The organism is Variovorax paradoxus (assembly GCF_024734665.1).
Classification (GTDB): Bacteria; Pseudomonadota; Gammaproteobacteria; order Burkholderiales; family Burkholderiaceae_C; genus Variovorax.
Window position 1 is genome coordinate 4,913,029 of sequence record NZ_CP102931.1, and the last position, 54,352, is coordinate 4,967,380.

Annotated in this window: 58 protein-coding genes (2 of these 58 running past the window's edge); 17 read left to right on the forward strand and 41 right to left on the reverse strand. The window is 67.0% G+C overall.

Going from position 1 to position 54,352, the window contains the following annotated elements:
* The 13 genes from NWF24_RS23265 to NWF24_RS23325 all read right to left on the reverse strand — a co-directional run.
* Positions 1-258 carry the 5' end (the start) of an aromatic ring-hydroxylating dioxygenase subunit alpha gene (locus NWF24_RS23265; RefSeq protein ID WP_258350610.1) on the reverse strand. Its footprint begins 1,068 nt before the window's first position, so the window shows 258 of its 1,326 coding nt (coding positions 1-258); its start codon is at positions 256-258; the stop codon falls past the left edge of the window.
* A 28-nt stretch (positions 259-286) separates the two neighbouring features.
* Positions 287-1,432 carry an ABC transporter substrate-binding protein gene (locus NWF24_RS23270; RefSeq protein ID WP_258350611.1) on the reverse strand — a complete coding sequence of 382 codons (1,146 nt, stop codon included), beginning with the start codon at positions 1,430-1,432 and terminating at the stop codon, positions 287-289.
* A gap of 294 nt (positions 1,433-1,726) precedes the next feature.
* Entirely contained in the window at positions 1,727-2,893 is a 1,167-nt protein-coding gene (locus tag NWF24_RS23275; RefSeq protein WP_093172045.1) for an ABC transporter substrate-binding protein, read from the reverse strand.
* A 49-nt stretch (positions 2,894-2,942) separates the two neighbouring features.
* Positions 2,943-3,674, reverse strand: a complete 732-nt coding sequence (locus NWF24_RS23280; protein ID WP_258350612.1) for an SDR family oxidoreductase — start codon at positions 3,672-3,674, stop codon at positions 2,943-2,945.
* Positions 3,671-4,483, reverse strand: a complete 813-nt coding sequence (locus tag NWF24_RS23285; RefSeq protein WP_093049750.1) for a cyclase family protein — start codon at positions 4,481-4,483, stop codon at positions 3,671-3,673. The genes NWF24_RS23280 and NWF24_RS23285 overlap by 4 nt, the downstream gene beginning before the upstream one ends.
* Positions 4,484-4,499: 16 nt before the next feature.
* Positions 4,500-5,753 (reverse strand): SDR family NAD(P)-dependent oxidoreductase, encoded by a 1,254-nt coding sequence (locus NWF24_RS23290; protein ID WP_093049747.1) that lies wholly within the window; start codon positions 5,751-5,753, stop codon positions 4,500-4,502.
* Between the two features lie 85 nt (positions 5,754-5,838).
* Positions 5,839-7,014, reverse strand: coding sequence for a thiolase family protein (locus NWF24_RS23295; RefSeq protein ID WP_258350613.1), 1,176 nt, complete (start codon positions 7,012-7,014; stop codon positions 5,839-5,841).
* Positions 7,011-8,636, reverse strand: coding sequence for an AMP-binding protein (locus tag NWF24_RS23300; RefSeq protein ID WP_258350614.1), 1,626 nt, complete (start codon positions 8,634-8,636; stop codon positions 7,011-7,013). Before NWF24_RS23300 ends, NWF24_RS23295 begins: the two co-directional genes overlap by 4 nt.
* 10 nt (positions 8,637-8,646) lie before the next feature.
* A complete protein-coding gene (locus tag NWF24_RS23305; RefSeq protein WP_258350615.1) occupies positions 8,647-9,135 on the reverse strand; it encodes an aromatic-ring-hydroxylating dioxygenase subunit beta in 489 nt (162 codons plus the stop codon).
* Positions 9,135-10,448, reverse strand: coding sequence for an aromatic ring-hydroxylating dioxygenase subunit alpha (locus tag NWF24_RS23310; RefSeq protein WP_093049735.1), 1,314 nt, complete (start codon positions 10,446-10,448; stop codon positions 9,135-9,137). The genes NWF24_RS23305 and NWF24_RS23310 overlap by 1 nt, the downstream gene beginning before the upstream one ends.
* 20 nt (positions 10,449-10,468) lie before the next feature.
* Positions 10,469-11,461 (reverse strand): PDR/VanB family oxidoreductase, encoded by a 993-nt coding sequence (locus NWF24_RS23315; RefSeq protein WP_258350616.1) that lies wholly within the window; start codon positions 11,459-11,461, stop codon positions 10,469-10,471.
* A gap of 15 nt (positions 11,462-11,476) precedes the next feature.
* Entirely contained in the window at positions 11,477-12,985 is a 1,509-nt protein-coding gene (locus tag NWF24_RS23320; protein WP_258350617.1) for an indolepyruvate oxidoreductase subunit beta family protein, read from the reverse strand.
* A gap of 4 nt (positions 12,986-12,989) precedes the next feature.
* The gene (locus tag NWF24_RS23325) at positions 12,990-15,182 is read right to left on the reverse strand and encodes an indolepyruvate ferredoxin oxidoreductase subunit alpha (protein WP_258350618.1); all 2,193 of its coding nucleotides are present in this window, start codon (positions 15,180-15,182) and stop codon (positions 12,990-12,992) included.
* Between the two features lie 143 nt (positions 15,183-15,325).
* On the opposite strand from NWF24_RS23325, the gene NWF24_RS23330 reads away from it, so the two are divergent.
* A complete protein-coding gene (locus tag NWF24_RS23330; RefSeq protein ID WP_258350619.1) occupies positions 15,326-15,808 on the forward strand; it encodes a MarR family winged helix-turn-helix transcriptional regulator in 483 nt (160 codons plus the stop codon).
* A 22-nt stretch (positions 15,809-15,830) separates the two neighbouring features.
* On the opposite strand, the gene NWF24_RS23335 is transcribed toward NWF24_RS23330, so the two are convergent.
* The 6 genes from NWF24_RS23335 to orn all read right to left on the reverse strand — a co-directional run bounded on the left by NWF24_RS23335 (position 15,831) and on the right by orn (position 22,533).
* A complete protein-coding gene (locus NWF24_RS23335) occupies positions 15,831-16,715 on the reverse strand; it encodes a quinone oxidoreductase family protein (RefSeq protein ID WP_258350620.1) in 885 nt (294 codons plus the stop codon).
* On the reverse strand, positions 16,712-17,509 hold the full coding sequence (locus tag NWF24_RS23340; protein WP_258350621.1) for an alpha/beta fold hydrolase: 798 nt from the start codon (positions 17,507-17,509) through the stop codon (positions 16,712-16,714). The genes NWF24_RS23335 and NWF24_RS23340 overlap by 4 nt, the downstream gene beginning before the upstream one ends.
* Positions 17,506-18,510: a 3-hydroxybutyryl-CoA dehydrogenase gene (locus tag NWF24_RS23345; protein WP_258350622.1), complete on the reverse strand. Its 1,005-nt coding sequence runs from the start codon at positions 18,508-18,510 to the stop codon at positions 17,506-17,508. Before NWF24_RS23345 ends, NWF24_RS23340 begins: the two co-directional genes overlap by 4 nt.
* Entirely contained in the window at positions 18,500-19,573 is a 1,074-nt protein-coding gene (locus NWF24_RS23350) for an NAD/NADP-dependent octopine/nopaline dehydrogenase family protein (RefSeq protein ID WP_258350623.1), read from the reverse strand. The genes NWF24_RS23345 and NWF24_RS23350 overlap by 11 nt, the downstream gene beginning before the upstream one ends.
* A 213-nt stretch (positions 19,574-19,786) precedes the next feature.
* Positions 19,787-21,682 carry a DEAD/DEAH box helicase gene (locus tag NWF24_RS23355; protein ID WP_258350624.1) on the reverse strand — a complete coding sequence of 632 codons (1,896 nt, stop codon included), beginning with the start codon at positions 21,680-21,682 and terminating at the stop codon, positions 19,787-19,789.
* Between the two features lie 254 nt (positions 21,683-21,936).
* Positions 21,937-22,533: an oligoribonuclease gene (gene orn / locus NWF24_RS23360; protein ID WP_258350625.1), complete on the reverse strand. Its 597-nt coding sequence runs from the start codon at positions 22,531-22,533 to the stop codon at positions 21,937-21,939.
* A gap of 59 nt (positions 22,534-22,592) precedes the next feature.
* Between orn and NWF24_RS23365 the strand changes: the two genes are divergently transcribed.
* The 3 genes from NWF24_RS23365 to rsgA are packed head-to-tail and all read left to right on the forward strand — an operon-like array spanning position 22,593 to position 25,201.
* Positions 22,593-23,852, forward strand: a complete 1,260-nt coding sequence (locus NWF24_RS23365) for a M48 family metallopeptidase (protein ID WP_258350626.1) — start codon at positions 22,593-22,595, stop codon at positions 23,850-23,852.
* 32 nt (positions 23,853-23,884) lie between these two features.
* Positions 23,885-24,235, forward strand: a complete 351-nt coding sequence (locus tag NWF24_RS23370; protein ID WP_258350627.1) for a 4a-hydroxytetrahydrobiopterin dehydratase — start codon at positions 23,885-23,887, stop codon at positions 24,233-24,235.
* A gap of 12 nt (positions 24,236-24,247) precedes the next feature.
* On the forward strand, positions 24,248-25,201 hold the full coding sequence (gene rsgA / locus NWF24_RS23375) for a ribosome small subunit-dependent GTPase A (protein ID WP_258350628.1): 954 nt from the start codon (positions 24,248-24,250) through the stop codon (positions 25,199-25,201).
* 13 nt (positions 25,202-25,214) lie between these two features.
* Here rsgA and NWF24_RS23380 read toward each other — a convergent pair whose 3' ends face one another.
* From NWF24_RS23380 to rpsP, 8 genes are all read right to left on the reverse strand, one after another.
* Positions 25,215-26,240, reverse strand: coding sequence for a hypothetical protein (locus tag NWF24_RS23380; protein WP_258350629.1), 1,026 nt, complete (start codon positions 26,238-26,240; stop codon positions 25,215-25,217).
* Between the two features lie 14 nt (positions 26,241-26,254).
* On the reverse strand, positions 26,255-27,346 hold the full coding sequence (gene hisC / locus NWF24_RS23385; protein ID WP_258350630.1) for a histidinol-phosphate transaminase: 1,092 nt from the start codon (positions 27,344-27,346) through the stop codon (positions 26,255-26,257).
* A 19-nt stretch (positions 27,347-27,365) separates the two neighbouring features.
* Positions 27,366-28,367: a CobD/CbiB family protein gene (locus NWF24_RS23390; RefSeq protein ID WP_258350631.1), complete on the reverse strand. Its 1,002-nt coding sequence runs from the start codon at positions 28,365-28,367 to the stop codon at positions 27,366-27,368.
* A 62-nt stretch (positions 28,368-28,429) separates the two neighbouring features.
* On the reverse strand, positions 28,430-29,173 hold the full coding sequence (locus NWF24_RS23395; RefSeq protein ID WP_258350632.1) for a CoA pyrophosphatase: 744 nt from the start codon (positions 29,171-29,173) through the stop codon (positions 28,430-28,432).
* A gap of 129 nt (positions 29,174-29,302) precedes the next feature.
* Complete coding sequence (gene rplS, locus NWF24_RS23400; RefSeq protein WP_258350633.1) at positions 29,303-29,686, reverse strand: 50S ribosomal protein L19; 384 nt, start codon at positions 29,684-29,686, stop codon at positions 29,303-29,305.
* 110 nt (positions 29,687-29,796) lie between these two features.
* Entirely contained in the window at positions 29,797-30,543 is a 747-nt protein-coding gene (trmD, locus tag NWF24_RS23405; protein ID WP_258350634.1) for a tRNA (guanosine(37)-N1)-methyltransferase TrmD, read from the reverse strand.
* 16 nt (positions 30,544-30,559) lie between these two features.
* Positions 30,560-31,114, reverse strand: coding sequence for a ribosome maturation factor RimM (gene rimM, locus NWF24_RS23410; protein WP_258350635.1), 555 nt, complete (start codon positions 31,112-31,114; stop codon positions 30,560-30,562).
* A 15-nt stretch (positions 31,115-31,129) separates the two neighbouring features.
* Entirely contained in the window at positions 31,130-31,393 is a 264-nt protein-coding gene (gene rpsP, locus NWF24_RS23415; protein ID WP_093049676.1) for a 30S ribosomal protein S16, read from the reverse strand.
* 179 nt (positions 31,394-31,572) lie between these two features.
* On the opposite strand from rpsP, the gene NWF24_RS23420 reads away from it, so the two are divergent.
* The gene (locus NWF24_RS23420) at positions 31,573-32,097 is read left to right on the forward strand and encodes a GNAT family N-acetyltransferase (protein WP_258350636.1); all 525 of its coding nucleotides are present in this window, start codon (positions 31,573-31,575) and stop codon (positions 32,095-32,097) included.
* Positions 32,094-32,540 carry a TM2 domain-containing protein gene (locus NWF24_RS23425; RefSeq protein WP_093049669.1) on the forward strand — a complete coding sequence of 149 codons (447 nt, stop codon included), beginning with the start codon at positions 32,094-32,096 and terminating at the stop codon, positions 32,538-32,540. The genes NWF24_RS23420 and NWF24_RS23425 overlap by 4 nt, the downstream gene beginning before the upstream one ends.
* 3 nt (positions 32,541-32,543) lie before the next feature.
* On the opposite strand, the gene NWF24_RS23430 is transcribed toward NWF24_RS23425, so the two are convergent.
* The 6 genes from NWF24_RS23430 to hda all read right to left on the reverse strand — a co-directional run bounded on the left by NWF24_RS23430 (position 32,544) and on the right by hda (position 37,936).
* A complete protein-coding gene (locus NWF24_RS23430; RefSeq protein WP_258350637.1) occupies positions 32,544-33,554 on the reverse strand; it encodes an inorganic phosphate transporter in 1,011 nt (336 codons plus the stop codon).
* 13 nt (positions 33,555-33,567) lie between these two features.
* A complete protein-coding gene (locus tag NWF24_RS23435) occupies positions 33,568-34,212 on the reverse strand; it encodes a DUF47 domain-containing protein (RefSeq protein WP_012746613.1) in 645 nt (214 codons plus the stop codon).
* Between the two features lie 126 nt (positions 34,213-34,338).
* A complete protein-coding gene (locus tag NWF24_RS23440) occupies positions 34,339-34,947 on the reverse strand; it encodes a trimeric intracellular cation channel family protein (RefSeq protein WP_258350638.1) in 609 nt (202 codons plus the stop codon).
* Between the two features lie 5 nt (positions 34,948-34,952).
* On the reverse strand, positions 34,953-35,591 hold the full coding sequence (gene folK, locus NWF24_RS23445) for a 2-amino-4-hydroxy-6-hydroxymethyldihydropteridine diphosphokinase (RefSeq protein WP_093049659.1): 639 nt from the start codon (positions 35,589-35,591) through the stop codon (positions 34,953-34,955).
* On the reverse strand, positions 35,588-37,222 hold the full coding sequence (gene pcnB / locus NWF24_RS23450) for a polynucleotide adenylyltransferase PcnB (RefSeq protein WP_258350639.1): 1,635 nt from the start codon (positions 37,220-37,222) through the stop codon (positions 35,588-35,590). Before pcnB ends, folK begins: the two co-directional genes overlap by 4 nt.
* Positions 37,223-37,249: 27 nt before the next feature.
* A complete protein-coding gene (gene hda / locus NWF24_RS23455; RefSeq protein ID WP_305367572.1) occupies positions 37,250-37,936 on the reverse strand; it encodes a DnaA regulatory inactivator Hda in 687 nt (228 codons plus the stop codon).
* A 130-nt stretch (positions 37,937-38,066) separates the two neighbouring features.
* Between hda and purM the strand changes: the two genes are divergently transcribed.
* From purM to NWF24_RS23480, 5 genes are all read left to right on the forward strand, one after another.
* Positions 38,067-39,107, forward strand: a complete 1,041-nt coding sequence (gene purM, locus NWF24_RS23460) for a phosphoribosylformylglycinamidine cyclo-ligase (RefSeq protein WP_258350640.1) — start codon at positions 38,067-38,069, stop codon at positions 39,105-39,107.
* 50 nt (positions 39,108-39,157) lie between these two features.
* On the forward strand, positions 39,158-40,243 hold the full coding sequence (locus tag NWF24_RS23465; RefSeq protein WP_258350641.1) for an AI-2E family transporter: 1,086 nt from the start codon (positions 39,158-39,160) through the stop codon (positions 40,241-40,243).
* 120 nt (positions 40,244-40,363) lie between these two features.
* On the forward strand, positions 40,364-40,924 hold the full coding sequence (locus tag NWF24_RS23470; protein WP_258350642.1) for a cysteine hydrolase family protein: 561 nt from the start codon (positions 40,364-40,366) through the stop codon (positions 40,922-40,924).
* A gap of 5 nt (positions 40,925-40,929) precedes the next feature.
* Entirely contained in the window at positions 40,930-41,559 is a 630-nt protein-coding gene (locus tag NWF24_RS23475; protein ID WP_258350643.1) for a DJ-1/PfpI family protein, read from the forward strand.
* On the forward strand, positions 41,523-42,524 hold the full coding sequence (locus NWF24_RS23480) for a GlxA family transcriptional regulator (protein ID WP_258350644.1): 1,002 nt from the start codon (positions 41,523-41,525) through the stop codon (positions 42,522-42,524). The genes NWF24_RS23475 and NWF24_RS23480 overlap by 37 nt, the downstream gene beginning before the upstream one ends.
* Before the next feature lie 6 nt (positions 42,525-42,530).
* On the opposite strand, the gene NWF24_RS23485 is transcribed toward NWF24_RS23480, so the two are convergent.
* The 7 genes from NWF24_RS23485 to murJ all read right to left on the reverse strand — a co-directional run bounded on the left by NWF24_RS23485 (position 42,531) and on the right by murJ (position 49,476).
* Positions 42,531-44,069: a M14 family metallopeptidase gene (locus tag NWF24_RS23485; RefSeq protein WP_258350645.1), complete on the reverse strand. Its 1,539-nt coding sequence runs from the start codon at positions 44,067-44,069 to the stop codon at positions 42,531-42,533.
* A gap of 130 nt (positions 44,070-44,199) precedes the next feature.
* Positions 44,200-45,444 (reverse strand): RNA polymerase sigma factor, encoded by a 1,245-nt coding sequence (locus NWF24_RS23490; RefSeq protein WP_258355342.1) that lies wholly within the window; start codon positions 45,442-45,444, stop codon positions 44,200-44,202.
* 70 nt (positions 45,445-45,514) lie between these two features.
* Complete coding sequence (locus tag NWF24_RS23495) at positions 45,515-45,940, reverse strand: YciI family protein (RefSeq protein ID WP_258350646.1); 426 nt, start codon at positions 45,938-45,940, stop codon at positions 45,515-45,517.
* 37 nt (positions 45,941-45,977) lie between these two features.
* The gene (locus NWF24_RS23500; protein WP_258350647.1) at positions 45,978-46,421 is read right to left on the reverse strand and encodes a YciI family protein; all 444 of its coding nucleotides are present in this window, start codon (positions 46,419-46,421) and stop codon (positions 45,978-45,980) included.
* A gap of 144 nt (positions 46,422-46,565) precedes the next feature.
* A complete protein-coding gene (locus NWF24_RS23505; RefSeq protein WP_258350648.1) occupies positions 46,566-46,994 on the reverse strand; it encodes a bleomycin resistance protein in 429 nt (142 codons plus the stop codon).
* 1 nt (position 46,995) lies between these two features.
* Complete coding sequence (locus tag NWF24_RS23510; protein WP_258350649.1) at positions 46,996-47,847, reverse strand: SirB1 family protein; 852 nt, start codon at positions 47,845-47,847, stop codon at positions 46,996-46,998.
* Positions 47,848-47,922: 75 nt separating this feature from the next.
* Entirely contained in the window at positions 47,923-49,476 is a 1,554-nt protein-coding gene (murJ, locus tag NWF24_RS23515) for a murein biosynthesis integral membrane protein MurJ (RefSeq protein ID WP_258350650.1), read from the reverse strand.
* A gap of 131 nt (positions 49,477-49,607) precedes the next feature.
* Here murJ and rpsT point away from each other — a divergent pair, with 131 nt between their 5' ends.
* A complete protein-coding gene (rpsT, locus tag NWF24_RS23520; protein WP_007831346.1) occupies positions 49,608-49,922 on the forward strand; it encodes a 30S ribosomal protein S20 in 315 nt (104 codons plus the stop codon).
* Between the two features lie 146 nt (positions 49,923-50,068).
* On the opposite strand, the gene NWF24_RS23525 is transcribed toward rpsT, so the two are convergent.
* Positions 50,069-50,398, reverse strand: coding sequence for a DUF3579 domain-containing protein (locus tag NWF24_RS23525; protein ID WP_093049621.1), 330 nt, complete (start codon positions 50,396-50,398; stop codon positions 50,069-50,071).
* A gap of 161 nt (positions 50,399-50,559) precedes the next feature.
* Between NWF24_RS23525 and NWF24_RS23530 the strand changes: the two genes are divergently transcribed.
* The 5 genes from NWF24_RS23530 to kynU all read left to right on the forward strand — a co-directional run.
* Positions 50,560-51,768, forward strand: coding sequence for an aspartate aminotransferase family protein (locus tag NWF24_RS23530; protein WP_258350651.1), 1,209 nt, complete (start codon positions 50,560-50,562; stop codon positions 51,766-51,768).
* A complete protein-coding gene (argF, locus tag NWF24_RS23535; protein ID WP_093049615.1) occupies positions 51,765-52,706 on the forward strand; it encodes an ornithine carbamoyltransferase in 942 nt (313 codons plus the stop codon). Before NWF24_RS23530 ends, argF begins: the two co-directional genes overlap by 4 nt.
* A 26-nt stretch (positions 52,707-52,732) precedes the next feature.
* Entirely contained in the window at positions 52,733-53,047 is a 315-nt protein-coding gene (locus NWF24_RS23540) for a YkgJ family cysteine cluster protein (protein ID WP_258350652.1), read from the forward strand.
* Positions 53,048-53,122: 75 nt separating this feature from the next.
* Positions 53,123-53,773 carry an arylformamidase gene (gene kynB / locus NWF24_RS23545; RefSeq protein WP_258350653.1) on the forward strand — a complete coding sequence of 217 codons (651 nt, stop codon included), beginning with the start codon at positions 53,123-53,125 and terminating at the stop codon, positions 53,771-53,773.
* 10 nt (positions 53,774-53,783) lie between these two features.
* Positions 53,784-54,352, forward strand: partial view of a kynureninase gene (gene kynU, locus NWF24_RS23550; RefSeq protein WP_258350654.1) — the 5' portion only. The gene runs 718 nt beyond the window's last position; only the first 569 of its 1,287 coding nucleotides appear in the window; the start codon lies at positions 53,784-53,786; the stop codon falls past the right edge of the window.

The following is a 54,352-nucleotide window of genomic DNA, read 5'->3' on the forward strand; positions in this document are numbered from 1 at the left end:
GGCGCAGCGGTTGTAGAGCACGTGCACATCGCCATCGGGCTGGCGCACCATCATCAGCGGCCGTCCCGCAATGTCCTGCGTGACGAAGTCGCCGGCCTCGGGCACCTGGCTCGCGTGGCCGAGGAAGACCCAGGTGTTGGCGAACAGGTTCTCCTGTTCCAGCGCGAAAAGCTCTTCGCTGAGGTACAGGTCGCGGTGCACCCGGTCGTCCTGCACCAGCGCCGCGACGAGATCGGGGCGGTTGCGATAGATGGTCATGGCGATGTGCTCGGTGGTTCGGCGAAAACTACGGAACCAGCTTCCACTGGCCCTTTGTCATCTGCACGATGACAACGCCGCGCTGGTCGGAGCCATAGCGATCGTCGGGCTTGAAGGTGTAAATGCCATGCGTGCCCACCAGCTCCTTCGTGCTCACGATGGCATCGCGCAGCGCCGTGCGGTACTGCGGCGTGCCCGGCTCGCCCTTGGCGCGCGATGCCGCATCGGCCAGCAGCAGGTAGGCGTCGTAGGTGTAAGACGAGAAAGCATCCGTCGGCACCGCACCGTTGACCTTCTGGTAGGCGTTGCGAAAGCCCATCGACACCTTCTTGATCGGGTTGCTGTCGGGCAGTTGGTCGGCCACCAGCACCGGGCCGCTGGGCACCTGCAGGCCTTCGATGGAAGCGCCGCCCACGCGCACGAAGTCGGCGTTGATGAGGCCGTGCGTGCCGTAGATCTTGCCCTTGTAGCCACGCTCGGCCAGCGCGATGTAGGGCAGCGCGCCGGGCGTGCCCGAGTTGCCCGCGAACACAGCATCAGGCCGCGACGCGACGATCTTCAGCACCTGCCCGGCCACGGACGAATCGCTGCGCGCATAGCGCTCGTTCGCCACCACCGTGATGCCAGCGGCGTCGGCGCTCTTCACGAGTGAGTCGTAGGCCAGGTCACCCAGCGCATCCGAGAAGCCGATGAAGGCCACCGTCTTCACGCCCGATTTCTTCATACGCTCGACCACGCCAGCGACCATGAGCGGGAACGGCTGCGACACCGTCACCGTCCACGCGCCCTCGGGGCCGGCGATGGTGACCGGCGTAGGCGAGATCAGCGGCGTATTCAGTTCCTTGGCCACCGCGGCGATGGCCATGGCGCCTGGCACACCGGAGGTTCCGATGAGCACGTCGACCTTGTCTTCTGTCACCAGCTTGCGTGCGTTGCGGCCGGCGGTGGTGGGGTCCGAGGCGTCGTCGAGCACGATCAGCTGGACCTTGCGACCAGCGATCTCGGGATGTTCGGCAATCGCGGCGCGGATGCCCTTCTCGTATGGAATGCCAAGTGCGGCCACCGGGCCCGACAGCGAACTGATGAAGCCGATCTTCAGGTCGGCCGCCAGGGTCTGTGAGGCCGCCAGGGCAAGCACCGTGGCGCTAAGAATGTGGGTGTATTTTTTCTTCATTTCGGTTTCCAAAACTGGGACTTGGCGTTCGGGGTGCGTGCGAATGACACCGGGTACTCCCCTCCGCGAATGTCCCCCGCCTTCGGCTCCTCCTTTATTTCGCTGCGGGGAGTACCCGGTGCCATTCGCACATGGACGCAGCGCTTATGCGGGCCGATCAACCGCTGCGCTGAACGATCACGCCGATGGGGTGCCTTGCGCAGCGAAATAAAGGAGGAGGCCGCAGGCCGGGGGACATTCGCGGAGCAAGGTACCCCGTCGGCGTGAGCGCACCCTGAAGAGCCGGGTGTCATCTCAGGGCACCAGCTTCCATTGACCCTTTTCGAGCTTCACGACGACGCGCGAGCGGTCGTCCGAGCCATAGCGATCAGTGGGCTTGAAGTTGTAGACCGAATGCGTACCCACCAACTCCTTGGTGCTGACGATGGCATCGCGCAGCGCCAGCCGGAATTGCGGCGTGCCGGGCTCGGCCTTGCTGGCCAGCGCGCGCTGCGCAGCGTCGAGGTAAATCAGCCACGCATCGAAGCTGTAGGCAGAGAAGGTGTCCGTGGGCGCCGCGCCGTTGGCCTTCTGGTAGGCAGCGCGGAAGTCCATCGCGATCTTCTTCATCGGGTTGTTGTCGGGCAGCTGTTCGGCCACCACCACCGGGCCCGTGGGCGCCAGCAGGCCTTCGACCGACGGACCACCAACGCGAATGAAGTCGGGGTTGATCAGCGAATGCATGCCGTAGATCTTTCCCTTGTAGCCGCGCTCGGTCAGCGCGAGGTACGGCAACGCACCTGGCGTGCCCGAGGCACCGGTGATCACCGCGTCGGGCCGCAGCGCCACGATCTTCAGCACCTGGCCGGCCACCGACGAATCGCTGCGCGCATAACGCTCGTTCGACACCACCTTGATGCCTGCCGTTGGCGCCGACTTCATGAGCGCGTCATACACCAGGTCGCCCCAGGCGTCGGAGTAGCCGATGTAGGCAACCGTCTTCACGCCGGCCTGCTTCATCTTCTCGACCATTGCGCCCATCATCAGTGGCGCGGGCTGCGGCAGCGTCACCATCCATGCGCCTTCTTCGCCTGCCAGGTCGGCATTGGCGATGGAGATCAGCGGGGTCTTGGTTTCACGCGCCACACCGGCAATGGCCAGCGAGCCTGGTGCTCCGGCCGTGCCGATGATGACGTCGACCTTGTCCTCCTCGATCAGCTTGCGCGCATTGCGCGCCGCCGTGGACGGGTCGGACGCATCGTCGAGCTGGATCACCTGGACCTTGCGGCCGCCCACCTCCGACTTGTAGGCGACTGCCGCCTTCATGCCCTTGTCGTACGGAATGCCAAGCGACGACACCGGCCCCGACATCGAAGTGATGAAGCCGACCTTGAGATCGGCGGCCCACGCGCCCGCGGCGCTCAGCGCGCCAAGGCCCGCGGCAATGGCCGCGAGTGTGCGAATTCGGTTCAGGACTTTCATGGCGAGGCTCCAGAGGTGGTTTTGGATGAACGTGAGGAAAGCAAAAAACTCAGAGGGCGAGACTTCCGACGCTGGTGCCGCCGCACACATACAGCACCTGTCCCGTGACGAAGCTGTTCTCGGCATCGGCGAAGAAACGCACGGCGCGTGCCACATCGGCCGATTCGCCGAGGCGCTTGACCGGCACCGAGGCTGCAAGCGCTCGTTCCTTCTCGCTGCCGGCCTCGACCACGTCGTAGAACATGTCGGTACGGATCGGCCCCGGCGCCACCACGTTCACCGTGATGCCGTCAGCGGCAAGCTCCAGCGCCCAGGTGCGCGCCATGCCCAGCATGCCGGCCTTGGTGGCCGAGTAGCTGGTGCGCGTGGCCAGCCCCAGCGCGGCGCGTGACGACAGCAGCACCACGCGGCCGAAGCGCTGCGCACGCATCGCGGGTAGCGCACCTTGCACGAGCTGTATCGCACAGCCCAGGTGCAGGTCGACCAGTGCGTCCAGGTCGTCGAGCTTCACTTCGGGCAACAGCGCGGCGCGGATGACGCCTGCGTTGTGGACGATGGTGGTCGGCGCGAAGCGTTCGACCAGTTCGCGCACCGCCTCGCCCGTGGCGGCGCGGTCGCTCAGGTCGACCTCGATGCTGTGCAGCTTCGGATGGTCGATTTCGGCCTTGCGGCGCGCGAGCGACACCACCTCGTAGCCCTGCGCGAGTAGGTCTTCGCAGATCGCCTTGCCGATGCCGGCGCTGCCGCCGGTGACGGCCACGACCTTGGGCGCCGCGCTCATGCCGAGGCCCCCACCAGTGCCAGCACGCGCAGCGGGCTTCCGCTGCCCTTCTCGATCTTCAGCGGCGGGCAGATCAGCACCGCACCGGCCGGTGGCAGCAGGTCGAGATTGCTCAGGCACTGCAGCCCGTAGCGGCCCGCGCCGTGCATGTAGTAGTGGCACGGGTACGGTGGCCGCAGGTGATAACCCTGCCCAGCGTCGGTGCCGATGGCTTCGGAGCCGAAGCCCAGCACGTCGCGCTGCTCGACCAGGAAGCGCACGGCCTCTGTGCTCGGGCCCGGCGTGTGCTGGCCCGTTTCGTCGAAGTTCTGGTACGCCTCAGGGTCGCTGCGCTTGGACCAGTCGGTGCGCATCAGCACCCACGCGCCCTTCGGGATGCGGCCATGCGCCGCCTCGTAGCGCTCGATGTCGGCCACGCTCAGCAAGTAGTCGTCGTTCGACTGCACATCGGCCGAGCAATCGATCACGCAGGCCGGTGCCACGAAGTGCTGCACGGGAATGGTGTCGACCGAGTTGTTCGGCAGGTCGCGGCCCGAGATCCAGTGGATCGGTGCGTCGAAGTGCGTGCCGGTATGCTCGCCGCAGGAAAAGTTGTTCCAGTACCAGCCCGGGCCGCGCTCGTCGTACTTCGACACTTCCTCGATGCGGAAGGGCCAGCATTGGCCCATCTCGGGCGGCAGCGCGATCTGCGGGAACTCGGGCGTGAGCGTCTGCGTGAGGTCGATCACGCGGATGCGGCCACTGGCCATCGCGGTCACGAGGCCGCCGAGAATTTCGGCGGCGGACATCAATTCGGTTGTCGTGGTCATTCGTATGGCTCCTGTCTCAGCCGCCGGCCGCGAGCTCGCGCTCGAGCACCTTGGGGTTGTCGCGCCAGCGCTCCAACCACTCCTGCGCCACATCACCGGGGTAGACGTCTTCCACACCGTCGCGCAACGCCTTCACGATGGCATTGGCCAGCGCAGTGGGTGCGAGCTTGGGTGGTGGCGTGTGCTGGTTCCATTCGTCGTCGATGGGCCCCGGGAACACGTTGATCACGCGGATGCCGGCCGGCCGCATCTCGGCACGCAGGCACTGCGCGAGCGAATGCGCAGCGGCCTTCGACGCGCTGAAGGTGCCGTGCGGCGGGAAGTTGCTGAGCGCGTAGATCGACAGCAGGTTGACCCATGCTGTCGCGCCGGTTGCGCCGTCGGCCGAGCGGCCCTTCAGCGCAGGGCCGAACTCCTGCGCCAGACGAAGCAGGCCGAAGTAGTTGATGTCCATCTCGGCCTTGGCCACGTCGGTGCCGCGCCGCGCGCCGATGCCGAAGGTGCGATGCACCTCGGCGTTGTTGATCACGATATCGACCTTGCCGCCGATGGAGCCCGCAAGCTCGGTCACCTGGCGTCCGTTGGTCAGGTCCAGCGGCACGAGCGTGACCTGCGGCAGCGCCGAGATGTCGTCGAGCCCGTCGCCCATCTTCTTCCACGGCTCGGCATGGCCGACCCAGACGATGTCTGCGCCAGCCTTCACCAGCGCGCGCACGATGGCCTGGCCGGTCTCGGTCTTGCCGTCGGTCACCAGTGCCTTGCGGAACTTCGGGTCGCTGGTCATTTCGCGAAGCATCTTGTCGTCGGCCATATGGGCACTCCCTTCATTCGGAAAACCAATGAGAACGGCCTGCCCCGCGCGGTCGAGCCGGGCGCCGACACGCACGCGTTGCGGCGCATCGCCGACTTCGCCATGCAGGTGGACCATGAGCGTCGGGCCGGCATCGAGATGCACCAGGCCCAGCCGCCAGGGCAGCCGCTCGCGGAAGAACAGGTCGTTGCTGTGGTGCAGCGTGGTGCTGCCGAGCAGTTCGCCCTCGCCGCTCTGCTGGCGCCAGCGCAGCGCAGCCGAGAGGCATTTGTGGCAAACCTCGCGCGGCGGGTACTGCACCGTGCCGCAGTCTTCGCAGGTCTGCAGCTCGAAGCGGCCTTCGGCGGCAGCAGCCGTGAGGCCGAGCGCCACGCGGCCGCGCGCGCCGGGCGGCAGGTTCATCTGCCGGGTGCGCAGTACAGGGTTCTTGCGCGGGGGGCGCATCATCGGCATGGTCATAGCGCCTCCGCCGGGCCGCCCCAAGGCAGGCGCGCGGCCCCCTCGGGGGGCAGCGCAGCCGCGAAGCGGCAAACGTGGGGGTACATCATTCCGGTCTCCCCAGGATGACCGCGCCTGTGCACAGGCAGCGGTCGTAGGTCACCATGCCGAAGCCGGCGACGAGGCCCAGTTGAGCGTCGGGCACGGTGCGTGGGCCCGCCTGATCGGTCAGTTGGCGGATCGCCTCGACCATGCCGAGGAAGCCACCCGCCGCACCGGCCTGCCCCGCCGAGAGCTGCCCGCCGCTGGTGTTGTTCGGAAAGCTGCCGTCGAAGGTCATGGTGTTGGCCTGCACGAAGGCCGCGCCCTCGCCCTTCTCGCAGAAGCCCAGGTCTTCGAACTGCATCATCACGATGACGGGGTAGTCGTCGTAGGTCTGCACGAAGTCGAGCTCGGCGGGCTGGATGCCGGCTTGCGCATACAGGTCGTCGCGGTCCTTGCGCCATCCGCCCTGCACCATCACCGGGTCTTCGGCGTAGGCGTTGTGGCGTTCGATGGCGCCGCGGATCACCACGTGCGCCAGGCCCAGGTCGCGTGCGCGCTCCTCGCTCATCACCAGGAAGGCATCGGCGCCCGCGCAGGGCATCACGCAGTCGAACAGGTGGATGGGGTCGGAGATGGGCCGCGCGGCCATGTACTCGTCGAGGGTCAGGCCCTTCTTGAACATCGCGTTCGGGTTGCCCAGCGCGTTGGTGCGTTGGTCCACGCAGATGCGGCCGAAGTCTTCGCGCTTCGCGCCGTAGGTGCGCATGTAGTTGGCGGTGATGAACGCGAAGATCGAGTTCGGGCCGCCCGAGCCGTAGGGGTAGCTTGCGTCGCGCGCGAAGTTGCTGAAGCTGCCCAGCGTCTGGCGGAAGGAGTCGACGTGGTTGGTGTCGGCGCCCACGCAGGCCACGATGTCGGCATCGCCCGCCTGCACCGCTCGCGCTGCGCGGCGCAGGCACATCACGCCCGATGCACCGCCAGTGGGCACATGGTCGAGCCAGCGCGGCGACAGACCCAGGTGCTGCGTGACGCCCACGGCCGTGTCGGGCGCGAGCGAGAAGCTGCTGAGGCACAGGCCGTCGATCTGCTCCTTGGCCACGCCGCTGGCATCGACCAGCGCCTCGATGGCCTGGCCGATGAACCAGTGCGCGGTGCGCGTGGAATAGCGCACGTAGGGCACGGTCACGGGCACCGCGACCGCGACGCCTTCGTAGGAGAGCCGTCGTTTCGTCGTCATGCCTGCCTCTTCTTCATGGCGCGTGTGTCGACGCAGTGGCCCTGGCCCGGCAGCGACTGCGCCATCTCGCGGAGTTGCCCGCGCTGGATCTTCTGCGAAGGCGTGAGTGGCAGCGCATCGACGAAGGCCACGTAGCCAGGCGCCTTGTAGTACGCCAGCTGGGCCAGTGCGTGTTCGACGATGCTGGCGGCGATCTGCGAGCGCTGCGAGGCATCGACGCCTTCGCGCATCACGATGCAGGCCAACACTTCGTCGCCGCGCACCGCGTCGGGCGTGGCTGCCACGGCTGAGGTCTTCACTGCCGGGTGCTGATTGAGCACGCTCTCGACCTCGACGGCGGAGATGTTCTCGCCGCTGCGGCGGATCACGTTCTTCTTGCGGTCGACGAAGAAGAAGTTGCCCTCGGCGTCGCGGCGCACCAGGTCGCCGGTGTGGAACCAGCCGTCGGCCCAGGCTTCGCGCGTGGCTTCCTCGTCCTTCAGGTAGCCGGAGAAGAAATAGCGCTTCGGGTCGTTGCCGGCCGAACGCACCAGCAACTCGCCCGGTGCATCGACGCCGACGTCGCTGCCATCCTCACCCATGAGGCGAATCTCTACGAAGTCTTCCTGCCGTCCGAAGCAGCTGGTGCCCACGAGACGCGGCTCGCGGTTGGCCATGATGCAGGCGGCCGCGCCGGTCTCTGTCATGGCCCAGGCCTCGACCAGCGGGAAGCCGAAGCGCTCTTCGAAAGGCGCATGGTTCTTGCGGTCAACGCCGGCGCCGAAGCCCCAGCGGATGGCGTGGTCGCGGTCGGCCGCCGATGCGGGCGCGGACAGCAGCATGGCCGGCATCACGCCCAGGTAATGCACGATGGTCGCGCCGCTCTCCTTCGCGCTCGCCAGCCAGGTCTTCGGATGGAAGCGATCAAGCTGCACCAGGCAACCGCCCGCAACCAGCACCACCATGGTGGAGAAGGCCATCGCGTTCATGTGGTTCAGCGGCAGTGGCGTGATGACGCGCTCGGCATCGGGCCGGATGCTGCAGACGCCATCGAGCGACGCATACCACTCCCCCGCGCGCAGGAAGTAGGCGTTGCTCAGGATGCAGCCCTTGGGGCGACCCGTGGTGCCCGAGGTGTAGAGCAGGCCGCATTCGGTGTCGGTACCGACTGCCTCATGGGCGCGCGGCGCGGCGGTCTTCGCTGGCGGCACTGCGTCATCAGGTCCCATCGTCTCGAAAGCCACGCCCGCCTGCGCTGCCGCGGCACGCAGGTCGGCCGCGCGCGCCGGCAGCGTCACGGCCAGGCCGATCTCGCTGTGGCCGATCAGGTAGACCAGCTCGGCCGAGCGCATCTCCGCATTGATCGGCACCACGCTCACGCCCAGTGCGTTCAGCGCGAGCCAGTGGAAGATGAAGGCGGGCCGGTTCTCCAGCAGCAGGCCGACGCGATGGCCGTGGCCGTAGCCGGCTTGCGCGTAGGCTGCGCGCAGGCGTTCGATCTGTGCGGCAGCATCGCCCCAGCGGATGGCGCCCGCTTCGATGCCATAGGCGGCCGCAGTCACCGATTCGGTGAACAGGAATTCGGCTTGCGGCGTGCGCGCAGCGGTGGCCGCAAAGACTTGATGGACGGTGGCGTGTGGCATCTCGTCTCTGTCAGATGAAGAGCTGCACGGCCGGCAGGGCCGCGTCGCAGTTGAGCAGGTTGACGCGCTTGAGCGTCATGCGCAGCGCGCCGTCCTGCACCGTTAGGTGGTGGAAGAAGGTGCCGACATAGAACTGCAGTTCATCGCCCTGCGATTCGGTGTAGTGGAACCCGGTGCGCACCACATAGCGATTGGCCTCGGCATCGAACTGCTCGACCACCGGCACTTGCAGCAGGTGGTGGCAGCGGCTCGGCGGTTGCTGAGAGAAGGCACGCGGACTCTTGAGGCGCTCGATGCGCAGGTCGCGCAGCAGCTTGTCTTCGTACAGGTGCGAAGTGTGGTTGAGGCCGTCTTCCTGGTCGGGCACGAGCGGCACCCAGTAGAACGCATCGTCGGTGAAGAGCGCGTTCCATTCTTCGTAGTGGCGCGTGTCGAGCAAGTGCGCTTCGTTCACGACGAAGTCGATCAGGTCCTGGCGAGTGACTTCGGTGCCGGCCATTACATGGTCTCCGTCATGCGTTGCACCCAGCTGCGGTACTGGTTGCGCATGGGCAACTCGTTGGTGCCGCCCGTGGTGATCTCGCCACCCTTCAGCTCCGAAGGGTCGTAGTCGCGGTGCAGGCTCACCCACTCGTTGCCGCTCGCGTGCAATCCGGCCTGCATGCCACGGTAGGCCTGCAGGTCGTCATGCCCGACCACCGAGAACGGCGAGTTGATGAGCCTGTTGTACATGGTGGTGCGCTGCAGCAGCTCGGGCGGCGCGCCCTTGAGGCGGAAGGTCCAGCTCTCGATCAGCGTCTTGTCGGCAGAGATCGGCTTCACCACGCGAATCGCCTGGATCGCGCCCTTGATCGTGAGGTTCGGGTAGTACACGGTGTTGTGCCGTGCCATGCCCAGGATCTGCGCCGTCTTCTCCTCGCCATAGCGCGCCTTCATGGCGTCGTCGTACGCGGGGATCGCCTTGTACTTGCTGTGGATGCTGAAGTGCACGCCCGTGAAGCTGTGGCCGTTGTCGTAGGTGCGGATGCCCATGTCCTCGAAGAACTTGTAGTCGGACATGAAGGGCGCGAACTGCTCTACCGCCATGGGCTTGGGCTCGTCCTCGGGCTTGTCGGCCCACATGCGCTTGGCGGTGCCGGCAGAAGACTCGTGCGCCACCATGGGGTGCATGGTGTCGTTGAGGTTCTCGACGAACATCTTCCAGTTGCACTGGTGCATGAAGCGCAGGCAGCCACCCGCGATTTCGAGTTCGCCTTCGGGCGAGCGGTCGGCCATGTTGTCGATGGAGCTCAGCGAGTCGCCGAAGTATTCGTCGAAGTCGGGCCCCGCGTCGTTGATCTTCACGAAAATGAAGCCGCGGTGGCTGCGCACGTGCTTCACGGTGGTGAGGCCCTTGCCCGATTCGCATTCGTGCAGCTGCGTGTGCTCGTAGCCCGTCTTCAGCGGAATCGCGAGCGGTGCGCCGTCGGTCTTGAAGGTCCAGGCGTGGTACGGGCAGCGGAAGAACTTGCCGGTGTTGCCGCAGGGCCCGTTCACGAGCCGCGAGCCCTTGTGGGCGCAGCGGTTCATCATCGCGCGCACGCTGCCGTCGGAGTGGCGCACGATGATCAGCGGGCGGCCCGCGATCTCGTTGCTGATCCAGTCGCCGGGCTTGGGCAGTTGGCTTTCATGGCCGACGTAGTTCCAGGTGTTGGCGAAGAAGTGCTCCTGCTCCAGCTCGAACAGCTCCTGGCTGGTGTACAGGTCGCGGTGCACGCGATCATGCTGCACCAGCGCGCGAATGGCATCGGGGTTGTCTCGGTACGAGGTCATGGTTCTTGTGGCTCCTGGCTTCAGATGTCCAGCACCAGCCGCGCACCCTTGGCGCGCGAGATGCAGATCTGCATGACGTTGCCTTCCGCCTTCTCGCGGGCGGTGAGCACGTAGTCGCGGTGGTCGATCTCGCCTTCGAGCACCGGCACGGCGCATACGCCGCATTCGCCGCGCTTGCAGTCGAACATCGGGTCGCAGCCGTTCTCGATCAGGCAGTCGAGGATGCTCTGGTCGGCCGGCACGGTGAAGCGCTGGCCCGACTGGGCGAGCTCCACCTCGAAAGGCTGGTCGCCTTCTTCCGCGACCGGCTCGGTGAAAAGCTCGAAGTGCACGCGGTCGTGTTCCCAGCCGCGCGCCTGGGTGCGCTCGAGCACGGCGTCGAGCATGACCTTGGGGCCGCAGACGTAGAGGCGGTTTCCGGTGGGAACGCTGTCGAGCAGCGCGTCGATGTCGAGCGGTGTGCCGGCCTCGGCGTCGGCATGTACGCGCAGGTCGTCGCCGAGCAGCGCCTGCAGCTCGGGCAGGAAGGCCATCAGATCGCGGCTGCGGCCGGCGTAGTGCATGCGCACGGCTGCACCTTCGGCGCGGCGGCGGGCGGCCATGGTAGCGAGCGGCGTCACGCCGATGCCACCGGCCACCAGCACGGTGCCGCCGGGGCCGGCGTGCAGCGGAAAGTCGTTCTTGGGCGCCTCGATGGCGAGGGTGTCGCCCTCTTTCAGCTGCTCGTGCATGAAGCGCGAGCCGCCCCGGCCTTCGGCCTCCTTGCGCACGGCGATCACGTATTCCGCCGGCGCGTTGGTGGCGTTGCGCGCGGTGTCGAAGTTGATGAGCGAGTAGTGGCGCCAGTCGGTCTTGCCGTCGGGCAGTGACACCTGCACGCGGATGTGGGCGCCGGCCGCGAAGCCGGGCAGCGCGCGGCCATCTTCGGCGCGCAGGCGCAGCATGCGGATCAGCGGATTCAACGCCCGCGCCTCGACGACGCGCAGTGAGAGGGTGGCTGAGGGTGCGGTCATCTTCGTCTTGTCTCTTCAGGCCAGTGCGTGCTGCGCCAGTGCAGCCTGCAGCTTGTGGCCGTGTTCGTCGGCCAGGGCCGCGTCGCGCAGCTCGCGCAGCGTGGCCGGTGCCAGCGCGGCGCCTGCGCGCTCGACAGCGCGCATCACGGTGTCGTAGTTGCGGATGCCCCGCTCGTGCGTGTCGCTGTAGCCCTTGACGAGGCGTTGGCACTGGGCCAGTTCGACGGCGAGCTCGGGGTTGCGCTGCGCGGTGGTGGCGATGCGCTGCAGCCACTCTTCGATACGGCGGTTTTCTTCGGCATAGCGCATCGTGGACAGGCGCCAGCGCTTGCAGGCGGCCACGATGCGCAGCATGAGGTAGCCGCGCAGCGAGCTGGTCTGGATCACGCGGCCGTGCTGCGTGAAGCGCTCGACGAGCTTCTTGGGCATGGTCGAGTTCATGAGCCAGCGGCCGATGCCGCCGGGCAGCGTCTCGCAGATTTCCTGCAGGCGCGGGTGCATGTACTCGTTGATGGCGAGCACCTGGCCCGGCTGTACGCGGGCCTCGCCGCGCACGCGCTCGAAGCGGGTGGCGCGGGTCTTCAGGGCCGCGACGCGGGCAGTGTCTTCGTAGGACATCCAGAGCGCGAGGTGGCGCGCGGTTTCGCGCAGCAGGCGATGGTCGTCGTTGCCTGGCAGCGCGGCGATGGCGGCCATGCGGCCCAGGTACAGGCTGGCGTAGGCCAGGTCCTGGTAGTCGATGAGGCGGCGTACGCCTTCGAGCAGGAAGTCTTGCGCTTGCGCCGGGAAGTCGTGTTGCACCCGCTCGACCAATGCGCGCACGGCCGGGTGGCGCGGTTGCGGTGCTGGCGCGGCGATAGGCACTTCTTTCGCAGGCTCACCGTCGTCACCGCCCTGTGCGCGAGCAAACGCTGCGCCAAAGGCCTTGAGGCTGGGCTTCACGCCCACGCCGCCGCGCTCGATGGTCGCCTCGAACTGCGCTCGGCTGAAGGGCAGCACGCCCGAGCCCGCCAGCGTGCCGAACAGCACGGCGCTGATCACGCTGCCCGAGGCTTCAGCTGCCTGCGCCATGTCGAAGCGGATGAAGCGCTTGGCGGCCTTGGCGGTGTGTGCGAGGAGCTGGTCGCTGTCGACGCGTCCGTCGCCCAAGGCGCTTTTCTCCGCGATGGAGAACACGCGGTGCGTCGAAGCGATCAGCGTGGTGCGGTCGCGCGTGACGAGGCCGCGCTGCACGGCGCGCCCCGCCTCCATGAGCTCCGACGCCAGCACCACGTCGACGTCGCCCGGCAGCGGCATCAACGCGAGCACCGGCAGACCGCCATCGGCCTCGGCCTGCGCCGTGGGATACAGCTCGACGTAGTAGATGGTCGCGCCGGTGCGCTGAGCCACGCCCGGCACCGAGGTGGTCTGGGCAACGTAGCCGTTGGCCTCGCCCATGTCGACGATCCAGTCGGCCAGCACGCCGCCGCCCTCCCCGCCCATGGCCAGGATCGCGATCTTGATGGGTTGTGCGTTTCTCGTCATTGCTTCAGAAGGCATAGGCTTCACGGCGGCGCGCCTCGCCGCGTTGCAGCCAGCCGATGACGGCAGCACGCACACGTTCGCGCAGCACGTCCCAGCGGCTGGGGTTGCTCACGATCTGGGCCTTGTAGAACGACGGGCACAGCACGGCGGCGTGCGAGACCTCGCCGCACACGCCGCAGCCCACGCAGCTGTCGAGCACGGTTGCGACGGGGTCGGTGCGCAGCGGATCGGGGTTGGGCTTGATCGATAGCGACGGGCAGCCCGACAGGCGAATGCAGGAGTGGTCGCCAGTGCAGGTGTCGGAATCGACGCCGAACTTCTCGCGCACCATGCGCTTGCCGTCGGCAATGGCCTTGCGCACCAGCGGCTTCTCGCGGCGCTGCTTGTTGAGCATGCACTCCGACTGCGCGATCAGGACCTTCGGGCCCTTCTTCGTCGTGGTGAGCGCGTCTTTCAGCGCATCGCGCATGCCTGCCACGTCGTAGGTGCGACGCAGCGTCTTGACCCACTCGACGCCCACGCCGCGCACGGCGCGCTCGATCTCGTGACCGGTGCTGCGCGTCTTGTTGACGGCGTGCGACGACAGGATGTCCTGCCCGCCCGTGGCCGAGGTGTAGTTGTTGTCGACGACGATGGTGAGGTTGTCGCTCTTGTTGAAGACCGCGTTCGCGACACCGCTGGTGAGGCCGTTGTGCCAGAAGCCGCCGTCGCCCATCATCGAGATCGCGCGCTTGCCTGCCGGTGCATTGAGCGCAGCGGCACCGGCGCCGCCCAGGCCATAGCCCATGGTGGTGTTGCCGATGTTGAAGGGCGGCAGGATGGAGAACAGGTGGCAGCCGATGTCGGCGCTCACGTGGTGCGCTCCGAGTTCGCGCTCGACCAGTTTCATCGCGCTGAAGATGGGGCGCTCGGGGCAGCCGGTGCAGAAGCCCGGGGGACGGGCGTGGACCACCTCGCCCAATGCTGTCGACGGCTGCGCGAGTTCGGGCGCGGCATCGACACCGATGGCAGCCACTTCCTTCAACGGAATCACCTTGCGCACCGGCGCTGGCACCGGCAGCGGTGCCAGGCGTTCGTAGCGCTCGCAGAAGCTGCGCGCGCCCTTGAGCAATTCGGAGGCGGTGTACTCGCCGGCCACCGGCAGCATGTCCTTGCCGTGCAGCGCGGTGGTCGAGCCGGCCTGGCGCAGGATCGTTGCGAGGTTCTGCTCGACGAAGTTGGGCTGCCCCTCTTCCACGACCATCACCGCTCGCTTGCCTTCGCAGAAGCGGATCACTTCGCTCTCGATGACGGGGTAGGCCACGTTCATCACATAGAGCGGCACCTGTGTGTTGCCGTAGACATCAGCCAGGCCCAGGCGCTCGAGGGCGCGCAGCAGCGTGTTGTAGCTGCCACCCTGCACGATGATGCCGATGTCGTCGGCGCCTTCGGAGAAGAACTCGTTGAGCTTGCGCTCTTCGATGAAGCGCACGGCAGCAGGCCAGCGGTCTTTCACCTTCTCTTGTTCATGCACAAAGCTCGCGGGCGGCAACACGATGCGGCTGACGTCGCGCTGCGGGTTCTCGAGCGCGTCTTTCAGCGTGAACTTCGGGCGGCGGTTGTCGCCGGCAATGAAGTGGCCGTGCACGTGGCAGGCGCGGATGCGCAGCTGCAGCATCACCGGTGTGTTGCTGGCCTCGGAGAGATCGAAGCCCTGCTTCACCGCATCGACGATGCTCGGCAGGTTGGGGCGCGGGTCGAGCAGCCAGATCTGCGACTTCATGGCGAAGGCATGGCTTCGCTCCTGCATGATCGACGAGCCTTCGCCGTAGTCTTCGCCCACGATGATGAGCGCGCCGCCGGTGACGCCGCCGGATGCCAGGTTGGCCAGCGCGTCGGACGCGACGTTGGTGCCCACGGTCGCCTTGAAGGTGACGGCGCCGCGCAGCGGGTAGTTGACGGAAGCGGCCAGCGTGGCGGCGGCAGTGGCCTCGCTCGCGCTGTTCTCGAAGCGGATGCCCTGCTCGGCAAGGATGTCTTGTGCGTCGGCCAGCACGTCCATCAGGTGCGAGATGGGTGCGCCCTGGTAGCCCGCCACATAGGAAACTCCCGATTCGAGCAAGGCCTTGGTAACCGCCAGAATGCCCTCCCCACGGAAGACTTCCCCACCAGAAAGCCGCAGCTTCTTGACTTCTTCAACGAATGAACGCTCGGCCATCTGGGTCCTTGTTGTCTATCGTGGGACGATGCGCTTCAGCGGCACATCGCGGTTCATATAATGTTGACAAATGAATGTATCCACAATCATGAATTACCCTAGACATGCAAACAGCGTGCCCACGGCGACTGTGAGGTGCCTTCATGGCTGAAGAACAACCCGTCGAATCGCATCGCTTCGTTGATGACTACCTGCCGGCGCTGCTGGCGCAGGCCAGCCAGCTGATCTCCTCGGAGTTCCACGAGGTCGCGCGTCAGCAGGGCTTCTCCGTGTCGGAATGGCGCGTGATGGCATCGCTCGCAGGCAGCGAGCCGATCAGCATCGGCCAGCTCGCGCAGGTGACGGTGACCAAGCAACCCACGGTGACGCGGCTGCTGGACCGCATGGAATCGCGCGGACAGGTCGAACGCCTGCCCCACGAAAGTGATCGCCGCATCACGCTGGTGCGCATCACGCGCAAGGGGCTGAAGGCGGTCGAGCACCTGATGGAACTTGCGCGCGACCACGAGCGGCGCGTGCTCGAACCCTTTGGGCTGCGACGCGCCGAAGAGCTCAAGCAGACGCTGCGGCAGATGATCGACCTGCACGTGCATGTACCGGTCGAGGAGCCGCAAGAAGAAGACTGAGCTTGCTTGCTCGCCTCTCCACTCAGAGGCGGGGCACGAGGACGGCGCGGCCCCGGTGGCCGCGCTGTGCGATCCATTCAAGCGCGCGGGCCGCATCGGCAAGCGCGAACGGCTGCACGTCGAGATGCAGGCGGCCATCGGCCAGCCTCGCCAGCAGCTCGGGCGCCGCGGCACGGCCGGCGGCTTCACGTCGAAACATGTTGAGAGGCAACAGCGCAACATCGCGTTGCAGGAAGTGCGCGATGTCGAGCTGCAGCGTCGGGCCGGCGGTGTAGCCGATCAGCACAGCACGGCCGCCCGGCCGCACCGAGGGCAGGACCTTGGCGAGCACATCTCCACCGACCGTGTCGATCAGCAGATCGGCGCTGGCAGCGGATGGTGGCGCGGTGTTCGGATCCACTGCCGTCACCGTGCAACCTGCGTCGCGTGCGAGTTGCATCACGAGCGAGCCGACGGCGCCGCTCGCGCCGGTCACCAGCACCTGCTCACCGGCCTGCAGCTTCGCGACTTCGTGCAGCGCCACCCATGCCGAGGTCGTTGGCGAGAAGAATGCAGCACCCAGTGCCATCGGCACGGCATCAGGCAACAGGCCCAGCGCTTCGTCGGGCGCATCGATCTGCTCGCACCAGGTGCCGTCGAACAGCGTGCCGAGCCCGCTGCCGCGCAGCCACACGCGCTGGCCGATGGCGTATCGCTCGCTTGCCATCACTACACCCGCCGCCTCCACGCCAGGCGTGTAGGGCAACGGCGGATGGCGAAGGAAACTCCCGCGCCACACTGTGCGGTCGATGTGTCCGACCGTCGCGGCCTCCATGCGCACCAGGGTGCGGCCCGGCCGCGCGACAGGGTCGACAATCTCCTCCAGCACAGGAACCGCATCGAATCCGTGGATGCGCACGGCCTTCACGGCAGCGTCTCCAGGAAGTCGAGCACCGTGCGTGCGAAGGCTTCGGGCATCTGGTCGGGCAGCGGCACCATGCCGCCTTCGATGTCGACGATGCGCGCTTGCGGCAGGTGGTGCTGCAGTTCTGCCGCATGCGGTGCGGCGAACGGATCGGCCGTGGCACGAACGATCAGCGTGGGCTGCGTGACGCGCCCGATGCGCTCTTCCATGCGGTACGACGCGACGGCGCGATGGCCCTCTTCGACACGCTCGACCTTCAATGCGTCGCGCACGAAGGCTTCGAGCAGGTCGGGGCGTCCCGGCGGATAGAAACCCTGGCGCTTTTGCCACAGCGCAGCGAGGTGAGAGCCGTCTTCGCTCGGTGCGACTTCGTCGATGGGCGGACGTTGTGCTCGCGCCTTGCGAAAGGGCTCGTCGGTGTACGGCGTGGAGGACAGCAGCAGGCTGCGAACGCGCTCAGGAAACGCTGCCGCGAGTTCGACCGCGATAACGCCGCCTGTGTGATGCCCCACCACGTCGACCTGCGCGATACCCAGCGCATCCAGCAGTTCGCAGGCCACGCGTGCCCATTGCCCGATGCTCGCTGGCACTCCGCCGTCTGCCGAATCGCCGAAGCCGGCTGTGTCCATCGCGATGGCCCGACGATGCGCGCCTATCAACGGCAGCACGGCGCGGTACTCGGCCCAGCTGCGCGGCGACTGGTGCAGCAACAGCACGGCCGGCGCCTGTTGGTCGCCACAAGCCGCGTAGTGCACCTGCCCCACCGACAGGTCGGCAAAGGCGCGGCGGATGCTCATGGCAAGGTCTCGTCCGCCGGCGCGCGCCAAAGGCCCGCATGCCGCAGTTCGCCAAGCGTGCGCGAGAGCACGTCGCGCCGGTAGGCAGCGATGTCGCGGCCTTCGTAGTCGTAGAAGCCGCTGCCGCTCTTGAGGCCCAGCCGGCCCTGCTCGACCATGCGGCCGACGATGGCCGGCGCGGTGTAGCGGCCGGCGTCGAGCGAGGCCGACATCTCGCGGCTCGCGTGATGCAGGATGTCGCAACCGCCGAAGTCGATGAACTCGACCACGCCCAGCGCGGCGAAACGCAGGCCCAGGCCGTAGCGCGTGGCCTTGTCGATTTCCTCGGCGGTGGCGGCGCCCTCTTCGATCATTCGCGCGGCTTCGTTCATCACCAGCGCCTGCAGGCGCGGCACGATGTAGCCCGGGGAGGCGCCGCAGACCACGGGCAGCTTGCCGATCTCTTCCATCAGCGTTTTGGTGCGTGCGAGCACGACGGCGTCGGTGCCGGGATGGCAGCTCAGCTCGACCACGGGGATCACGTAGGCAGGGTTGAGCCAGTGCATGTTGAGAAAGCGCCCGGGCAGCCGCACCAGGGACGCGAGCTGCGTCACGAGGATGCTGCTGGTGGTCGAGGTGAGGATGGCGTCGTCGCGGCAATGGCGGTTGAGCTGCTCGAAGGCCTCGCGCTTGGCTTCCATGGTTTCGGGGACGCCTTCGAACACGAGCTCGGCTGCGGCCAGCGCCTGCGGGGCGGCCGCGGCGTTGACGAAGTCCACGCGCGCGGCGATGCGCTCGATCTGCGATGCGTCGATCACGCCGAGTTGCGCGAGACCCGAGAGACTGGCTTCGATCTCGGCCTTTGCCTCGTCGCGCAGGCGCTGCCAGGCTTCGTCGCTGCGCGGGCGCAGGTCTATCAGCGAGATGCGGTGGCCGGCATAGGCGAATGCGATGGCGATCCCGCGCCCCATGCGGCCCGCGCCGACCGCCGCGAACCGGGGGAGCGCGGCGTCATTCGCCATCGTGCAGCCTCTGCTTGAGTTGCACCGCGCTCAGATCGGCGAGGCCCAGGCTTTCGAAGGTGCGCGGCCCGCGCCGCAGGTCGCGCCCGAGAAAGCCGCCGACGATGGCCAGCAGGCCGTGGGCGATGGGTGCATCCACGCCCGCGTGGCGCGCGGCCGAGGCCAGGAAGGCCAGGCCGAGTTCGGTGTCTTCCGTGATGTAGCGGTGCGTGTGCAGGTCGATGTTCTCGCGCCAGTCGCCCGATTTGACGAGCTGCTTGTGCGCGTCGCCGTACATCCACTGGTCGTTGTTGTAGTGGTCGGCCAGCGGATAGTGCGGCGCGCCCTGCCCGAAGGCTTCGCGCACGGCAATGCGTTCATGGTCGAGCCGGTCGGTCACGTCGCGCACCGCACGCTGCGTGCCTTCGTTGTGGATGTCCCAGCGCTCGAAGTGCTGCAGCGGCGCGGCGTTCATCACCATCAGCGGCGGGTGGATGACGGGGCCGGCGTTCATCAGCGCACCCGAAAGCGCGTCGCCGCAGCCGTGCACCACCGGGTAAGCCTTGCGGATCACCTCGATGGCTTGCGCCTCTTTGCGGGCCGGGTAGACGCCGGTCGGCAGGCGAATGGCGCGGATGGTGACGTTGACTTCGCGCTCGCCATGCTTGCGCGCCAGGTAAGGCAAGGTGCCGGTCTCGGCCCAGGCAACGTCGGCGCGGCTACCGGCCTCTTTCACCGTCTTGGCCATCACGTAGCTGCCGAAGGTGCCCGGCGGCAGGAACACGACCTGCCCGTCGACCAGGTGCGGCGCCATCGCGACTGCGATGTCGTGCTGGGCGATGGCGGGCGTGGGAATGACGATCAGCTCGACCCCCCTCAGGGCCGCACCGATGTCGGCGGTGGCCAGCGCAATGGGCACTTCGCGCGCGCTGTCGGCGTCCTTCAGCGTGATCGAGCCGGCACGCACCAGCGGCTCGAGCGCGGCGGCGTCGCGGCGCCACAGGCGCACTTCATGGCCGGTTTCAGACAGGTCCGCGGCGGCCGCATAGGCGCCATGGCCACCCCCAAGAATCGCAATTTTCATGTCGAAATTCGAAAAGCAGGTGTCGATGAACCGGCGGCCGCAGGACGGCCCCGGGGAAATAATGCCTTATTACATTACTTTTCATCGATTCATATGTCAATCAAATTCGATGACGCCTGACTGCTCGGAAACCCGAAATGAAAAAGCCCGCGTTCGTGAGAAGCGCGGGCTTTCTGGGGGCGAGGCGGCTGTCAGGCCGCCCGGGAAGCAGGATCAGCGGCTGGGCTTGAACGCGCGCTTTTGCGCGTCGCGGGGCACGAACACCTTGCCCGGGCCGCCATGACCAGCAGCGCCATTGCCGCGGGGCGCGAAGCCCTCGCGCGGTGCGAAGCCGCCGTCGCCGCGGCCACCACCGTGACCATGGCCGCCACGCGGAGCGCTGTCGCCCCAGCCCGGCTTGCGGCCGTAGCCGGCACCGCCACCGTTGCCGCCTTCGTCACGGCCGCCGCCGAAACCGGCGTTCTGGCCGCCCTGGAAGCCACGCGGGCCCGGTGCGGCCGGGCCACGGGAGTTACGGTCATTGAAGCCGCTGGCGCCAGCGTAGCCGCCGCCATTACCACCACCGTTGCCGCCGCGGTAGCCACCGCCGCCGCCACCACCGAACTTGCGGTCGCGCGATTGGTTGTCACCACGGCCGCCGCGGAATTCACCTTGCGGCGGACGCGATTGCGGCATGCGCTGTTGCGGCTCCATGCCCGGCACCACTTCGGCCTTGAACTGCTGGCGGCTGTAGTGCTCGATGTCCATGATCTTGCGGCGATCGCGGAACTCGGCGAACGTGACGGCCAGGCCGTCGCGGCCGGCACGACCGGTACGGCCGATGCGGTGGGTGTAGTCCTCGGCCTTCATCGGCAGGCCGAAGTTGAAGACGTGGGTGATTGTCGGCACGTCGATGCCACGGGCGGCAACGTCGGTGGCCACCAGGATCTGCACCTGGCCCTGGCGCAGCGCCATCAGGCGGCGGTTGCGCAGGCCCTGGCTCAGGGCGCCGTGCAGCGCCACGGCGCTGAAGCCTTCTTGCTGCAGGTCGTTGGCGAGGCCGTCGCACTCGACTTGCGTGCTCGCGAACACGATCGCCTGGTTGATGCTAGTGTCGCGCAGCCAGTGGTCGAGCAGCTTGCGCTTGTGCTGGCTGTTGTCAGCCCAGTACAGCGACTGCTTGATGTTGGCGTGCTTCTCTTGCGGGCTGTCGATGGTGATGCGCTGCGGTTCGCGCATCACGCGCTGGGCCAGCTGCTGGATGCGCGGCGCGAAGGTGGCGCTGAACATCATCGTTTGCTGGCGCTCGATGGTGAGCTGGTTGACTTCGGCCAGGTCGTCGGAGAAACCGAGGTCGAGCATGCGGTCGGCTTCGTCGACCACCAGGAACTTGACCTGGTCGAGCTTGAGTTGCTGCGAGCGTTGCAGGTCGAGCAGACGGCCGGGCGTGGCAACCACGAGGTCGGCGTTCTGCAGCTTGGCGATCTGCAGTTGGTAAGGCATGCCGCCCACCACGTTGGCGATGCGCAGGCCGCGGCAGTGGCGAACCAGTTCGATGGCGTCGTGTGCGACTTGCTGCGCGAGTTCGCGCGTCGGGCACAGGATCAGGGCGCCGGGCGTGGCAGCCTTGAAATGGCGGGCGTTGGTCGGGTCCTTGCGCTTCGGCTTCTTGGGCGGGGCTTCGCCGCGGGCGGCAGCTTCGGCGGCCAGACGCTGGAACTCGGCCTTGGCTTCGGCTTCGGCCTCGGCCTGGCGCTTGAGCAGCGTGTGCAGCACGGGCAGCAGGAAGGCGGCGGTCTTGCCCGAGCCGGTCTGGCTCGACACCATCAGGTCGACGAAGCGGGCAGCGCCCTCTTCGCCCATGGCGATCGGCACGACCTTTTCCTGCACGGTGGTGGGCTGGGTGAAGCCCAGGTCAGCCACGGCGGCGATCAGCTCGGGCGCAAGGCCCAGCTTGATGAAGCCGTTGGGCTTGGCGGGTTCTTCGGCCGCGGCAGCTTCGGGGGAAGCTGCATCCAGCGCCTCGAGGATGGGCGCTTCGGACATGGTGTCCGTGGCGGCGGTGAATTCGTTGTGGGTAGCGGATTGCACAGGCGCGAACTCGCCCTGCGCTTCAAAAGCGTCGGTCATGAATATCAATCTCAAACGCGAGCGCTGCCGTAGGCGGCGCCCCGTTGGTGGTTAAAAACATCAACCATCCAACGACATTCAACTTCGGGCTGACGCCTGAGGTTGCGGCCCTTTTTGATCAGCGAATGCGATCGGGCGCGGTGTGCAAGATAGGGAGATGCAAGAGACGCTGGCCGGGCTTGAAATACCTTCCCGATCAGCGAAGCCTGCGATTATGGCATGGATTCGGGTTTTTACCTAATCCCCGGCTTTGCTCAATCCGTCAGGCGCAGAAAGGTCTCGCGGTAGTGCGCCAGTTCCTCGATGGATTCGTGCACATCGGCCAGTGCGGTATGGGCTTGCTGCTTCTTGAAGCTGCTGTAGGCCGTGGGTTTCCAGCGCTTGGCCAGCTCCTTGAGGGTGCTGACGTCCAGGTTGCGGTAGTGGAAGTACGCCTCCAGCTTGGGCATGTACTTGACCAGGAAGCGCCGGTCCTGCCCGATGGTGTTGCCGCACATGGGCGAGCCGCTGCGCGGGATGTATTTGGCGATGAATTCCAGCAGTTGCTGCTCGGCGGCGGCTTCGTCGAGGGTTGACGCCTTGACCTTGTCGATCAGGCCGCTGCGGCCATGAGTGCCCTTGTTCCAGGCGTCCATGGCGTCGAGCACGGCGTCGCTCTGGTGAATGACAAGCACGGGGCCGTCGATGACGGGCGTGAGGTCGGGGCCGGTGACGACCACGGCAATTTCGAGCAGGCGCTCTTTTTCGGGGTCGAGGCCGCTCATTTCGCAGTCCAGCCAGACCAGGTTCTGGTCGCTTTTCTTCAGGGTGGGCACAGCTGCGGGGGGCGTCGGTTCAAGGGATTCAGGCATCGCAGGATTGTCGTCGAAGGGCTGCGGCCCCAGATAGCGGGGACTAAACTCGCCGCTCCATGTCCTATTCGCTCATCTTCACCATCGCCTTCGCGGCCGCATTGGTTGCAGGCCTGCTCGTGAAGTTCTGGCTGGCCACGCGGCAGGTGCGCCACGTGGCGCAGCACCGCGGCGCCGTGCCAGCCGCTTTCGCACAGACCATCACCCTCGCCGCCCACCAGAAAGCGGCCGACTACACCATCGCCAAGGCGCGCTTCGGCCTGGTCGAGATGGCCTGGGGCGCAGCGCTGCTTCTGGGCTGGACCTTGCTCGGCGGCCTCGATGTGCTGAACAGGCTTCTGCTGGTGTGGATCGGCGGTGGCATGGTGCAGCAGTTGGCATTGCTGGCAGCCTTCGCGGCCCTTGGCGGCCTGCTCGAACTGCCCTTCACGCTCTGGCAGACCTTCAGGCTCGAAGAGCGCTTCGGCTTCAACAAGATGACCTGGAAGCTCTGGCTGACCGATGCGCTCAAGTCGACGCTGCTGGGCGCGGTGATCGGCCTGCCGATCGCCGCGCTGATCCTCTGGCTCATGGGCGCGGCCGGGCAGCTGTGGTGGTTGTGGTCCTGGGGCGCGTGGATGGGATTCAACCTGCTGCTGATGCTGATCTACCCGACCTTCATCGCGCCGCTGTTCAACAAGTTCAAGCCGCTCGACGACCCGACGCTCAAGGAGCGCGTGACAGCACTGATGAAGCGCTGCGGCTTCGCGGCCAAGGGCCTGTTCGTGATGGACGGCAGCACGCGCAGCGCTCACGCCAATGCCTACTTCACCGGCTTCGGCGCCAGCAAGCGCGTGGTGTTCTACGACACGCTACTGCGCCAGCTCAACGCTGGCGAGGTCGAGGCCGTGCTCGCGCACGAGCTGGGCCACTTCAAGCACCGCCATATCGTGAAGCGGCTGGTCGCGATGTTCGCCCTGAGCCTGGCTGGCTTCGCGCTGCTGGGCTGGGTGTCGACGCAGGTCTGGTTCTACACAGGCCTGGGCGTGCAGCCCAACATGACGGCACCCAACAGCGCGCTGGCGCTGCTGCTGTTCATGATTGCCGTGCCGGTGTTCGGCTTCTTCGTTGCCCCGCTGCCCGCGCGACTGTCACGCAAGCACGAGTTCGAGGCCGACGCCTACGCGGTGGCGCAAACCAGCGGCGCCGACCTGTCGGCCGCCCTGCTCAAGCTCTACCAGGACAACGCGTCGACGCTCACGCCCGACCCGGTGTTTGTCAAGTTCTACTATTCGCACCCGCCGGCTTCCGAGCGCCTTGCGCGCATGGCAGCGGCCTGACCCGACTCCCCCTCATTTCGAAGAAGCCCATCATGAGCAGCATGTTCAAGCCCAAGGACTGGAAGAACCTCCCTCCACGCAAGGCCCTGAGCGCCACCGAGATCGTGGCCGGCCTGGCGCGCCTCGACGGCTGGATGCTCACTGGCGACGGGGCCAACGTCGCCATCGAGAAAACCTTCAGCTTCGCCAACTACTTCGAGACCATCGCCTTCGTGAACGCGCTGGCTTTCGTGGCTCACACGCAAGACCACCACCCCGACCTGGCGGTGCACTACAACCGCTGCGTGGTGCGCTTCAACACGCATGACGTGGGCGGCCTGTCGGTCACCGACTTCGACTGCGCCCGCCAGGCCGACGCGCTGGTCGCGGCCCCCGCCGCATGACGGAACGCGCCCTTGGCTAAGCCCGGCCGCGCCGCGCCCGCAGCCGCCGCTGCGAAGGCACTACACGACGGCCTTGTCGTTGCCAGCCACGGGCGTCACTGCCTCGTCGAAACGCCCACGGGCGAACGGCTGATCTGCCATCCGCGCGGCAAGAAGAGCCAGGCCGTGGTCGGCGACCGCGTGCATTGGCAGGCCAGCGAGGACGAAGGCACCATCGAGCAGGTGCTGCCGCGGCGCAACCTGTTCTACCGGCAAGACGAGATCCGCACCAAGTCGTTCGCGGCCAACCTCGACCATGTGCTGATCCTGATCGCGGCCGAGCCGGAGTTTTCCGAACATCAACTGGCCCGTGCGCTGATCGCGGCGGAGGCTGAGCGCATCACGCCGATCATCGCGCTCAACAAGAGCGACCTGGTCGAACCCTTCGAGCGCGCGTGGACCAAGCTGGCGCCTTATCGCCGCATGCACCACGGCGTGCTGCCGCTGTCGCTGAAGGCGTCAGGCGAGGCGGACTACGCCTCGCTGATGAAGCTTCTGGCCGGCAAGTCCACCCTGGTGCTCGGCCCGTCCGGCTCGGGCAAGAGCACGCTGACCAATCTGCTGGTGCCGGGCGCAACCGTGCTGACCCAGGAGATTTCGCAGGCGCTGAACTCGGGCAAGCACACCACCACGAGCACCACCTGGTACTGGATCGATGAAGCCCGCACCACTGGCCTGATCGACTCGCCGGGCTTCCAGGAATTCGGCCTGAACCACATCGCGCCGATGCAGCTCGCCGGGCTCATGCCAGACATTGCCGAGCATGCGAACGACTGCAAGTTCTACAACTGCACGCATCTGCACGAGCCGGGCTGCGGCGTGATTGCGAACGTGGAAACGGCGAGCAGCAGACCGGGCGCCATCAGCGCGAGCCGCTACAAGATCTATGGCGAGTTGTTCGCCGAGTTGAGCCAGAAGCGGTACTGACCGAAAGGCAGCTTCAGCCGAGCCAGATGCGATAGGACTTCCAGGTCGGGTCGAAGACGAGGCCCAGCGTCACCGGCAAGTCAATGTCGTCTTGCAGCGATTGCGCATGCGAGATCGCCGCCTCGGGGTCGGCCACCTGGAAGTGAACGGTGCGAACACCCTCCTCCAGCACCACGTGCGTGCAGCAGCCTGCTTCGTGCGTCTGCAGCCGTGCTGTCAGCCGGTCTTCATAGACGCGCGCTTCTTCCAACTCCTCGCCCGACTCGACCGGCACCGCCGCCGACAGGCGATGACATAGGTCGGCTCGCCCCACCAAGGCAGTGGCCGCGTCGTTGCGCATCACGATCACCTCGATCTCGCGACCGTCCTCGGCCGTGCGTGTCGCGTTCATGCCTGACCAAGCGTGTTCCCCCTGGGGAAACACACCGGTGTGGCCGAGTTCGTCGCGCCAGCAGGCATCGAACACGGGCACGAAATCGTCGAGCGGCACGCCATCGAAATCCGCGTGCGCGTCGGCCTCGACGTAGTCGACCGCTCCAACCTTCACCGCGAAGTCGTACTCGCCCAGGATATGGTCAAGCATGATGAGGCTCATGTGGCGCGCATGGTCCTGCATGTCCATCGGAATAGGCTTGGCGAAGCCGATCTCCAGCGCCACCCGACCCCGATAGAGTTCGTGCTTCACGAGGACTTCGGAGCTTGCCAATTCGAAGTCGTTCATGCGCATGCCGAAGCCATCGCTCGAACGCTGACGAAAGGCCTCCACTTCGACCTGCGGCAGCTTGGGGCTGCTTTGCACCAGTGCCATCAGGTCCTCGAAGTCGTCTACCGAACCATGCGCCGTCAGCACGAGCTTGAACTCGGGCGGCTCACCGGCCACCTCGGCCGCTAGCCGCGGGAAAAAGGGCTCCAGCAGTTCGTTCAACCCTTCCATCAATTCGCGTGCGGGCAAGGCGCGCAGGCTCTCGAGCTGGGCACTCACTGCTTGCCAGAAGCCTGTGCAGGCCGCTGTGCGCGGATCGGTGTCGTGGGTCGGCATCGCTAAGGATTCTCTCAAGGGGTTGGAGTGAGGATGTCCTGCAGCCGCTGAACCAGCGTGCTGCATTGCTCGCGCGTGCCGATGCTGATGCGCAGGTACTGCGCGATGCGCGGCTGCCTGAAATGCCGCACCAGCACCGCATGCTCGCGCAGCAGGGCCGCGAGCTCGGCGGCGTCGCGTTGCGGATGGCGTGCGAAGACGAAATTGGCTTGCGACGGCAGCACCTCGAAGCCCAGGTCTTCGAGCTGGAGGCCGAGGCCCTCCCGGGTGTCGACGATCTTGTCGCGGGTGCTGCGGAACCAGTCTTCGTCTTCAAGTGCGGCAATGGCACCTGCCGAGGCCAGCCGGTCGAGCGGGTACGAGTTGAAGCTGTCCTTGACGCGCACCAGCGCGTCGATCAGATGCGCCTGACCGCAGGCAAAGCCGACCCGTAGGCCAGCCAGCGAACGCGACTTGGAGAGGGTCTGCACCACGAGCAGGTTCGGGTGCCTGCCGATCAGCGGCAGCGCGCTCTCACCACCGAAATCGATATATGCCTCGTCGACCAGCACCACACGATCGGGGCAGGCTTCGAGCAGTTGCTCAATGCGCGACAGCGGCAGGCCAATGCCGGTCGGCGCGTTCGGATTCGCGATGACGATGCCTGCGCAACCTTGGCGGGCACGCGCTGCAAGGGCGTCGACATTGATGCGCAGGCCTTCGTCCACCGGCTGCTGCTCGCAGGCGATGCCGTACAGCTGCGCGTAGACCTTGTAGAAGCTGTAGCTCACGTCAGGCATCAGCAGCGGCTCGGCCTGCTGGAAGAACGCGAAGAAGGCGTGCGCGAGCACTTCGTCCGAGCCGTTGCCCGCGAACACGTCATCGGCCCGCAGGCCGTGCCGCCGCGCCACCGCCTCACGCAGCGCGAGCGAGGTGGGGTCGGGATAGCGCTCCAGGCCATTCTCGGCCGCACGCCGGATGGCCTCGATGGCGATCGGCGACGGCGGGTACGGGTTCTCGTTGGTGTTGAGCTTGACGAGGTTCGCGATGCGCGGCTGCTCGCCGGGCACATAAGGTTCGAGCACGCCGATGCGCGGGCTCCAGAAGGCTGGCACTGGATGTGTCATGGCTCGTTCGCCGCTTCGCTCAGCCGAGCAGGCGAGCCAGGGTGAGCAGAGCCAGCAGCACCATCCACATCACGACCGAGCGCCAGACCAGGCCCACCACGCTGCGCAGGTGGCCGGGCTCCGGCTCGCGCCCCGGCGTGCTGCCGGTGTCGGTGCGGCGGCCGTCGGCCAGTGATTCGCCGGCCTGGGCGCGCGGCAGCGGGTCGGTGACCGGGATCGGGCGCAGTGTGCCGCCGCCCAGGCGCACGTTGACCGCACCCGACGTGGCCGCGAGGATCACACCGTCGTTCTCGTTGGGAAAGCGCTGTGCGTCGTTGCGCCAGCAATCGATCGCCTCCTCGAAGCTGCCGACCACCGCGAAACCCAGCGCCGTGATGCGCGCGGGCAGCCAGTCGATCATGTGCCAGGCGCGATCCGCGGCCTGTTGCACCGAGACGCTCGACGGCTGCACTGCGGCGCCGTTCTTGTGCGCCCAGTAGCGCGAGACGAACTCGCTCATGCGATAGAAAACCGCGCCTGCCGGCCCGAGACCGATGGCCGCAATGATCGAGAACCACGCGAGCACGCCGAACACATGGCGGTGCGCTGCGATCACCGAATGCTCGATCACGTGGCGCACGATCTCGCTACGCGGCAGGTTGGCCGCATCCACGCCCTGCCAATGCGCGAGCAGCGAGCGCGCGAGTGGCTCGTCGCCTTCGTCGAGCGCGTCGCGGATGTCGGTGAAGTGGTGGCTGAACTGCCGGAAGCCCAGCGTGACGTAGAGCACCGCAATGCTCCAGAGCACCGCGAACGGCAGGCCGAGCGTGAGCACCAGCAGCCAGTGCACGCCCAGCGCGCCGAGCGTGGGCACGAACACCGCGAGGCCCCAGGCGATCCATCCGTGATGCGGCTTGCCCGCGTCGAAGTTGCGGCTGGTCCAGCGTGTCCACGCCAGCACCGCGCCGTACACGGGGTTGTGCGGGCCCAGGGGCCGCACCTGCTCGATCAGCAGCGCGCACAGGATGGCAAAAAAGCTCATCCTTCGATGATAGCGAGAGCGCCTGAAGGTTCAGGCCATCTTCATTCGAGCCGCGGATTCAGTCAGGCCGCGAGGAAACGGTAAAGATTGCGCAGCATGCCCGCGGTCGCGCCCCAGACGAAGCGCTCGTCGGGTCCGTCCTGGTAGGGCATCGAGTACCACTGGCGCCGGGTGCCATCGGGCGCGGGCACGGTGTGGTGGCGGTGATTCGCCGGGTCCATCAGCCATGCGAGCGGCACCTCGAAGGCTTGCGCGACCTCATGGGGATTGATGGTGAGCTCGAAGTCGGGTTGCACCAGCGCAACCACCGGCGTCACGATGAACGAGGTCACTGTCGTGTAAGTCGGCAGGTTGCCAAGCACCTCGATGTATTGAGCCGAAAGGCCGACCTCCTCCCAGGCCTCGCGCAAAGCGGCGGCCGCGATGTTGGAGTCCTCCGGGTCGACGCGGCCACCGGGAAACGCAACCTGCCCCGAATGCGTCGACAGATTCGAGGTCCGCTCGGTCAGCAGCACGGTCGCGCCCTGCGGGCGCTGCACGATCGGCACCAGCACCGCAGCCTGCGCGGGAACGCGGTCAGTCATCCGCGGATCACGCCGCAGCTCGGGCGTCCAAACGGGCGGTGTCGCGAAGCGGGCTCGCAACGCCTGCGCCGTCAGCTGCACGGCCGGCACCGCCGGTAATCCCTCGACTCCTCCGGCCACAAACGGCACTTTGCGCGGGTCGAACTGCAGCAGCGTGGGCGGCGCCACGGCGTTGACGGGTTCGACAGATGCGGCCTGCGGAGGAATGGATGAGTTGGTCAAGAGATGAAACGTACCTGAGGCGGAGGAAAGAAAGAAGTAGAGCGGAAAAAAGGAAGGTTGTCGCTGAGCGGGGGCAACAATGCAAAAAGCCGCCAGAGCGGCGGCTTTTTTGCACGACAGGCGAGCTGCTTACTTGGCAGCCGCTGCAGCCGTCGACTTGCTCGGCAGCTTTTCCTTGATGCGTGCCGAACGGCCGCTGCGGTCGCGCAGGTAGTACAGCTTGGCGCGGCGCACATCGCCACGGCGCTTGACTTCGATACCGGCGATCAGCGGGCTGTAGGTCTGGAACGTACGCTCCACGCCTTCGCCGCTGGAGATCTTGCGCACGGTGAAGCCGCTGTTGAGGCCACGGTTGCGCTTGGCGATCACGACGCCTTCGTAGGCCTGCACGCGCTTGCGGGTGCCTTCGACGACGTTCACGCTGACGATGACCGTGTCACCGGGCATGAAATCGGGGATGGTCTTGCCGAGACGGGTAATTTCTTCCTGCTCGAGGGTCTGGATGAGGTTCATGATTTCCTGATAGTCGATCGTGTCGGGCTACACAAAAGGCGCCTTTGGCTTTCACGGGATGACCGTAAAGAGACCGGGCGCGGCCGGGCAGAGGATCGGGGAACCGGGGATTATAGCTTTTTTTTCAGCGCGGCCTCATCGGCTCTGCCAAGACGCCCCGCTGCGCGGGCTGCGTCGATCAGGTCGGGGCGCCGTGCGGCCGTGATGGCCAGCCGCTGGTCACGCCGCCAGCGCTCAATCTGTGCATGGTGGCCCGAGAGCAGCGGCGCCGGCACGCCCTGCCCGTTCCACTGTTCGGGCCGCGTGTAGTGCGGACAGTCGAGCAGGCCGTCGAGCGCGGGATTGAAGCTGTCCTGCACGTGGCTGGCCTCGTCGCCGAGCACGCCCGGCTGCAGCCTGGCCACGGCATCGAGCAGCGCCATGGCTGCGATCTCGCCGCCGGAGAGAACAAAATCGCCGAGGCTGATCTGGTGGGTGACGCGCGCGTCGATGAAGCGCTGATCGATGCCTTCGTAGCGGCCACAGATCAGCACTGCGCCTTCGCTGGCAGACCACTTCTCGACCGCCTCATGGCGCAGCGCCTCTCCGATCGGAGAAAACAACACGACGGGCGCCTGTGCTCCGCGTGCAGCCAGCGCTGCGTCGAGGCAGGCCGCCAGCGGCTCCGCCATCATCACCATGCCTGGACCGCCGCCAAAGGGGCGATCGTCCACGCGCTTGTAATTGCCCTGCGCAAAATCGCGCGGATTCCAGAAGACGACTTCGACCTGCTTCGACTCGTAGGCACGGCGCGTCACGCCGCTAGCCATGAAAGGAGCGAACAGTTCAGGAAAAAGCGTAAGGACGTCGAAGCGCATGCGCGCAAGGTCCGGATCAGAAATCGGGTTGCCAGTCGACCGTGATGAGTCGGCCGGGCAAGTCGACCTTGTCGACGAAGACCGAGACGAAGGGCACCATGCGTTCGATGGCCTTGCCGTCTTCTTCGGCGGCGAGCACCAGCGTGGTCTGCGGGCCGGTTGCGAGCAGCTCGCGCACTGTGCCGAGAACAACGCCTTCGCGGTTGACCACCGACAGGCCGATCAGGTCGACCCAGTAGTACTCGTCGTCGCCGGCCGTGGGAAAGCTCGAGCGCGGCACGAACACGCGCGCGCCGCGCAGCGCCTCGGCCGCATTGCGGTCGGGCACGTCCTCGGACGTGGCGACGATGCAGTCGGAATGTTCTTTGGCCTCGCGGATAGCGAGCCGGAAAGCGGTGCTTGCCGAGGCTCCGGGAGCCTGCAGGAACCAGCGCTTGGAAGAAAAAAGCGCCTCGGGCTGGGCGCTGTGGGGCAGGACCTTGAACCAGCCCTTGATGCCCCATGCATCGGCGATGCGCCCTACTTCAATCGCATCCGCCGGCAATTCGGCGGTTTCGAGTGCGGGCAGCATCGCCGTGCGGACGGCTTAGGCCGCCGCCTTGGGAGCTGCCGAGGCAGCTTGACGGATCAGGCGCAGAACGGTGGGCGAAGCTTGTGCGCCAACGCTCTTCCAGTACGCCAGGCGGTCCTGGGCGATACGGATGCTTTCTTCGTTTTCCTTGGCGGTCGGGTTGTAGAAACCCAGGCGCTCGATGAAACGGCCATCGCGGCGAACGCGCTTGTCCGACACGACGATGTTGAAGAACGGACGGCCTTTGGAGCCGCCGCGGGAGAGTCGAATGACGACCATGATTTATCCTTGGGTGGTCAGCAGGCCTTATGGATGAAGAAGAGGCCCGCTCACAATGTTCTTCCAGCGTCGAGACACGCGACATGGCCACCCGGCCAGCGACACGCTGAAAAGCCCGCGATTATAGCCCGACCCGCGTTTTCTCCGAATTCCGGCCTTGCGCCACCCGTTTCCACCGCATGCCCCTCACCATCCGCCCCAGCCGCGACGAAGACGTCGAGGCCATCGCCGCCATCTACGCCCATCACGTGCTGCACGGCACCGGCACCTTCGAAACAGAGCCTCCCTCCCCCGCCGATATGGCCACCCGCCGCGCCGACGTGCTGGGCAAGAACCTGCCGTACCTGGTCGCCGAAGAAAATGGCGAAGTGTTGGGTTTTGCCTACTGCAACTGGTTCAAGCCGCGCCCGGCCTACCGTTTTTCGGCCGAAGACTCGATCTACATGTCGGAGTCAGCACGCGGCAAGGGTCTGGGCGCCAAGCTGCTGGCAGCGCTGTCGCAGGCCGCCGAAGCAGCCGGCGTGCGCAAACTGATCGCGGTGATCGGCGATTCGGCCAACGCCAGCTCCGTCGGTGTGCACCGCAGCCAGGGCTTCACGCATGTGGGCGTGCTGAAAGATTGCGGCTGGAAGTTCGGCGAATGGCGCGATGTCGTATTGATGGAAAAAGTGCTCGGCGAAGGCAGCACCACCAAACCTGAATGAAAAACAAGACTGTTGCCGCGTGGCTCTCCTTCCTCGGCGGCCCGCTCGGCCTGCACCGCTTCTACCTGCGCGGCATGGGCGACTTGCTCGGCTGGCTGCTGCCCATTCCCACGGCACTGGGCATCTACGGCATCGAGCGCGTGCGCATGTACGGCGTGGACGACGGCGTTAGCTGGGCACTGATCCCACTGCTGGGCTTCACCATCGCAGGCTGCGCGCTGATGGCCATCATCTATGGCCTGATGACACCCGAGAAGTGGAATGCCCGCTTCAACGCCAGCGCGCCGGCCGACGCGGAACCCGGCCGCACGAACTGGTTCACCATCGGCGCCGTGGTGCTCTCGCTCTTCTTCGGCAGCACGATCCTGATGGCCAGCATCGTGTTCAGCTTCCAGCGCTACTTCGAGCACCAGGTCGAAGAAGGCCGGAAGATCTCGCAGTAGCCGTCAGAACAGCTGGATGCTGATCCAGTAGGCAATCGCCGCCACGAAGGCCGATGCAGGGATCGTGAAGATCCACGCCCACACGATGTTCCCCGCCACGCCCCAGCGCACCGCGCTCGCGCGCTGCGTCGAGCCAACGCCGACGATGGCGCCTGTGATGGTGTGCGTGGTCGACACCGGAATGCCCAGCGCCGTCGCCAGGAACAGTGTCAGCGCTCCGCCCGTCTCGGCACAGAAGCCGCCCACGGGCTTGAGCTTGGTGATCTTCTGGCCCATCGTCTTCACGATGCGCCAGCCGCCGAACATCGTGCCCAGCGCAATCGCGGCGTAGCAGCTCACGATGGTCCAGGTCGGTGGGCTCGAGTCGCCGGCATTGGCGTACCCAGTGGCGATCAGCAGCATCCAGATGATGCCGATGGTCTTCTGCGCATCGTTGCCACCATGGCCCAGGCTGTAGGCGCCGGCCGAAACCAGCTGCAGCCTGCGAAACCATCGGTCCACCCGCGACGGCGTGGCGCGCCGGAAGCTCCAGGCCACCACGACCATCATCATCGAGCCCAGCAGGAAGCCCAGCAGCGGCGACACGAAGATGAAGGCCACCGTCTTCCAGATGCCCGATGCCACGAGGCCGCTGGTACCGGTCTTGGAGATCACCGCGCCCACGATGCCACCGATCAGCGCGTGTGACGAGCTGCTGGGAATGCCGTAGTACCAGGTCACGAGGTTCCAGCTGATGGCACCCACGAGCGCACCGAACACCACGTGCACGTCGACCACCCCGGGCTGGGCGATGCCCTTGCCCACGGTCGCCGCCACGCTCAAATGGAAGATGAAGATCGCGATCAGGTTGAAGAAGGCCGCGAACACCACGGCCTGCCCCGGCTTGAGCACCCCGGTGGACACCACCGTCGCAATCGAATTGGCGGCGTCGTGGAACCCGTTCATGAAGTCGAACAGGATCGCCAGCGCGACCAGCACTATCACCACCCAGAGGGCGACCTGAACCGTTGCCATCAGCGCTGCCCGCTCAGGAATTCTCGAGGACGATGCCCTCGATCACGTTGGCCACGTCCTCGCACTTGTCGGTGATCGTCTCGAGCAACTCGTAGATCGCCTTGAGCTTGATCACCTCGCGCACGTCGGGCTCCTCGCGGAACAGCTTGCTCATGGCGCTGCGCATCACGCGGTCGGCGTCCGATTCGAGGCGGTCGATTTCCTCGCAGGTCTTCAGCGTGGCCTCGGCCACGGCCGGGTCGGCGATCTTGCCGAGGAACTTGACGGCGTCTTTCAGGCGGTCGCAGCACTTCACGCTCAGTGCCGTGAGGCGCACGATCTCGTCGGTCATGTGGCGCACGTCGTACAGCGCCATGGTCTCGGCCGAGTCCTGGATCAGGTCGGCCACGTCGTCCATCGTGTTGATGAGTTTGTGGATCTGCTCGCGGTCGATGGGCGTGATGAAAGTCTTGTGAATCAGCCGGTTGACGTCGTGCGTCACGCGGTCGGCCGCACGCTCGGCGTTGTCGACGTCGCGGTTGTACTGCTCGCGCAGGTGCACGTCGCTGTAGTTGGCAACGAGCTGCTCGAACGCCCTCGCCGCCTCCACGATGCGCTCGGCGTGCTGGTTGAACATCTCGAAGAAATTGCCCTCGCGGGGCAGCAGCTTGCCGAACATGAAAACTCCATGGGGAGCGCCAATCACATTTTCATGACGCCTTGATGAAAAACCGGCGAAGTTTAACGGGCGCGCGGGCCCTGCCCAGCCTGGCCGGCTTTTCGGGGCTGCCGGAACACCCGACTTTCAGGCCGGCAAGCGCAGCACCGGCAGGTGCCAGCCGCCGTAGATTCCGCCCAGGCGGAGCGCCACGATCAGCAGCACGCCGGCATGAAAAGCCCAGCGCCGCGGCGTTCCGGTCGCCTGCAGCAGCAGGTAGGCCGCAATGCCCGCGATGGCGGCCGAGCCGTAGATGCCGCTGCTCAGCAGCAGCGGGATGCGGGCTGTGAACACATCGCGCAACAGCCCGCCGGCCGCGCCGGTCATGGTGCCGACCAGCAGCACGATGACGGCCGGCAGGCGCCGCTCCTCGGCCACCTGCGCACCGGTGATGGCGAACAGGCCGAGCCCCAGGGCGTCAGCAACGGCCAGCGCATGCTCCGGCACCGGCAACAGGTGCACCCAGACAATCGTGAGCGCCGCCGCCGCGAGAATCACGTAGACATACCGGGTGTCGCGGATCCAGAACACCGGATGGCGGTCGAGCAGCAGGTCGCGCAGCGTGCCGCCGCCCACCGCGGTGACCGAAGCGATCACCACCACGCCCAGCCAGTCGAGGCCCGCATGGCCGGCCCCCAGTGCCCCACTGACCGCGAAGACCGCCACACCGGCGAGATCGAGGACGTAGAGCAGCACGGCCTTCAGACGATGCGCTTGACCACCTGACCCGTGACACGTGCCAGCGCAGCGCGCGGCACCTTGTCGGGCGCGATTTCGGCGAGCGGCTTCAGCACGAAGGCGCGCTCGCGCATGCGGGGGTGCGGCAAGGTCAGCGTCGGTGTGTCGATCACCGAGTTGCCGTGCATCAGCAAATCGAGATCGAGCGTGCGCGGCGCATTGGGAAACGGCCTTTCGCGGCCGGCCAGCGCCTCCAGGCGCTGCAACGCCACGAGCAGTTGCTCGGCATCCAGGCCGGTGCGCACGGCCACCACGGCGTTGATGAAATCGGGGCCTTCGGCATCCACCGGCTCGCTGCGATAGAGCGACGAACGGGCCGTCACCACGGTTCGCTGAAGCGCGCCGATGTCCGCCATGGCGGCCTTCACGGCTGCCTCGGCATCGCCCAGGTTGGCGCCGATGGCGATGAAGGCCTGTGCCGTGGGGTAGTCCTCCCGCGGACCGCGTGGGCTGCGCGAAGGAGCGCGGGTGGGCGCGCGGCGCGCGGGCGGGCCGCTCTTGGCGCCTGCAGACGGCGGCTTGGCGCCACCACCCGCGCGCGGCGGTGCCGCCTTGGCCTTGGGGCCTGGCTTGCCGTCCTTCGGCCGGTTGGGCGTGCTCATGCGCCTTCGGCGCTCCCGCCGCCCCCACCACCAGCACCGCCACCGCCTCCGGTGCGTGGCTTGCGGCGACGCCGGCGCTTGCGTGGCACTGCCTCGCCATCGGGCGGCACTGCGCCAGCTTCTACTTCAACCTCTTCGACTTCGTCGTCCTGCTCCGAATCGGGGGCCTGGCTCTTGCGCACGGCCGGTTCACCGCCGCGCGACTTCGGCGCCGGGGTTTCGCGCACCCGCACGCGCTGGCGCACCTTCTGCTCCTCGCGCACCTGCTCCAGCAGGTCCTGGCGGCGCACGTCGTCGGCAATGCTGAATTCCTGCCACCACTCGGCAATCGCCTCGCTCACCTCGCCCACGTCGGCGCGCAGGCGCATGAAATCGAACGCGGCGCGGAAGCGCGCCTGCTCGACCAGGCTGTAGGGCGTGGAGCCGGTGCGCTTGTCGAAGCGCGGCTGCATCATCCAGATCTCGCGCATATCGGCGGCCAGCTTGCCGCGGCCCGAGACATCGCCGATGCGGGCATTGAACACGTCGTCGATGGCGTCCTGCAGCGCCGGGAACGGCGGCTGCGGGCGCTGGCCGTGGCGGCCTTCCTGGCGCTGGGCCCAGCCGTCGCGCACGTCGGCCCACAGCACACAGGCCAGCAGGAAGCTGGGCGCCACGGGCTTGCCTTCACCCACGCGGCGGTCGGTGTCCTGCAGGGCGGCCTTCACGAAGGGCTGGTCGGCGCGCTCCACCACCACGTCGAGCAGTGGATAGATGCCGCGAGCCAGGCCGAGCTTGTTGAGCTGCTCGACGGTCGCAATCGCGTGGCCGGTCTGCAGCAGCTTGAGCATTTCATCGAACAGGCGGCTTTGCGGCACATCGGCCAGCAGCTTGCTCGACTCGATCAGCGGAGCCGCCGTCTTGGCTTCCATCTTGAAGCCCAGGGCGGCGAGCTTGGCCGAGAAGCGGATGGCGCGAATGATGCGCACCGGGTCTTCGCGGTAGCGCGTGGCCGGATCGCCGATCATGCGCAGCGTGAGCTTCTGCGCGTCCTTGATGCCGTTGTGATAGTCGACCACGACCTGGTTGGCCGGGTCGTAGTACATGGCGTTCACGGTGAAGTCGCGGCGCGCCGCGTCTTCTTCCTGCGGGCCCCAGACGTTGTCGCGCAGCACGCGGCCGCTGGCGTCCACGGCGTGCTTCATGCTGGCAAGCTCGCCCTTGCTGGTGCGCTCGTTGCCCGCCACTTGCTCGGAGGCGGTGTTGTCCATGTAGGCGCGGAAGGTCGAGACTTCGATCACCTCGTGTTCGCGCCCACGGCCGTACACCACGTGCACGATGCGAAAACGCCGCCCGATGATGAAGGCGCGGCGAAACAGCGACTTGACCTGCTCGGGCGTGGCATTGGTGGCCACGTCGAAGTCCTTGGGGCGCAGCCCCAGCAGCAGGTCGCGCACCGCGCCGCCCACCACGTAGGCCTCGTAGCCGGCCTGCTGCAGCGTCGTGACCACGTTCTTCGCGCGTTCGTCGACCAGGGCCGGATCGATCTTGTGAACCTCTGCCGGCACCTCCTGGCGCTTGCCGAAGCGGCTCTTGCCCTGCGTGCCGCCGGCAGATTTGCCGAGCAGCTTGTCGATGAATTTCTTGATCATTGTTGGTTGAAAGCCTAGTTCGCTCTTTTATTCGTTCTCGAGCATGGAGCGGATCAGCGGAATGGTGATCGCGCGTTGCGTCTGCAGGGCATAGCCGTCGAGCTGCGTGAGCAGCTCCATCAGGCTGCCGAGGTCGCGGCTGAAGCGGTGCAGCATGTAGTCGAGCACGTCGTCGGACAGCATCACGCCGCGCGCATCGGCGGCCTGGCGCAACACCGCGCGGCGTTCGCTTTCGCTCAGCACCTGCAAGTGGAACACGTGGCCCCAGCCGAGGCGGGTGCGCAGGTCTTCGCGCAGCGGCAGGTCGGCCGGCGGCAAGGCGCCGGCGGCGACCACGCCGCGCTGCAGGGTCTGGGCGTTGACGAACCAGTTGAAGGCCGCGTGCTGCTGCACGGCGGTGTAGAGGTGCACGTCGTCGAGCAGGACGGCGCCCCAGCGCTCGTCGAACTCGGGCGGCTCCAGCAGGCCGGCGTGCAGCCAGCCCACGCTGGCGCCCTGCTCGCGCAGTGCGACACGCACCGATTCGAGCAGATGGCTCTTGCCGCTGCCGCCTTCGCCCCACAGATAGGTGGGCACCGGCGAGTGCAGCGCGGGGCTGCCGGCGCCGCCCACCCACACTTGCAGGTGCCGCAGCGCCGCCTCGTTGGGGCCGGCAAAAAAGGCGTCGAAGCTGGGGCCCGTCGCAATGCCGATATCGAGCGCGAGCTGTTTCATCCCGGGAAGGTTCATGGAGGGGGCCGCGAGGGCCCTTAAAATCGTGAGGAATTCTATCGGCCCGGCCACCATGGTTACCGGCGCCGCCTTCCGCTCCTACTCTTCGCGTCCTTCCCGACCTCGACCACCCATGACTTCCCCTACGCCCACTCCTCTCAGCTACAAGGATGCCGGTGTCGACATCGATGCCGGCGACGCGCTGGTCGACCGCATCAAGCCCCTGGCCAAGAAGACCATGCGCGAAGGAGTGCTGGCCGGCATCGGCGGCTTCGGCGCCCTGTTCGAGGTGCCCAAGCGCTACAAGGAGCCGGTGCTGGTGAGCGGAACCGACGGCGTGGGCACCAAGCTCAAGCTGGCTTTCGAATGGAACATGCACGACACGGTCGGCATCGACCTGGTGGCAATGAGCGTCAACGACGTGCTGGTGCAGGGCGCCGAGCCCCTGTTCTTCCTCGACTACTTCGCCTGCGGCAGGCTGGACGTGGACACGGCCGCAGCCGTGGTCGGCGGCATCGCCCGCGGCTGCGAACTGTCCGGTTGCGCGCTGATCGGCGGCGAAACCGCAGAAATGCCCGGCATGTACCCGGCCGGTGAGTACGACCTGGCGGGCTTTGCGGTCGGCGCGGTCGAAAAGTCGAAGATTCTCACGGGCCAGAACGTCAAGCCCGGCGACGTGGTGCTGGGCCTGGCCTCGGCCGGCGTGCACTCCAACGGTTTCAGCCTGGTGCGCAAGGTGATCGAACGCGCCGGCGCCGACCTGCCCGCCACCCTCGACGGCAAGCCCTTCCGCGAAGCCGTGATGGAACCCACCCACCTCTACGTGAAGCCGGTGCTCGAAGCGCTGGGCAAGCACCCGATCAAGGCCCTGGCCCACATCACCGGCGGCGGCCTGCTCGAGAACATCCCGCGCGTACTGCCCGAAGGCACCGCAGCCCACCTGAAGAAGGGCAGCTGGCCGCAGACCGAGCTGTTCGCCTGGCTGCAGAAGGTGGCCGGCATCGACGACATCGAGATGAACCGCACCTTCAACAACGGCATCGGCATGGTGGTCGTGATCGACGCGGCTGAAGCCGCCGCCTGCGCCGCCACGCTGCGCGCTGCCGGCGAGTCGGTGCACGAGATCGGCGTGATCGCCGAGCGCGGCGAAGGCGCCGCGGTAGTCGTCGGCTGAGCGCCGGCCGCCCATCCACAATGTCCTGAACTGAGCACGCGACGCACCGGATGGCCAAGAAGCCACAACCCATCAGCCCCGCCGTGACAACGGCCCCCGTCCACCGCCCGCCCGCCTCGCGTGGCGTGATGATCGCAAGCTACCTGCTGATGCTGGCCGCCTTGCTGCTGGTGATGTGGGAACACCTGCTGCCGGGGCTGCTGTGCGTCTGCATCGGCTTCCTGGCCACGCGGTGGTTCGCACGGGTGCTGAGCGCGGGCATGCGGCGCATTCCAGCGCTCGGCGGCCAGAGCGCCGATGGCTGGGCCGGCGTGCTGGCCGTCATCCTCGTGCTGGTGGGGCCGATCGCGCTGATCACGCTGCTGCTGTCGCAGGCCCGCGAATACATCGTCGATGCGCCCGACCAGTACCGCGAACTGCTCGACTACACGGCGCGCACGGTGCTCGAGCTGCGCTCCAAGCTGCCAGTCGAAATCGCGGTGTACCTCCCCGAGGGCGCGGCCGAGGTGCAGCGGGTGATCGCCAATTACCTGCGCGCGCAGGCCGGCTCGCTGGCCGTGGCCGGGCGGGCCTGGCTGCACGGCATTCTCTTTTCGTACGTGGGCCTGATCGTGGGCGGCCTGGCCGCCGTGGGGCACGCGCCGCTGCGCCGCCTGCCACTGGCCGACCAACTGCACCAGCGCGTGCGGACCTTCGGCGAGGCCTTCGGGCAGATCGTGGCGGCCCAGTTCTGGATCGCGGCCTTCAACACGCTGCTCACGGCCATCTTCCTGCTGTTCATCATGCCGACGTGGGGCGCGCACCTGCCGTACACGCCAGCGCTCATCACCCTCACCTTCCTGGCGGGGCTGGTGCCGATCGTGGGCAACCTGGTCTGCAACTCGGTGATCACGCTGGTGGGGCTGTCGGTGTCGCCGGTCACGGCGGCGGCGTGCCTGATCTTCCTGATCGTGATCCACAAGGCTGAATACGTCATCAACGCCAAAGTGGTCGGCGCACGCACACAGATGAGCGTGTGGGAGCTGCTGGCCGTGATGTTCGTGGCCGAGGCGGTGTTCGGGCCGGCCGGGCTGGTGGCGGCGCCGCTGTACTACGCGTACCTGAAGAAAGAGCTGCAGGCCGCGTCGCTGGTCTGACGAGGCCATCAGGCAGCAATGTCCTGATCTGATCGGTTTTGGTCCGGCCGCGAGCGGACTGCGGGCTGGCAAGGCAGAAGAATAGGCGGCATCATCCACTTCGCCCCTGCGAGCCCCGCCATGAAAACCTGTCTGATTGTGATCGACGCCCAGGAATCGTTCCGCCAGCGCGCGTACTGGTCCGAAAGCCATGCCGCTCCCTACTTCACCGCGCAGAACGCGCTGATCGAAGGCTGCACCGCCGCTGGCGTGCCGATCGTGCGGGTCTTTCACACCGACGAGCCGTCCGATGCGAGCAACCCGTTTGCCGTCGAATCGGGCCACGTACGCCCCATCGGCGGGCTTGCCGACTTCGCTGCCACGGGCACCTTCACCAAGCACCGCCACAGCGCGCTGGTCAACAGCGGACTGGACATCTGGCTCACGCAGAACGGCATCGGCCGGCTGATCGTGAGCGGCATCCGCACCGAGCAGTGCTGCGAAACCACCACCCGCCACGCCTCGGACCTGGGCTGGGAGGTCGACTACGTGACCGACGCCACGCTCACCTTCGACATGGTGCAGCCCGACGGCCGGCCGCTTTCGGCCTCCGACATCAAGGCCCGCACCGCCACCGTGCTGCAAGGCCGCTTCGCCACCGTCTGCACCGTGGCGCAGGCGCTCGAACGGGCCGTGGCGTGAGCGGCATGAGCTTGCGCGTACTCATCCTCGCCTTCGACGGCGTCGAGGCGCTGGACTTCGCCGGCCCCTTCGAGGTGTTCACCACTGCGAGCCGGGTCAGCCAGCGGATGCAGCCAGGCACGGCGGCGCCGTTCGATGTCGCATCGGTGGCCCATGCGGCAGGCGGCCAGCCCGTGCAGGCGCGCGCCGGCCTGCAACTGCTGGTCGACCACACGCTGGCCGACAGCCCGAAGGCCGACGTGCTGATCGTCCCTGGCGGCGTGGTCGACGCGCCGATGGCCAGCCCCGACACGCTGCGCTGGATCGCCCGCAGCGCCGCTGGCGCGCAGGTCGTCGCCTCAGTCTGCACCGGCGCGTTCCTGCTGGCCGAAAGCGGCGTGATCACGAACGACACAGTCACCACCCACTGGGAAGACATCGCCGACCTGCGCGAGCGCTTTCCTTTGCTCGACGTGCGCGACGGCGTGCGCTGGGTCGACAACGGCCGCATCGTCAGTTCCGCAGGCATCAGCGCCGGCATCGACATGAGCCTGCACCTCGTCGAGCGGCTGGCCGGGCGCGAACTGGCCGAGCGCACCGCGCGCCAGATGGACTACGCATGGACCCGCAACCCCAGCCACAACCCATCCGCGTAGTCTTCGTCCTCCTGCCCGGCAGCATCGTGCTCGACTGGGCCGGCCCGGCCGAGGCGCTGCGCATCGCCAACCAGCGGCTGCGCGCAATGGGCCAGCCCGAGCGTTTTGCCATCGAGTTCGCGAGCCCCCGGCCGACGGCGATGGGCTCGGTCGGCGTCGCGCTGGCCGGGCTCTCGCCCTTGCCGACGCAGTGGGACGGCCCCGGCTGGATCGTGCTGGTCGGCCTGCCCGGCGACACCATTGCCATCGACAACCCCGAGACGCAAGACTTGCTGCACTGGCTGCGCGGCCTGCGCTTCGAGCGCGACCGGCTGGAGCTGCTGACGATCTGCGCCGGCGCGGTGCTGGCCGCGCATGCCGGCGCGCTGGCGGGCCGGCGCGCCACCACGCACCACCAGCACCTCGACGAGTTGCGTGCCGTGGAGCCGCGCTGCGACGTGGTCAGCAACCGCGTGTTCGTGATCGATCCGCCGCTGTACAGCAGCGCGGGCGTGACGACCGGCATCGACCTGGTCCTGCACCGCATCGCCGGGCTGTGCGGCGAAGCGCTCGCGGCGCAGGTCGCGCAGACCATGGTGGTGGCGCTGCGCCGCGGCCCGCACGACCCGGAGCTGTCGCCCTTTCTTGCCTACCGCAACCACCTGCATGCCGCGCTGCACCGCGTGCAGGACGCGGTCAGCGAACAGCCGCAGGCCGACTGGAGCGTGCCGCGCATGGCCGAGGTGGCGCACACCTCGGCGCGGCACCTCACGCGGCTGTTTGTCGAACATGCGGGCGTGGCGCCGCTGGCCTATTTGCGGCGGCTGCGGCTTGCGGCCGCGCAACTCGCGCTGGCCTCGGGCGCGAGCGTGACGCGGGCGGCGGAGCAGTCGGGCTTCGGCTCGGACACCCAGTTGCGCCGCGCGTGGCACCAGTTCGGGTTGCCGGGCTCGCCTTCGGAGGCGAACTCGGCCTTCAAGGCCTGAAGACGCTCAGTGCCAGACGCCGGCGGGCGCGGGGCCTGGCACGCGCAGCAGCCTGTCGTCGCCGATCTCGAGCAGCCGGTTGGCCGCATAGCTGTTCTGCGAGTCGGGCTCCAGCGCCGCGCTGACCAGCGGCGACAGCGGCTGCGCCAGCGACACGTAGAAGCTCCCCGGCTGCACCACAGCGCGACCGGCCCGCGGCCGCACGCGGAAGGCACGGATCGCCTCACCGTCCTCGATGGCGCCGCGCGCATCCTGCCGCTGGCCGTCGGTCTGCGACAGGATCTCGTAGCGCTCCACCTGCCAGGGCGCCGCGCTGTCGATGCGCTCCACGCGCACGCCCAGCATCTGCAGGCGCTGCACGGCCGTGGTCTCGCTGGCCGCGAGCAGATAGCCGCAGGGGCGCGGGCGGGCGTTGGCAATCTTGAGCGGCTCGGCGGCGCGCCATTCGACTTCGACTGTCTTGTCTTCCCCGCTCTTCGCGTCGAGGAATTCGAGGCGTTGCCGCATCGGCGTCTGCCAGGCCTCGACCACGAGATCGCCATGGCAGGCCTCGGCCTTCGCGCGCTGCCCGGCCTGTGCGGTGAGCTGAATCAGTGCCGGCCCCTGCTTCGCGGCCGTCTCGATGACGGTGGTGGCGGCCAGCACTTGCGTGTGCACGCGGCGCGCGAAGTGCGCACGCCCGAGCCCCACGCCGCGCACTTCGAGCAGCAGGCTCACGGCCTGGCGCAGCGCGCTCACGTTGCGTCCGGTGTCGGGCTGTACGCCGCCCATCGACACCGTGCGGTCCTCGCTCTTGCCGCCGGAGGTGGTGTGGTACTTGAAGCCCTGCAATCCGGCCTGCGTGAATGCGGCCTGGATGGCGTCGACGTAGTCGCGCTGCGCGCTTGCGGCAATGGCGGGGTCGAGGTTGCCCACGGTAGCCGGCTGCAGCAGGCCGTCGTACTTCATGGCCGCGCCGAACTTGTCGATCCAGCGGCCGCCGACGGTGAACTCGTGCAAGTCGAGCACCACCTGCGGCTGGTAGCGCAAGGTGGCGGCCGCGAGCATGCGCGCCTCGGGCGTGCGCAGCAGCAGGTGGTCACGGTTCACGTCGATGCCGTTGGCGGTGACGCGGGTGAAGCGCTCGGCGCCGTCCGGGTTGCCGCGCGGCACCAGCACTAGGTTCACCTTCTTCAGCAGCGCGGCGCCGGGCTCGCTGGCGAACTGCTGCGCCAATGCCAACACCGTTTCGCCACCGGCCGGCTCGTTGCCGTGCTGCTGGCCGATCACCATCACCGTGGGGCGCGCGGGATCGATTCGCCCCTGGTCGGCCAGCACCACCAGCGGCATCTCGCGCCCCTGCTGCGACAGGCCCAGGCGCTCGACGCGCACGTTCGGCGACTGGCGCGCAAGGTCGTTCAAGAAGGCGAGCACCTCGGCGTGCGAGGGAAAGTCGGTGCGCCCAGCGCGAAAGCCCGGCGTGGCGTAGCTCACCGGCGGATCTGGGAAACGCGCGGCGATGGTCGGCGGCTCGACCCACACCTTGGCGGGATCGAACTGGGCCAAGGCAGAAACAGCCGGCAGCAGGGCCAGGCAGGAAACGCACAGGAGGCGGAGGGAGGGGGTGCGCAGCATGGCGCGCATTTTCTCCCGGCACCGGCCGCGCGAGCCAGCGCAGCTTCAGCAGGCGCTCAGCTCACCCGGCAGTGCCATCGAGGAGGCAGGCCCGCGCACGTGCGAGGAGCAGCGCCCGCTCGCGCGTGTTGCGCGTGAGCGCGGCGGCGCGGTCGAATTCCTTGCGCGCCTCGTCGCGGCGGCCGAGCTTGAAGAGCAGATCGCCGCGCACGGTCGGCAACAGGTGGTAGCCCTTGAGCGAAGGCTCGTCCATGAGCGCATCGACCACCTCCAGCCCCGTCGCCGGCCCGAAGGCCATCGACAACGCGACCGCCCGGTTGAGCTCGACGATGGGCGACGGCGTGAGTTCGGCCAGCGCGTCGTAGAGCGCAGCGATGCGGCCCCAGTCGGTTTCGTCGGCGGTGCGCGCGCGGCCATGGCAGGCGGCGATGGCGGCCTGCAGCGCATAGGGGCCGAGCGCGCCGCCGAGTGCTTCGGCACGCGCGAGCGCCGCGAGGCCGCGACGGATCAGCATCTGGTCCCAGCGCGCGCGGTTCTGTTCGAGCAGCAGCACCGGCTCGCCCGACGGTCCCACGCGCGCGGCCGTTCGCGAAGCCTGGATTTCCATCAGCGCCACGAGGCCGTGCACCTCAGCCTCCTTCGGCACCAGCTCGGCCACGATGCGGCCCAGGCGCAGGGCTTCATCGCACAACGTGGGGCGCATCCAGTCGTCGCCGGCGGTGGCCGAGTAGCCTTCGTTGAAGACCAGGTAGATCACTTCGAGCACCGAGGTGAGCCGGGCTTCGAGCTCGTGCCTGCGCGGCACCTCGAAGGGCACGCGCGCCTCGGCCAGCGTGCGCTTGGCACGCACGATGCGCTGCGCCACGGTGGCTTCTGGCACGAGAAAGGCGCGCGCGATCTCGTCGGTGGTGAGGCCGCCCATCAGCCGCAACGTGAGCGCCACGCGGGCTTCGGTCGACAGCACCGGGTGGCAGGCGGTGAACACCAGCCGCAGCAGGTCGTCGCCGATGTCGTCGTCAAGCGCGGCATCGACCGCTTCGGCGAAATCGTCTTGTGCCATCTCGTGCTGTGCGTCGATCTCGCGGCCGATTTCGCCGGCCTTGTGCTCGGCCAGCTGCAGGTGGCGCAGGCGGTCGAGCGCGCGGCGCTTGGCCACTGCCGTGAGCCAGGCCGCGGGGTTGTCGGGCACGCCGGATTCGCTCCATTGCTCGAGGGCCGAGACCAGCGCGTCCTGGGCCAGCTCTTCGGCCAGGCCCAAGTCGCGCACCATGCGCGCGACGGTGGCGATGATCTTGGCGGACTCCATGCGCCACACCGCCTCGATGGTGCGGTGGATGGCGGCGACGTCCGCGCGGCCCTCTTCCCTGATCACGGCTTTACGGCGCGGTCTTCTTGACGGTCTGCATCGACGCGAACTCGCTGGTCAGCGCCTGCACGTCGGCCGGGTAGTCGCCGATTTCCTGGATCTGGCGCACCTCGACGACCTCGTTGTCAGAGCCGGGGCAGCGCGCGGCCCATTCGATGGCGGCGGCGCGAGAAGGCACGTCGATGATCCAGAAGCCGCCGAGCACTTCCTTGGCCTCGGCGAAGGGGCCGTCGACGATCTTGGGCTTCTTGTCCTTGAAGCTCACGCGCGCGCCCATCGAGGGCGGATGCAGGCCGTCGCAGCTGATCAGCACGCCGGCTTTCTGCATCGACTCGTTGTAGGCCATCATGGCCGACACCGCATCGACGTCTTCGGGGATGGTGCCGGGCGCGGCGGTTTCGTAGCCGTGGGGAATCATCAGCAGCATGAATCGCATGGTGGGTCTCCTTGGGTTCGATCCGGTTGCGGCTGCTTCAGCTGCCGGCCTTGGTACCGGCCTTGATGTGGGCCTCGGTCTCGGCCCGCAGGCGGTCTTCCTGGGCGAGCAGCTCGGGCGTCATGGAGTCGCCGAAGTCGGCAGCCTCGAACACCTGGCGGATCTCGATCTCGCCTTCCTGGAAGGGGCTGCGCTTGATCCACTCGATTGCTTCTTCCTTCGACTTGACCTGGAACAGCCAGAAACCGGCCAGCAGCTCCTTGGTTTCGGCGAAGGGGCCGTCGATGACGGTGCGCTTGGTCGGGCCTTCGCAGCGCACGCGCACGCCTTTGGAGCTGGGGTGCAGGCCTTCGCCCGCCAGCAGCACGCCGGCCTTGACCAGCTCCTCGTTGAACTTGCCCATGGCGGTGAGTATTTCGGTGCTGGGCATCACGCCGGCTTCGGAATCGGCGTTGGCCTTGACCAGAATCATGAATCGCATGTCGTTTCTCCTGAAGGTTGATGAGACTGGGAGCGGCTGACGAATGAAAATTGCCTGCTCCTGTTCACACGTCGGACGAGCGGAAGACGGATCGACACGATCGCATCGATCTATTTGTAATTTTGTGTTTCTGAAATCGAGGCTTCAGGGCAGGTAGCCGCAGAAGCGCAGGATGTGGCCGTCAGGCTCCCGGATCGCGAACTCGCGCAGCCCCCAAGGCTGGGAGGTCGGCGGCTCGATGACCGTCACGCCGCGCTTCACGTAAGCGGCGTGCAGGCCGTCGATGTCCTTGCCCACGTGGATCACGATTTCACCGCGCCAGGGTTTGGCCTCGCGCGAGTTGCATTGCCACAGCCTCAGGTAGACCGGGTCGCCGTAGCTGCGGTCGCCCTTCTTCACCCGGGCGTAGCTGGGGGGCTCCCCCGCGATGAAGTCGAGCTCGAAGCCCAGCACGTCGCGAAACCAGCGCGCGGCGCGCGACACGTCCGACACCGGCAGCACGGGCTGCACGCCGTGGAATTCATGCAGGGTGCCCAGGTCGGGCGCCGGGCTCACACCGGCCTTGGTGTTCATTTCAGCTGGCCATTCGGCGCAACATGGCGACGCGCTCGGCAATCGCGTCGATATCAAGGGCGTCCTCGGCCTTCGCCAGGTAGGTTTCCAGGTCGCGCACGGCTTGCGCGGTGTTGCCCTGTTCGGCATGCGCGATGCCGCGGTCGCGGTACTCGCCCCAGGCGCTGGGCAACAGGGCGATCAGGCGGTCTTGTACGGCGATGACGCGCTGCCAGTCTTCCTGCGCGTGGTGCACTTCCTTCAGGTTGCGCAGCATGCGGGCGATGATTTCGCGCGGGCTTGCGGGCTGCAGATACAGGCCCAGCGGCACGTCGAAGTCGCCGACCAGGCCGTTGCTGCGCTTGTAGGGCTCGAGCCGCTCGCCCAGTTCTTCGCGCGACAGCGACTTGCCGGTGAAAGGATCGATCACCACCTGCCCCTTGGGCAGCGTCACCTTGAGCATGAAATGCCCCGGAAACCCGATGCCGCGTGCCTGCAGGCCCAGGCCCTGCGCCAGTTCCATCCACAGCACGGCCAGCGAGATCGGGATGCCGCGGCGGGTGCGCAGCACGGCGTTCAGGTAGCTGTTGTCAGGGTCGTAGTAGTCGTTGACGTTGCCGCCGAAGCTCAGGTCATTGAAGAAGAACTGGTTCAGGGCGCGCAGGCGGGCCAGCGGTGCGGCGTCGGCCGGCAGGCGGCGCTTCAGGCGGGCCAGGAGCTGGTCTACATCGCCAAGCACCTGCTGCACGTCGAGATCGGGGTATTCGTCCTGCGCCAGGCTGGCGGCGGCTTCGAGCAGCGGAAATTGATCGTCGCTGCGAACCAGCGATTCGAAATACTCCAGTGCGGTAGGAACCTGAAAGCTGAACGTCATGTGTCTTTGTAGAGGAGCATTCAGGGAGCGTCAAGGCGGAACACGTGCGTATTGCCAACGTCCCGCCCGCGGGCCTCAGCGGCGCAGAAAGCTGCGCAGCCGCACGCCGACGGCTGCCAGCACGGCGAAATACAGCAGCGCCGAGCCGGCGATCAGCGCGGCGAGCAGGCCGATGCGCAACAGGCGCTGCTCACGCAGGCCGACCCAGTCGAAATGGCCCGAGCCCCAGAACAGCAGGCCGGCCAACACCAGCGTGCCCGCCAGCACCTGCAGCGCGAACTTGCCCCAGCCCGGTTCGGGCTTGTAGCTGCCGCGGCGCATCAGGCCAACCAGCAGCCAGGTCGAATTGACGAGCGCGCCGATGGCGATGGTCAGGGTCAGCGCCGCGTGCTGCAGCACCGGCACCAGGAAGATATTGAGCACCTGCGTCAGCACCAGCACGCCCACGGCGATGAGCATCGGAGTGCGCGTGTCGTGCTTGGCGTAGTAGCCGGGCGCGAGCACCTTCACAGCCACGATGCCGACCAGCCCGACGCCGTAGCCCATCAACGCCAGGGTCGTGCGGCCTACGTCCTCGCCGGTGTACGCGCCGTTGTGAAAGAGCACCGCTACCAGCGGCTTGGCAAACAGCAGCAGCGCGACGGCGCAAGGCGCCGAAAGCAGTACGACGAGGCGAAGGCCCCAGTCGAGCAGCGACGAATAGCGGGCGTCGTCCTTGGCGGCGCGGGCGCCGGCCAGCTGCGGCATCAGCACCACGCCGAGCGCCACGCCGAGCATGGCGGTGGGGAATTCCATCAGCCGGTCGGCGTTGGTGATCCAGGTCACGCTGCCCACCGCGAGGTGCGAGGCGATCTGCGTGTTGATGAGCAGCGAGATCTGCGCCACGCTCACGCCCAGCAGCGCGGGCAGCATCAACTTGAGCACCTTGCGCGTGGCCGGGTCGGTCCACGCGGTCCGCAGCGCCCTGAAGCTCGCGCCGACGCGCGGCATCAGCCCGAGCTTGCGCAGCGCCGGAATCTGCAGGGCCAGCTGCAGCACGCCCCCCACCAGCACGCCCACGCACTGCGCGTAGATCGGTTCGATGCCCCACCGGCGAAACAGCGGCGCCCCGACCACGATCGCCAGGATCAGCGCGATGTTGAGCAGCACCGGCGACGCCGCCGGCACCGCGAACTTGCGCCAGGTGTTGAGAATGCCGCCCGCCAGCGCCACCAGCGACATGAAGCCGATGTACGGGAACATCCAGCGCGTCATGATCACGGCCGAGTCGAAGCCGGGCAGTCCGCTCGCCATGGCCCAGACCAGCAGCGGCGCTCCGGCCACGCCGGCCACGCACACGACCAGCAGCGTCCAGGTGAGCAGCGTGGCGACATGGTCGATCAGCTGCCGGGCGCCCTCTTCCCCGTCTTCGGCCTTGCGCGCGGCCAGCACCGGCACGAAGGCCTGGCTGAAGGCGCCTTCGCCGAAGACCCGCCGGAACAGGTTGGGGATGCGGAATGCGACGTTGAAGGCGTCGGTCAGCGCGCTGACGCCGAAAACCGAGGCAAACAGCACGTCGCGCACAAGGCCCGTGATCCGCGAAGCGAGAGTCAGCAGGGAGACGGTGGAGGCGGATTTGAGCAGGGACACGGGGGCCGAGTGTAGGGCCCGCGAAGGTGCCGAAACGGGCCGATTCGGGCGCGAATTGGGCAAAAGGGCCAACCCGGCCTATAATGGAGAGCTTTGCTGCATCATCCTCAGACACCTAAGGAACATTAAATATGGCATCCGCCAAGCCCAAGAAGAAGAACCCGCGCCTCGCCTCCGGCCGTAAGCGCGTCCGCCAGGACACCAAGCTCAACGCTGCGAACACCTCGCTGCGCTCCAAATACCGTACCGCTGTCAAGAACGTCGAAAAGGCTGTTCTGGCTGGCGACAAGACCAAGGCAAGCGAACTGTTCGCGAAGGCCCAGAGCATCGTCGACACCGTCGCCGACAAGGGCATCTTCCACAAGAACAAGGCAGCCCGCGACAAGAGCCGCCTGTCGGCCAAGGTCAAGGCCCTCGCCCTCGCGCCTGAAAAGGCCGCCGCCTGACACCTGTCAGGCAAGCCCGGACCGGAATTCTCCAGTCCGCCGTTTGATCGGGGTGCGCTGCAGCAAAGTGAAAAACCGCCTTCGGGCGGTTTTTTCATGCCCGTTCGGTTCATGAACCCGGGCGGATGGACAAGAAAAAAGGCCCGTCAGGCCTTCTTGGGAGGGATGGGCGTGTCGGGCACCAGACAGGCCTCGGCCACCTGCAGGTCGTTGTCTCTCGCGAAGTTCACGCAGAAATCCCAGGCCATCGGCTCGGCATCGCGCAGCTCGCGGTTCACGATCACGCACTTCACGCCGTTGATGGTCGTCGGAATGCACCAGGGCGAGTAGCTCAGGTGGCTGCCCGGATAGGCGCCACCGGGGCGAAAAGAGCACATCACGCCGGCCAGACGCTCGGCCCAATCGCTGGGGCGGAATGTCCGGCCATCCTTGGTGATGCCCTGGATGAAGATTTCTTTGGCAGTGGGGGAAATCATCGTTGAATGAGGCGACCGGAGCGGGTGCTGCGGTGCAGCAAGCGATTCTATCCGCGGCACTTTTTGCATCCTGAACATGGGGCATTGCTGTAATGCGGAATCCTCAACGAAGCCGTCAAACGGCACGCCTAGAATCCGCCTTCCCTATCTGGAGAACCCGAATGAGCGCTACCGCCCAGCCCACCTCGCCCCACGTCATGAACACTTACGGTCGCCTGCCGATCGCACTGTCGCACGGTCAGGGTTGCCGAGTCTGGGACACCACGGGCAAGGCCTACATCGACGGCCTCGGCGGCATTGCCGTGAACACGCTGGGCCACAACCACCCCGAGCTGGTGCCCGCCCTGCAGGATCAACTGACCAAGCTGATCCACAGCTCCAACTACTACCACGTGACCGGCCAGGAACAGCTCGCCGCCAAGCTGACCGAGATTTCGGGCCTCACCAACGCGTTTTTCTGCTGCACCGGCCTCGAAGCCAACGAAGCCGCCCTGAAGCTGGCGCGCAAGTTCGGCCACGACAAGGGCATCGAGCGCCCCGAAATCGTCGTCTACGAAGCCGCCTTCCACGGCCGCAGCATCGCCACCCTCTCGGCCACCGGCAACCCCAAGGTGCAGGCCGGCTTCGGCCCGCTGGTCGAGGGCTTCATCCGCGTGCCGCTGAACGACATCGAAGCGCTGAAGAAGGCCACCGAAGGCAACCCGAACGTGGTCGCCGTGTTCTTCGAAACCATCCAGGGTGAAGGCGGCATCCACCCGATGCGCGTCGAATACCTCAAACAGGTGCGCCAACTCTGCGACGAGCGCGACTGGCTCATGATGATCGACGAAGTGCAATGCGGCATGGGCCGCACCGGCAAGTGGTTCGCCCACCAGTGGGCGGGTATCAAGCCCGACGTGATGCCGCTGGCCAAGGGCCTGGGCTCGGGCGTGCCGATCGGCGCCGTGGTGGCCGGCCCCAAGGCCGCCAACATCTTCGGCCCGGGCAACCACGGCACCACCTTCGGCGGCAACCCGCTCGCCATGCGCGCAGGTGTCGAAACCATCCGCATCATGGAAGAGCACAAGCTGCTCGAGAACGCCGCCACCGTCGGCGCCCACCTGAAGGCCGCGCTGGAGCGCGAAATCGGCAGCCTGCCCGGCGTGAAGGAAATCCGCGGCCAGGGCCTGATGCTCGGCATCGAGCTCGACCGTCCCTGCGGCGTGATCCTGAACCGCGCCTGCGACGCCGGCCTGCTGCTGAGCGTGACGGCCGACAAGGTGATCCGCCTCGTCCCGCCGCTCATCCTGAGCATCGCCGAGGCCGACGAGATCGTCGCCATCCTCGCGCCCATCGTCAAAAACTTCCTGTCGGAGCCTGCCGCCCAATGACGACCGCCACGACGACCGCACCCGCCGCCATCCGGCACTACCTGCAGTTCTCGGACTTCACTGCCGACGAGTACGCCTACCTCTTCGATCGCATGGCGATCATCAAGAAGAAGTTCAAGACCTACGAAAAGCACCAGCCGCTGGTCGACCGCACGCTGGCCATGATTTTCGAGAAGGCCAGCACGCGCACCCGCGTGAGCTTCGAGGCCGGCATGTACCAGCTCGGCGGCAGCGTGGTCCACCTGACCACGGGCGACAGCCAGCTCGGCCGCGCCGAGCCCATCGAGGACAGCGCCAAGGTCATCAGCCGCATGGTCGACATCGTGATGATCCGCACCTACGAGCAGACCAAGATCGACACCTTTGCGGCGCACTCGCGCGTGCCCGTCATCAACGGGCTGACCAACGAGTTCCACCCCTGCCAGATCCTCGCTGACATCTTCACCTACATCGAGCACCGCGGCTCCATCCAGGGCAAGACGGTGGCGTGGGTGGGCGACGGCAACAACATGGCCAACACCTGGCTGCAGGCGGCCGAGATCCTGGGCTTCACGGTGCACGTGAGCACGCCCAGCGGCTACGAGGTCGACCAGTCGATCGCCGGCATCCGCTCGGGCGACAGCTACAAGGTCTTCAAGGACCCGATGGAAGCCTGCCGCGGCGCCGACCTCGTCACCACCGACGTCTGGACCAGCATGGGCTACGAGGCCGAGAACGAAGCGCGCCGCAAGGCCTTTGCCGACTGGTGCGTCGACGAGGACATGATGCGCATCGCCCAGCCCGGAGCCCTGTTTATGCACTGCCTGCCCGCCCACCGCGGCGAAGAAGTGCAGGCCGAAGTCATCGACGGGCCGCAGTCGGTGGTGTGGGACGAGGCCGAGAACCGCCTGCACGCACAAAAGGCGCTGATGGAGTTCCTGCTCCTCGGCAGGCTCTGATTCTCTGAAGCACAAGGCGCAGCCGCATGTCCGATTGCCAGCAATGCGGCGCCTGCTGCGCCAGCTACCGTGTCGACTTCAGCGTACATGAGCTCGACGACAACGGCGGCAAGGTGCCTTCGGGCCTCGCCGTCGAAGTGAACGACGCCATCTGCCGCATGCGTGGCACCGACCACACGCCCATGCGCTGCGCCGCGCTCACCGGCAAGATCGGCCAGGCCGTGGGCTGCGGCATCTACGAATGGCGCCCCAATCCGTGCCACGAGTTGCAGGCCGGCAGCGACGCCTGCGAGCGGGCGCGGGCCCGGCACGGGCTGCCCGCGCTGTCGTCGTCGCACTGAGTCGGTTCAACTCGTCACGTTCGGTGTTGGAAATAACCGACACCACGACCCCTCGCCCGGCGCTAACTTCGCGCCATGGCTCCATCACATCAGCAACGCATCTGGGACATCTCGCCGCCCGTGCATGAAGGCGCGCCGGTCTTTCCCGGCGACACGCCCTACCAGCAGCGCTGGGCAGCGACCATTTCGCCGGACTGCCCGGTGAATGTCAGCGAGATCAAGCTCTCGCCCCACGTCGGCGCGCATGCCGATGCGCCGCTGCACTACGACCCCGAGGGCCAGACCATCGGCAACGTCGACCTCACGCCCTTTCTCGGCCCGTGCCGGGTGATCCATGCGATCGACAAGGGCCCGCTGATCGAGTGGGATCACATCGCCCATGCCGTCGACAGTACCCTGCCCCCGCGCGTGCTGGTGCGCACCTACACCACCATGCCGGTCGGCCACTGGGACCCGAAGCTCGCGGCCTATGCCCCCGCCACCGTCGAACGCCTCGCGGCCATGGGCGTGAAGCTCATCGGCATCGACACCGCCAGCATCGACCCGGCCGACAGCAAGACGCTGGAAAGCCACCAACGCATCCGCCGCCTCGACCTGCGCGTGCTCGAGAACCTCGTGCTCGACGACGTGCCCGAGGGCGACTACGAACTCATCGCGCTGCCGCTCAAGCTGGTCAGCGCCGATGCCTCCCCCGTTCGCGCCGTGCTGCGCGAACTCCCCCGCTGAAACCTCCACCATGACAACACTTGCAGACTGCCGCGCGCTCGACGCGCAAGACCCGCTGCGCGCCCTGCGCGACCAATTCACCATTCCCGAAGGCGTGCTGTACCTCGACGGCAACTCGCTCGGCGTGATGCCCAAAGCCGCACCGGCGCGCATCGCCGAGGTGGTGACGAAGGAATGGGGCGAAGGCCTGATCCGTTCGTGGAACACCGCGAGCTGGTTCGACCTGCCGCAACGCCTGGGCGACAAGGTGGCCCGCCTGATCGGCGCCGCGCCCGGCGAAGTGGTGTGCACCGACAGCACCTCGGTCAATCTCTACAAGGTGCTGTTCGCCGCGCTCTCGCAGCAGAAGGACAGCGGCCGCAAGCTGGTGATCAGCGAGCGCAGCAATTTCCCGACCGACCTCTACATCGCCGAATCGCTGTGCCGCGAGCGCGGCTTCACGCTGAAGCTGATCGACGCGAGCGAGCTGCAAGGCCCGGATTCGGTGCTCACCGACGAAGTGGCCGTGCTGATGCTCACGCACGTCAACTACCGCACCGGCGCCATGCACGACATGAAGGCCATCACCGCCGCCGCGCA

Excerpts from the sequence above, each read along its gene's own strand:
- hda (WP_305367572.1), bottom strand. The coding sequence starts at position 37,936 with ATGAAACAGCTCGCGCTCGATATCGGCATTGCGACGGGCCCCAGCTTC.
- rplS (WP_258350633.1), bottom strand. The coding sequence starts at position 29,686 with ATGAACCTCATCCAGACCCTCGAGCAGGAAGAAATTACCCGTCTCGGC.
- pcnB (WP_258350639.1), bottom strand. The coding sequence starts at position 37,222 with ATGATCAAGAAATTCATCGACAAGCTGCTCGGCAAATCTGCCGGCGGC.
- hisC (WP_258350630.1), bottom strand. The coding sequence starts at position 27,346 with ATGACACATCCAGTGCCAGCCTTCTGGAGCCCGCGCATCGGCGTGCTC.
- NWF24_RS23310 (WP_093049735.1), bottom strand. The coding sequence starts at position 10,448 with ATGACCTCGTACCGAGACAACCCCGATGCCATTCGCGCGCTGGTGCAG.
- rpsT (WP_007831346.1), top strand. The coding sequence starts at position 49,608 with ATGGCATCCGCCAAGCCCAAGAAGAAGAACCCGCGCCTCGCCTCCGGC.
- folK (WP_093049659.1), bottom strand. The coding sequence starts at position 35,591 with ATGAGCACGCCCAACCGGCCGAAGGACGGCAAGCCAGGCCCCAAGGCC.
- NWF24_RS23525 (WP_093049621.1), bottom strand. The coding sequence starts at position 50,398 with ATGATTTCCCCCACTGCCAAAGAAATCTTCATCCAGGGCATCACCAAG.
- NWF24_RS23380 (WP_258350629.1), bottom strand. The coding sequence starts at position 26,240 with ATGCCGACCCACGACACCGATCCGCGCACAGCGGCCTGCACAGGCTTC.
- NWF24_RS23490 (WP_258355342.1), bottom strand. The coding sequence starts at position 45,444 with ATGGAGTCCGCCAAGATCATCGCCACCGTCGCGCGCATGGTGCGCGAC.
- purM (WP_258350640.1), top strand. The coding sequence starts at position 38,067 with ATGACTTCCCCTACGCCCACTCCTCTCAGCTACAAGGATGCCGGTGTC.
- NWF24_RS23475 (WP_258350643.1), top strand. The coding sequence starts at position 40,930 with ATGAGCTTGCGCGTACTCATCCTCGCCTTCGACGGCGTCGAGGCGCTG.
- NWF24_RS23365 (WP_258350626.1), top strand. The coding sequence starts at position 22,593 with ATGTCCTATTCGCTCATCTTCACCATCGCCTTCGCGGCCGCATTGGTT.
- NWF24_RS23315 (WP_258350616.1), bottom strand. The coding sequence starts at position 11,461 with ATGACCGCACCCTCAGCCACCCTCTCACTGCGCGTCGTCGAGGCGCGG.
- NWF24_RS23290 (WP_093049747.1), bottom strand. The coding sequence starts at position 5,753 with ATGACCATGCCGATGATGCGCCCCCCGCGCAAGAACCCTGTACTGCGC.
- NWF24_RS23420 (WP_258350636.1), top strand. The coding sequence starts at position 31,573 with ATGCCCCTCACCATCCGCCCCAGCCGCGACGAAGACGTCGAGGCCATC.
- NWF24_RS23320 (WP_258350617.1), bottom strand. The coding sequence starts at position 12,985 with ATGACGAGAAACGCACAACCCATCAAGATCGCGATCCTGGCCATGGGC.
- NWF24_RS23470 (WP_258350642.1), top strand. The coding sequence starts at position 40,364 with ATGAAAACCTGTCTGATTGTGATCGACGCCCAGGAATCGTTCCGCCAG.
- NWF24_RS23390 (WP_258350631.1), bottom strand. The coding sequence starts at position 28,367 with ATGAGCTTTTTTGCCATCCTGTGCGCGCTGCTGATCGAGCAGGTGCGG.
- rimM (WP_258350635.1), bottom strand. The coding sequence starts at position 31,114 with ATGCTGCCCGCACTCGAAACCGCCGAATTGCCGGCGGATGCGATTGAA.
- NWF24_RS23510 (WP_258350649.1), bottom strand. The coding sequence starts at position 47,847 with ATGACGTTCAGCTTTCAGGTTCCTACCGCACTGGAGTATTTCGAATCG.
- NWF24_RS23370 (WP_258350627.1), top strand. The coding sequence starts at position 23,885 with ATGAGCAGCATGTTCAAGCCCAAGGACTGGAAGAACCTCCCTCCACGC.
- rpsP (WP_093049676.1), bottom strand. The coding sequence starts at position 31,393 with ATGGTCGTCATTCGACTCTCCCGCGGCGGCTCCAAAGGCCGTCCGTTC.
- orn (WP_258350625.1), bottom strand. The coding sequence starts at position 22,533 with ATGCCTGAATCCCTTGAACCGACGCCCCCCGCAGCTGTGCCCACCCTG.
- NWF24_RS23530 (WP_258350651.1), top strand. The coding sequence starts at position 50,560 with ATGAGCGCTACCGCCCAGCCCACCTCGCCCCACGTCATGAACACTTAC.
- NWF24_RS23345 (WP_258350622.1), bottom strand. The coding sequence starts at position 18,510 with ATGGCGAATGACGCCGCGCTCCCCCGGTTCGCGGCGGTCGGCGCGGGC.
- NWF24_RS23355 (WP_258350624.1), bottom strand. The coding sequence starts at position 21,682 with ATGACCGACGCTTTTGAAGCGCAGGGCGAGTTCGCGCCTGTGCAATCC.
- NWF24_RS23330 (WP_258350619.1), top strand. The coding sequence starts at position 15,326 with ATGGCTGAAGAACAACCCGTCGAATCGCATCGCTTCGTTGATGACTAC.
- trmD (WP_258350634.1), bottom strand. The coding sequence starts at position 30,543 with ATGCGCTTCGACGTCCTTACGCTTTTTCCTGAACTGTTCGCTCCTTTC.
- NWF24_RS23340 (WP_258350621.1), bottom strand. The coding sequence starts at position 17,509 with ATGAGCATCCGCCGCGCCTTTGCCGACCTGTCGGTGGGGCAGGTGCAC.
- NWF24_RS23285 (WP_093049750.1), bottom strand. The coding sequence starts at position 4,483 with ATGACCACGACAACCGAATTGATGTCCGCCGCCGAAATTCTCGGCGGC.
- NWF24_RS23325 (WP_258350618.1), bottom strand. The coding sequence starts at position 15,182 with ATGGCCGAGCGTTCATTCGTTGAAGAAGTCAAGAAGCTGCGGCTTTCT.
- NWF24_RS23305 (WP_258350615.1), bottom strand. The coding sequence starts at position 9,135 with ATGGCCGGCACCGAAGTCACTCGCCAGGACCTGATCGACTTCGTCGTG.
- NWF24_RS23495 (WP_258350646.1), bottom strand. The coding sequence starts at position 45,940 with ATGCGATTCATGCTGCTGATGATTCCCCACGGCTACGAAACCGCCGCG.
- NWF24_RS23300 (WP_258350614.1), bottom strand. The coding sequence starts at position 8,636 with ATGCCACACGCCACCGTCCATCAAGTCTTTGCGGCCACCGCTGCGCGC.
- NWF24_RS23435 (WP_012746613.1), bottom strand. The coding sequence starts at position 34,212 with ATGTTCGGCAAGCTGCTGCCCCGCGAGGGCAATTTCTTCGAGATGTTC.
- NWF24_RS23500 (WP_258350647.1), bottom strand. The coding sequence starts at position 46,421 with ATGCGATTCATGATTCTGGTCAAGGCCAACGCCGATTCCGAAGCCGGC.
- NWF24_RS23465 (WP_258350641.1), top strand. The coding sequence starts at position 39,158 with ATGGCCAAGAAGCCACAACCCATCAGCCCCGCCGTGACAACGGCCCCC.
- argF (WP_093049615.1), top strand. The coding sequence starts at position 51,765 with ATGACGACCGCCACGACGACCGCACCCGCCGCCATCCGGCACTACCTG.
- NWF24_RS23350 (WP_258350623.1), bottom strand. The coding sequence starts at position 19,573 with ATGAAAATTGCGATTCTTGGGGGTGGCCATGGCGCCTATGCGGCCGCC.
- kynB (WP_258350653.1), top strand. The coding sequence starts at position 53,123 with ATGGCTCCATCACATCAGCAACGCATCTGGGACATCTCGCCGCCCGTG.
- NWF24_RS23295 (WP_258350613.1), bottom strand. The coding sequence starts at position 7,014 with ATGACGACGAAACGACGGCTCTCCTACGAAGGCGTCGCGGTCGCGGTG.
- NWF24_RS23505 (WP_258350648.1), bottom strand. The coding sequence starts at position 46,994 with ATGAACACCAAGGCCGGTGTGAGCCCGGCGCCCGACCTGGGCACCCTG.
- NWF24_RS23425 (WP_093049669.1), top strand. The coding sequence starts at position 32,094 with ATGAAAAACAAGACTGTTGCCGCGTGGCTCTCCTTCCTCGGCGGCCCG.
- NWF24_RS23540 (WP_258350652.1), top strand. The coding sequence starts at position 52,733 with ATGTCCGATTGCCAGCAATGCGGCGCCTGCTGCGCCAGCTACCGTGTC.
- NWF24_RS23275 (WP_093172045.1), bottom strand. The coding sequence starts at position 2,893 with ATGAAAGTCCTGAACCGAATTCGCACACTCGCGGCCATTGCCGCGGGC.
- NWF24_RS23270 (WP_258350611.1), bottom strand. The coding sequence starts at position 1,432 with ATGAAGAAAAAATACACCCACATTCTTAGCGCCACGGTGCTTGCCCTG.
- NWF24_RS23430 (WP_258350637.1), bottom strand. The coding sequence starts at position 33,554 with ATGGCAACGGTTCAGGTCGCCCTCTGGGTGGTGATAGTGCTGGTCGCG.
- NWF24_RS23280 (WP_258350612.1), bottom strand. The coding sequence starts at position 3,674 with ATGAGCGCGGCGCCCAAGGTCGTGGCCGTCACCGGCGGCAGCGCCGGC.
- NWF24_RS23480 (WP_258350644.1), top strand. The coding sequence starts at position 41,523 with ATGGACCCGCAACCCCAGCCACAACCCATCCGCGTAGTCTTCGTCCTC.